This window comes from Microcoleus sp. F4-D5 (genome assembly GCF_036704885.1).
Lineage (GTDB): Bacteria > Cyanobacteriota > Cyanobacteriia > Cyanobacteriales > Microcoleaceae > Microcoleus.
In genome coordinates this window covers 230,687-282,891 of sequence record NZ_JAUBSX010000001.1, presented here as the reverse complement: position 1 = coordinate 282,891, position 52,205 = coordinate 230,687, and the positions used below count along the sequence as shown (strand labels likewise).

The window sequence follows — 52,205 nt, the reverse complement described above, 5'->3', positions numbered from 1 at the left end:
CGTTTGCACAAAGTAGCAGTCTTGGGGTTTTGACCTTTGAGCAATCCAAGTTGGTAGTTTCCGATAGCCAGTACAAATCGTTCCCTACCACCAGTAGTAGTCAAACTTACTGTCCAATCTTTTTCCCTAAAACAAAAGATACGGGTATCGTAAGTGACGCTAGTAGGAGCAAAGCGGATGACTGGCTTCCCATCTTTTTTAGCTGTTTTTCTGTTACCAGAAACCCGTCTAATAGCATGAATTGTCAACTGCGCCGAAAGTCCAAACATATCTCTGACATCGCGATCTACCAAGGATTGCATCGCCAATTCATTTGTCAGAGTTGGCGGCACAGTTTGAGTCACGTATTCACAAGCACTCGCGAACGCCTGAAGGGTTGCATCAATTTTGATGGACTGCTTAGGCGTTAGTTGGAGCTTGCAAGGGGCGGGTTCACTAACAATAATCGCCCCAAAACAAACAATCTCAAAAACCCGCCCCTACCCAACTTTCCAAGCCAAATGTACGTTCAGATTTACGGTGGGGTGGGGGCGGGTTTATATGAATTGTCGGTCATTGTTATGTATAGTTTGTGAACCAGCCCCTTGTATCTTAAAAGAGTTGGTCTAGCGCTCGTACCGTCAAGCAGGCGATCGCCAGATCAATGTGGCGCTCTTTCCCGACAAGTGGGCGATCGTACCGATAAGTAGGCGAAAGCTATATCAAGTAGGCGTAAATCTACAGAAACAAGAAAAATGTAGCGCAAGAGTGCAAGTTTCAGCAGAAAGTCTTGTTTAAGGACATCAGAAATCGGTGAAGTTGGCCCGCCCCGAGTGACTTTGGCAAGTCTGTTGCGTAGATAAGCTCCCATTACTGATGACAGGCACACTTTAAGCTGGACAGTATCTTAGGCTCTCGCTCTTGCGATCGGGAAAGCCTGCATTGACAAGGTTAGTATTCAATTGCCTGTCGGTTCTTTCATAAATCGGAGTACATCTGGAGCAAACAATGACATCAACAGTCTTAGGTATAGACATCAGTAAAAGAGACTTTCATGTCTCATTACTGAGAGAATGTCGTGCAACTAAACCCCAAAAATTTACGAACAATATTCAAGGGTTTGAGAGTTTATATAACTGGCTGAAACAACAAAATGTAGTGGGACTCCACGCTTGTATGGAAGCCACTAGCATTTTGGCGTGAAGCCTTAGCCGAATTCCTCTATGGGGCGGGCTTTCAGGTTAGTATTGTGAATCCAGCTAGGATTAAAGGGTTTGCTAAAAGCGAACTCCTACGAACTAAAACAGACTCGGTAGATGCGGCATTAATTGCTCGTTTTTGTGCGGCAATGAAACCCTCTCTATGGACACCAACCGCACCGTCCGTTAAAGAACTACAAGCCCTGTTGCGACGGCTAGAATCCGTGAGCGAAATGGCAAATCAAGAGCAGAACCGTCTGGAAACAGCTACGCCAACTGTTGCTGGCCTTACCCTTGCACACTTAGAGTATCTAAAAGAGCAACAAAAACTGATAAAAAAACTGATTAGTGACCATTTTGACCAACATCCACATTTAAAACAACAGCGTGACCTCTTGAGCTCAATTCCCGGAACTGGTGAACAGACGGCCTCGGTATTGTTAGCTGAAATTCGTGAGATTTCCGATTACGAAAATGCCCGTCAATTAGCTGCTTACGCGGGTTTAACTCCCTGTGAACGGAGTTCTGGGACTTCGGTTAAAGGCAAAACTCGTTTGTCCTGTACCGGTAATGTCCGACGAAAAAAGGCGCTGTATATGCCAGCAGTAGTAGCGATGCGTCACAACCCGTTACTCAAAGCTATGAGCGAACGATTATTGAGGCGCGGTAAAGTCAAAATGCAGGTGATTGGTGCTTTGATGCAAAAGTTAGTGCATTTAGCTTTTGGGATTTTAAAATCCCAAAAGCCTTTCGACCCCAATTATTTGACTGCTACCCCTTGACAGCTCAAGACAGTATCTACAACGTTGTGGTAATTCCAGCGACATCAATATACACAATACCCGTAGATACCGTAGGGTGCGCCGCCACAGATAATCTACTTTCCAATGTCGAAAATCTAGCAGCTACGCACCATACAAGGGGCGGGTTGTACCCGAAATATCGATCTGCAGCTAAAGATATCGATAAACCAGCCGCCCACAGACTTAAGGAAACAGTTGCGAAATCTGAACTTCTATTTCGGGAAATGCCAGCATTGACAAAATTACATCTTCATTAAATACTGTTTCTTGCCTGTAATTTCCACCCATCGGTTCGCGAAAAACATAAACTTGCCGCGTGTTAACATCAAGTATCCAATAATCAGGAATTCCCGCCTTAGCATAGGCCGGTGCTTTCCGCCTGCGGTCTGTTTCTAAAGTGGTATCAGCTATTTCTATTAATAAGAAAATATTGTCGGGTGCGGGATGAAAATCTTGGTACCGCCGGGGGTCGATTTGCACTGCAGCAATATCCGGTTCTGGTTCTGAATTATAACTTAGAGCGATCGGGTCTTGAATGCGAATTAAAGCAAGTCCTGTCAGCAGACTTCTTAGATAGTCGGCTGCACAAAGATTAGTTGCTGCGTGGCGAGGATTTTTTGCACTTTTTGAGATAATTTGCCCGTCAATTAATTCGACTCGTTCATCGGGATTGAGAATGCCAGTTTCGGTCATGCTGCGGTATTCGTCTACAGTCCACAAGCGTAAATCTGTTACAGTCATGGCACAAATTCGTTTGGCGACATTATCTATTATCCTAAAGGCAGAAACCGGGTTTTTTATCAAAATACTGGATTTGAGACTTTAACACTGGTAAAAAACCCGATTTATTTGGTGTAGTCCCGGACTACTTTAAATCCCAAACCCCAAATCTAAAATCCCAAATCTCAAATCTCAAATCTAAAATTACTCGGTCAACAATCTAGATTTTGCTGTAATTGCTCCCACACACCACAAAATAGCATTGACAATCTCCGATCGCTGAATATCTTCTTCATCTAAAAAACTTGCAAACTCTTCCTCAATATTCAAATGGTCTGCAAAATGATAAAGTATGCGCTTGTATTCAGTTGGCATCGGTATTAAAGTAGCTTTCACTAAATCTAAAAGCGGGTTCAAGCAGTTGAGGATAGTAGCTGACTCGTCAAAATCTTCGGCATCGAGCAAGTAAAGCGTTTCTGCTATGTCACAAATAGCGTCTATTTTTGTTGGTGAATTTTTCAGTTCGCTGACATCTATATCGCACAATTGGAGAGCGTTAATCGCTAATTCTGGACGGTTAAAAAATAGAAGTTGACCGCCGGCTACTAAAGGAGGCTCTTGTTCTCCATAGACAATTAGAGTATATAGATTCGGTATTTCGGTTTCGGGGTCAATGCGGAAACCGAACAGCCACAGCAATTTTTCTGGATTTTGGTTCGCGGTTTGCAGTGTTGTTGCAAAATTTTTTGGTTCTGACATTAATTTTTAATCCTATAAAATTTAGACTCTTAAACCCGGTTTCTACGGAAAATATGGGTGGTAGTAACACATATACAAAGAAACAGGGTTTAGGAAGGCGAGAGTGCCTAAGTTTTGTCCTACAAATTTTGCTGGATCGTGTCGCAGCACTCAGCAACAGTTGCTCTTTTTTCCATTGCTGCGACTAGGGCTTCGTAAGCTGATTGGTGGCTTTCGATCAGGTTTTTTGCTCGCAGCAAACCCCAGTTTTGTTTGAGTTGAATTTCGGAACTGGGACGGCCCAGTTGTGTTAAAATTGCGCTAATTTTGGTGCGGTCTTCTGCTCCTCCTTGTGCGCTGCCGTAAACAATTTTTTCTGCGACTATTCCGGCCATCCACACGGTGCAGTATTGGTCTAAAAGTTGGGAGGAAAGAGTGCCGTTTTGCAGTTGAGATGCTAATTGTTCGTCTTCAAATCGGACGCCGCCTTGGGCTGTTTGGCCTTGTTTGAAAGCTTCCCAAGCGTTGAGGGCGTAGCTGGTTACGGGAATTCCTAACAGGTGGGCGACTAGGAAGTGTCCGGCTTCGTGGTGAAGGATACGATCGCGCTTTTGTTTGGAAGTTCCTCCCAGCCAATCTAATAAAATGGTACCGCCTTGACCTTGCCACTGGAAACTGTCGAGGGTGGCTAGCCCCAACAGGCAAAAAGTGGCGATCGCAGGTACGGCTTCTGGCAAGTTGAAGGCGGGGCCTAACAATATTGAAACGGTGATGGCAAAGATAGAAATAGCGATAATATTCAAAGAAGTGTCTTTCATAATTGGCAATGGGTAACTGAGAATTGGTAATGGATAATTTGTAATAGGGAATTGGTTTTAGAGGTAAACTCAGGTACGATCGCGCGATCGGTTTGGCAGCCTCGGGTCATCGCAGCGCCCCGGACTTCCGACAAAAACACCATCTTCCAGTTTGACTGAAAATTGCCGCTCCGAAGCCGCCGATATTAAAAAGATATTAAAATAAGTCAAAGTCAAATAAAAGTGTTAGTGGAATCCTTCATGTCAGTTTTGGCAGCGATCGCAGTTTTAGGTATCTTGATTGTCGTTCACGAACTCGGCCACTTCATGGCGGCGAGACTTCAACACATCCACGTCAACCGCTTCTCCATCGGTTTCGGGCCCATCCTGTGGAAGTACCAAGGCCCGGAAACTGAATACGCCCTCCGCGCCTTTCCCCTGGGAGGTTTCGTGGGTTTTCCGGACGACGATCCAGACAGTACAATTCCCCCAAATGACCCGAATTTGCTCAAAAATCGCCCCGTGCTCGATCGGGCGATCGTCATTAGTGCAGGGGTAATTGCCAACTTGATTTTTGCTTACTTCCTGTTGGTGCTGCAATTTGGCACTGTCGGCAGTGCAGAAATGAACTACCTACCGGGAGTTAAAGTCCCGGAAGTCGCCGCGGAAGTCAGTTCGGCCGCCAAACAAGCGGGAATTCGATCGGGTGACGTTGTTTTGTCTGTTGACGGCAAGGAATTGGGCGCTTCCCGCGAAGCAATCAAATTATTGGTCACAGCAATCCAAGATCATCCCAACCAACCCCTAGCGTTGGAAATTCAGCGCCAAGAACAAAAATTTGTGGTGACAGTAACTCCTGAACTGTCGCCCGACGGCAAAGGTCGCATTGGCGTGCAGCTAACTTCTAACGGCACTGTCGTGCGGCAGAGGGCCGGAATTGTAGAGGCGTTTAGCAAGGCAGCCAAAGAATTTGAGCGGATTGTGGTGCTGACGGTTCAAGGTTTCGGGCAGTTACTTAGCAATTTCAGCCAGACTGCCGACAAGCTCTCAGGGCCTGTAGCGATTGTGGCTATTGGTGCAGGAATTGCCAAATCGGATGCTGCGAGTTTGTTTCAGTATGCTGTGCTAATTAGCATCAATTTGGCTGTGATTAATATCTTGCCTTTACCTGCTTTAGATGGCGGTCAGCTAGCTTTTCTCTTGATAGAAGGACTGCGGGGCAAGCCTCTGCCGAACCGCATTCAGGAAAATGTTATGCAGACTGGTTTGATGCTGTTGCTGGGTTTGGGAATTTTCTTGATTATTCGCGATACTGCTAATTTGGCTGGGTTCGATTTGATGGGCAATCTTCGGCAACAATAGTCAGTAGTCAGTAGTCAGTAGTCAGTAGTTGGTTGTTATTGATTATTGATTATTGATTATTGGTTATTGGTTATTGGTTATTTGTTGGTTGCCACTAATAACCAATAAGATTAGTCAACAGTTAAAAATTAACTGTCATTAGTCATTACAGCACTTTTGAATAATGACTAACATTCGCTCATGAAATTTGGTAAAAAAAGCAATGATTACACAACTGCAATCTCCGGAAAAATCAAAAATAGTCTACCCAGATGACAACGGAGAACCCATGTCAGATAATACCGAACAGTTTCGATTAATAGTCTGGATTAAAGAAAATTTAGAACTTTTGTTTGCGAGCGTTGCTGATGTTTTTGTGGCGGGTAACTTACTGTGGTATCCAGTAGAAGGAAATAATAAACTTGCTCAAGCACCAGATGTGCTGGTAGCATTTGGCAGACCGAAAAGATATCGAGGTTCCTACCAACAGTGGAACGAAGATAACATTCCGCCGCAAGTCGTGTTTGAAATTTTGTCGCCGGGAAACCGTCTAACTCCGATGATTCAAAAATTCAAATTTTACGAACGCTACGGCGTGGAAGAATATTACTTGTACAACCCGGAACAAGTGGATTTAACTATATGGCAGCGTCGAGACCAAGAATTAGAAGCTGTAGAATTAGCGGACGGTTGGGTAAGTCCCCGACTAGGAGTGCGGTTTCAACTATCAGAAACCGCACTGCAAATATTCGGACCTAACGGAGCGCCATTTGTAAGTTTTGTGGAACTCGCTCAACTGCGAGAGCAAGCAGAATTAAGAGCAGAACAAGAACAGCAAAGGGCAGAACAAGAACAGCAAAGGGCAGAACAAGAACGCCAAAGGGCCGAACAAGCAGAAACTTTGCTGGAACAAGAAAGAGCGCGATCGGAAGCTTTAGAAGCTCGACTCCGCTCCATGGGAATCGACCCCAATATTTTGTAAATCACTAATGGCTAATGGCTAATGACTGATGACTAATGACTGATGACTGATGACTAAAAAGTTAAGTTTAAAAAAACGATCGCTCGAAATTCTGATTCGCCTCAAACGCCTCTATCCAGAAGCTCCTTGCACTCTCAACTACGAAACTCCCGTGCAGTTGCTGGTGGCGACGATTCTCTCGGCTCAGTGTACGGACGAGCGAGTAAATTTGGTAACGCCGGCTTTGTTTAAGCGTTTTCCCGATGCGGTGGCTTTGGCAAATGCTGATTTAGAAGAATTGGAAAGTCTGGTGCGATCGACTGGTTTCTACCGCAATAAGTCTAAAAACATTAAAGGTGCTTGTCAGGCGATCGTCAATAAATTCAACAATCAAGTACCGCAGCGGATGGAACTGCTGCTAGAATTGCCCGGAGTTGCCCGCAAAACGGCTAATGTCGTTCTCGCCCACGCTTTTGGTATTAATATGGGCGTGACCGTAGACACTCACGTCAAACGTTTGACTCAGCGGTTGGGATTGACCGAACATACCGATCCTATAAGGATCGAGCGCGATTTGATGGTATTGTTGCCGCAGCCGGATTGGGAAAATTGGTCAATTCGGTTGGTTTATCACGGCAGGGCAGTTTGTAATGCGAGAAATCCGGCTTGCAATGTTTGCGAACTTGCAGATTTGTGTCCTTCTGCTAATAGTTTGGTGTTGCACCAAGGTTAAGTACAGGCAAGATGCCTGTACCACAAAAAAATTGAGTGATTGTGGAACAGGCATCTTGCCTGTTGCTAAAAATGTTGAGTGATTGTGGAACAGGCATCTTGCCTGTTGCTAAAAAAATTGAGTGATTGTGGAACAGGCATCTTGCCTGTTGCTAAAAATCTTGTTGACAAAAGAAATAATTCAAATAAACTCGATCCAAAATGACAAAAATATAGTACAATAGTAGATTGTGATTTATCTAAGGATATCAACAGATTATGGCTAAAAAGAGCATGGTCGAGCGCGAGAAAAAGCGCCAGAGACTCGTAGACAAGTACGCCGACAAGCGGGAAGACCTGAAAGACCAGTTTGAGCAAGCTAACAATCAGATGGACAAAATGGCGATTCACCGCCAACTGCAACAGCTACCCCGCAGCAGTTCGCGGACTCGCTTGCGGAACCGCTGCTGGGCAACTGGACGGCCCAGAGGTTACTATCGCGACTTCGGACTGTCTCGCAACATGATGCGAGAAATGGCTCACGAAGGTCTTTTGCCCGGTGTTGTGAAGTCTAGCTGGTAGCACGAAGGAAGAAGGGAGAAGGAAGAAGGAAGGAAGAAGAAAAAAACTCACAATTAATCGGCAGGATTAGGTTTGGGGTTGATTTTTGTTTCAGACTTATGAGTTAAATTTTCCTCCTTCTTGCTTCACTGGCCGCAGCATTTATCGATGCCGAGACTTTCGAGTAACAAGTCGCTGACGGCGTTGGCGATCGCAAATTCGCCGTAGAAGCTTTTAGAAAAATCATAGGCCTGCATTTCGGTGACGATCGCAATTACGAGGCTGCCCAAGTCGTTTTCCCCTTCCATGCGCTGGCGGACATAGATTTGGGCAGCTCTTTTGGCTATTTGCTGGTTGGCTGCTTCTGGGATAAACTCGGAATCTAGCCATGCCAGCAGCGTTTCTTGGAGCCATTGGCCTTCTTGTTCGGGGTTTTTGGCGGGCGGTAAGGTAATAGGTTCGATGGTTTCAGACATGATTATTCCTAATTGCTAATGTTGACTTTGAAAAGTCAATTGACAAATGAGAACTGATAAATATATGCAATATGATATACCGACAATTATACAAGGATACGCGCAAGGCTACTTCTTGATGGCAAATGACGGCGAGGAAAGTTTGGGGTGGTATTCGAGCCGTCAGCGGGCGCTGATTCCCCTGGATGAAAGATTTACCTATCCGAAATCCCTGCGCCGCCAACTCAATCAAAATCGGTTTTCGGTGGCTGTAAACCGCGATTTTGGGGCGGTGGTTGAGGGTTGTGCCGATCGCGAAACGACTTGGATTTCTAGGGAACTCAAACAGATTTACTGGGGTTTGTATGAGGCCGGTTGGGCTTACAGCTTCGAGACTTGGTGCGGCGACGAATTGGCGGGCGGTATTTTAGGATTGTCGATCGGCGGTGCGTTTATTGGGGAGTCGATGTTTTACCGAATTCCCGAGGGTTCTAAGGTGGCGATGGTGAAGTTGGTGGAGAGATTGCGCGATCGATCTTATCTACTATTCGACGCTCAAATGAACAATCCGCACTTGGAAAGATTCGGAGCTTATACTGTTAAGGAAAAACTGTACAACACTCTTTTACAAGCAGCTTTGAAGCGCCGCTGCTCGCTATTTTAAATAATTCGTCACTAGATATTTGGTTGTGGTTTCCGGCGCGGGTAGCTGCTTCAAACAATAGTATAATTAAGCTGAGACACTTCTCGGAGACAACCGCTATGCAAGTCACAACCGAAGAAATCATTTATCCCTCCAGCGACGGTCAACCGATGGCAGAAAGCACCATTCAATACGAATTAATTGTCAAAATTAAAGAAGGTTGCGAATCGCTGTTTAAGAATGACCCTAACGTTTTTGTAGCAGCCGATTTACTCTGGTATCCCGTTGAGGGAAGAATAGATATTTCTCAAGCACCTGATACGATGGTGGTGTTTGGCAGGCCAAAGGGCGATCGGCTTTCCTACATACAATATCGAGAGGACAATATTCCTCCCCAAGTCGTCTTTGAGATTCGCTCCCACAACGACAGACAAACCAAAATGAATAAGAAACTTTCATTTTATCAGCGTCACGGAGTTGAGGAATATTACCTTTACGATCCAGAAACAAATGAGTTGCAAGGTTGGCAAAGAATTGAGGGAGATTTAGAAGTAATTGAGCCGATGGAGGGATGGATAAGTCCGAGATTAGGAGTGCGATTTGAGTTGGGAGAAGATGGATTAGAAATTTATCGACCTGATGGCGAAAAGTTTCTTTCCTATGCGGAATTAGAAGAACAGCGGGCATTAGATCGCCAGCGTTTACAGCAAGAAGCTCAAAGAGCCGAACAAGCAGCTCAAATAGCCGAACAAGCAGCTCAAAGAGCCGAACAAGCAGAGCAAAAGTCTGAACGTTTAGCAGCCAAACTGCGCGAATTGAACATTGATCCTGATAGCATTTAACCTCGAATAAATGCTAAGAAACCCGGTTTCTCAAATAAATCGGGTTTCTGAGGATTGGGGTTATTTATTCTTTTAGGACTTACGCATCAAGACCAAAGAAACCGGGTTTTTTGCGATTTTGCCGACTGTAACGCGTCTTCTCGTAAAAACCCGGTTTCTGACCACCCGTGCGTAACTCTTATTCTTTTAAGGGCGAACGGGGAGATTTGGTCGATCGCCCCCCAGCTAAAATTACATATACTACAATATATAATACAGAAATTTGAGCCAAAATCCTTGGAGCTCAGAAAAATCAGAATCGAAGCCCCTTGAATGTGTAAAAATACTGAAGCAAACATTACTAAACCCTACACGGAGCAATTGTTGTGGATTCCAGATACAACCCCCAATCCATAGAAGAAAAATGGCAGCAGACATGGGCTGAGCAAAACTTAGACCAGATGCCAGAAGATACCCAAAAGCCTAAATTTTATGCCTTATCCATGTTCCCCTACCCCTCGGGAAACCTGCACATGGGCCACGTCCGCAACTACACAATCATCGATGTAATTGCCAGACTCAAGCGAATGCAAGGTTATCGGGTATTGAATCCGATGGGATGGGATGCTTTTGGTTTGCCCGCAGAAAATGCAGCCATCGAGCGAGGAATTCCCCCCGCACAATGGACTTATCAAAATATTGCCCAAATGAAAGGCTTATTTCGCCGGCTGGGTATTTCTTTCGACTGGACAAAAGAAGTTACAACTTGTTCTCCCGATTATTATCGGTGGACTCAATGGATTTTCTTGCAATTTTTAGAAGCTGGATTAGCATATCAAAAAGAAGCCGCAGTTAATTGGGACCCCATAGACCAAACAGTCTTAGCAAACGAACAAGTAGATAACGAAGGTCGTTCCTGGCGTTCCGGTGCCAAAGTCGAGCGCAAATTATTGCGGCAGTGGTTCCTCAAAATTACCGATTATGCCGAACAGTTATTAAACGACTTAGACAAATTGCCCGATTGGCCTGAAAGAGTCAAATTAATGCAAGCCAACTGGATCGGCAAATCAGTCGGTGCTTACTTGGAATTTCCGATTGTCGGAATGGATGAAAAAATCGCCGTTTTCACCACACGTCCCGATACAGTTTACGGCGTCAGTTATGTTGTTTTGGCACCGGAACATCCACTAACTCAGCGCGTGACAACCGAAGACAGAAAAGCCGCCGTAGAAACCTTCATCAAAGAAGTGGCCTCCCAAAGCGAGATCGATCGCACAGCCGAAGACAAACCAAAGCGCGGCATCCCCACAGGCGGCAAAGCAATCAATCCTTTCAACGGCGAAGAAATTCCCATTTGGATCGCCGATTATGTGCTGTACGAATACGGCACCGGCGCAGTTATGGGAGTACCAGCCCACGACACGCGAGATTTCAAATTTGCCAATCAATATCAACTGCCAATTAAAGTAGTAATTGTGGATGATGATGAGATTCCGCTGACCGAAGCTTACACAGAACCAGGAATTATGATTAATTCTGAAAGCTTCAACGGCATGGATTCAATTAAAGGCAAAGCAGCGATTATTCACCATGCCGAAAATGCAGGTTATGGCAAAGCTAGAGTCCAATATCGCTTGAGAGATTGGTTGATTTCTAGACAGCGTTATTGGGGCGCCCCCATTCCCGTAATTCACTGTCCCAACTGCGGCACAGTACCCGTACCCCAATCGGATTTGCCCGTATTATTGCCGGAAAAAGTAGAGTTCACTGGCAAAGGTTCGCCCTTGGCAAAGATGGAAGAATGGGTAAACGTTGCTTGTCCGAGTTGTGGCACTCCGGCGAAGCGGGAAACAGATACGATGGATACTTTTATCGATTCATCGTGGTATTTCTTGCGCTATCCCGATGCTCAAAATCAAGAGCAAGTCTTCGACAGTGCGAAAACAAATGATTGGATGCCAGTAGACCAATATGTCGGCGGCATCGAACACGCAATCTTGCACTTACTGTATTCGCGGTTCTTTACGAAGGTTTTGCGCGATCGGGGTTTGATCGATTGCGACGAACCATTTAAACGCCTGTTAACTCAAGGCATGGTGCAAGCAATGGCCTATAAAAATCCTGTTACTGGCAAATACTTTCCCCCAGCAGATATAGACCCCGCAAATCCCAAAGATCCTCAAACTGGCGAAGCTTTGCAAGTCTTCTACGAGAAGATGTCCAAATCAAAATACAACGGCGTTGACCCCTTGGAAGTTATGGGCAAATATGGGGTAGATACGGCGCGGATGTTTATTTTATTCAAAGCACCGCCAGAGAAGGATTTGGAGTGGGACGACGCTGATGTGGAAGGGCAATTTCGCTTTTTAAATCGCGTTTGGCGTTTGGTGACAGAGTTTGCTTCACCCCCCGCTGCCCCTCCTTGCCAAGGGGGGGAGAAAGACGTGCTAAGCAAGCCTGAGAAGGATTTGCGGCGGGCGATTCACACTGCAATTAAGGCAGTGAGCGAAGATTTGGAGGGTGATTATCAGTTCAATACTGCTGTTTCTGAAATGATGAAACTCAGCAATGCTTTGAATGATGCTAAATGTAAAGATTCGCCAGTTTATGCAGAAGGAATTAACACTTTGATTCGCTTGTTAGCGCCTTTTGCGCCGCATATGGCTGATGAATTGTGGCACAATACTGGTAATAGTGAATCGGTGCATACGCAAACTTGGCCGACTGTCGATCCATCTGCATTAGTTACCGATGAAATCACGCTGGTAATTCAAGTTATGGGCAAGACTCGCGGCACAATTCAAGTGCCTTCAGGTGCTGACAAAGCTGCTTTGGAAAAGTTTGCTCGCGAGTCGGAATTAGCCAAGCGTCACCTGGAAGGTAAGGAGATTAAAAAGGTAATTGTGGTGCCTGGAAAGTTGGTGAATTTCGTGGTAGCTTGAGTGTAAAAGTCGCTACCTGTAGGCAACGTATCGCTTCTTCACAAACAAAACCTAATCTCCTTTAAACACTATCGGGCAACTATTATTTACTGTAAGAGTAGACAAGTTGCCCTTTTTTTACTAGCTTTAAGGGAATTTTAGGATTGTTTAGCGGCTCGTTTTTTAGCCTTACCTTTTCTTCCCATTCTTTAAATTTAGGTTCCAGCATTTCAGGTGTAAGTTTATAAATCTCTTTGAGAGTTATGCCTTCATACAGTCCAATATACCAAGCTTCTACTCTGCGATACTTGTCAAGTATAATTTCATTCAAATGATGGTGAGTAGTCACCCCACCGCTCCTATTGAGAGCAATATTGATTGTTTTAAGTTCGTATTCTTTTCCTTCAGCATCAATAGCATCGTTTCCTTCACGTCCAGGTGATATCCGCAGCCCTAAAAGGATTAATAACTGTAAAGTCTTTCCCCCGTTATCTTGAAAAATATCCGCAATACCATATTCACTAGCCAGATTTTGCAATTCTTGGATGCTTTTCATAGCATTTTCTAGCCGTTTAGCATCTGAAATGCGTTCTGCTTCGGTGGTAACAGCCTCTTCAACAGGCTCTACAACTGACGGAGAAACTGGTTCAGCTATTAGGGTGCTAATGAGACCTGTACTCTCGCCGCTTTGGCTAAAACTGATTAAATAAGTAGCGGGTACATCGAGCGCTTCAGCTAGAGCGAAAATAACTTCAAAGGAGGGCGATCTTTCACCGCGTTCCAATAAGCTGATATAGTCAGTAGTCTTGTCTATGAGTTCTGCTAACTCGCCCTGTGTCATCCTTTTTTCTCTGCGTAACTGACTTACCTTGACCGCAAATTGTTTTCTGGCTTCTTTGTAATTCATACCCCTCACAATTTGATAAAAACGAACTGAAAGTTCGCTTTGTGAATGGTACGAAGAATTTATACACAACACAACGTACTGAAAGTACGGATATAGTATAACTAAAAGTACGGATCTTGATATAATGACAGTAGGCTGTGTCTGTTGTACCTTAAACTAATCTAAATTAAGCATGAGTAACATTTTGCCCGCCCCAATTTACACAACCCAATACGGTCAATCTTATTTGGGAGATTCTCTTCATCTCCTGAATAGTCTTGCTAGCAATTCTGTAGATTTGGTGATTACATCCCCTCCTTTTGCATTGCAACGCAAAAAGAGTTATGGAAATGAAGATCAAGATTTATATGTTGATTGGCTGCTGGGCTTTGCTCCGGAAATTACAAGAGTTCTCAAGGATACTGGAAGTTTTGTTATAGACCTTGGAGGTGCTTATCAAAAAGGAATACCTGTACGCTCGCTGTACAATTACCGCGTGCTTATTAGGTTATGCGACGAGTATGGATTTAAACTGGCTCAAGAGTTTTTCTGGTTTAATCCTTCAAAACTTCCATCTCCTATAGAGTGGGTGAATAAAAAGAAAATCAGGGCTAAAGATTCTGTGAATACTGTTTGGTGGCTTTCCAAAACTAATCAGCCTCAAGCGAATATTACTAAAGTCAAAGTAGAGTATTCTGAGAGAATGAAAAAGCTTTTGAAAAATGCTGATGAATTTTACACGCCCAAAGAACGCCCTTCCGGTCACAATATTAGCGATCGATTTGCCAAAGATAATGGAGGTGCTATTCCATCTAATTTACTAGAAATTTCTAATTCTGAAAGTAATTCTCAATACTTGCGTTGGTGTAAAGAGTTTAATGTTAAGGCGCATCCGGCACGTTTTCCCCAAAGATTACCGTCATTTTTTATAAATTTTCTTACTGAACCTGGAGACTTGGTAATAGATATTTTTTCTGGTTCTAATACTACGGGTCAGGCAGCAGAAGAATTATCAAGAAACTGGATAAGTTTTGAAAAGGAAAAACAATATGTTGCTGCATCAATATTTAGATTTTTGCCTCAAGAATATTTTTTGCAAGCGGATACAATATACAATCAATTGTTAAATGAGGAAGCATCGGGATTGATTTTACCTCAAAAGAAGCTACTTTTTGAAGTTAATAATTATTGTTTTTAGTTTTGCTCAATCGTCTGATTGTTATTGGATGTCTCACAATGCTGGAAATACAAAATAGATACAGACCTTGTTTGAAGTTGCTCTTTTCAATAGGAAAATTTTGGGCGATCGCCTACATTGCTTCCTGTATACTCTTGTTTTTTCTGCAAACTCGTTTGATATTTCAGCCAACACCTACAATCGCCAAAACACCGGATGCTTTTAACATCCCTTACCAAGAAGTTTGGTTGCCAGTTAAGGCTCGATCGCGCAAAATTGAAAAACTGCACGGTTGGTGGCTGCCCGCCGCAAATCGAGAATCATTAGGAACTCTATTGTACCTGCACGGCAGGGGTTTGAACATCGGTGCGAATATCAATCAATCTTACCGCTTTCGGCAATTGGGTTTTTCTGTATTGCTGATTGATTACCGGGGCTACGGCCGCAGTCAAGGCAGCTTTCCCAGCGAAGCTCGGATATATGAAGATGCGGAAACAGCTTATAATTATTTAGTGAAACAGCGGCAATTGTCACCCAGCGAAATCTTTTTGTACGGTCATTCAATGGGTGGTGCTGTTGCTGTGGAATTAGCGATCTCACATCCGGAAGCTGCGGGATTAATTGTTCAAAGTTCGTTCACTTCAATGCTTGATATGGTAGAACGGTACAGTATAATGCGGCTGTTTCCGCTGCGGCTGCTGCTGACACAAAAATTTGATTCTTTGGCTAAGGTTAAATTGCTGCGAATTCCGGTTTTGTTCGCCCACGGGACTGCTGACCCTTTGATTCCCAGTGGGATGAGTAAAAAGTTGTATGCTGCTTCTCCTGAACCTAAGAAAATTTTACTTGTTCCTAATGCTAAGCACAATAATGGAGATCTTTTTTTTAACAGTAGCGAATACAGTCAAACTATTGTTGATTTTGCCGATAATTATAGAATGAGATGAATGCAAATTAAGCTCGATCTCTGTCAATTATTTGTACTTTATCTCCAAATTCTAGCTGCAAGACTGATTGAGCACTGCCGCCATTAACTGCAATTTCTACCCAACCGTCAGAACCAGTTATGGCAATTAAATCGCCCGGTTCGCTGTCGCTGTAGGTTTTACCGCTGGGGATGCGAATTGCATCAGAACTATTGCTAATTGTCAATGACCAATTGTTACCTGTAATGCAATTATTCGGAATATTAGTAATTAGATTGCCAAAGCGATCGACATATTGAATGCAGCCTGCTGCACCTGTGGCTGTAACGGCACAATTTGGTATCTCTAACTGTAGTAAACTTGCAGGGTCGATCGTCTCCCCCAACTCTTCCAAAGCCACCCCATTGGCCAAGTAAGCGCCCGCAGCAGCAAAAATATCGCGACCGTGGAAAGTGCTGCTGGGTTGAGGTGTGCGCCAGTATTTGGGGTTGGTGAGTTCGACAGAGGCGATCGCACTTTCCCGACTCAACACCCCGCTAAACAACCCGTTATCCGGCCCGACAAGAAAGCAACTAGCACATTTAATCGCAACCCCGCGTCTCTTGCTTCCCACCCCCGGATCGACGACCGCAATATGTACGGTTTCCGGCGGAAAATAAGCAAAAGCAGTCATCAAACAAAACCTCGCGGCCGCAATATTTTGAGAGGGTATTTGGTGCGTAATGTCAATGACTTTTAACTGCGGGTTAATTTGGGCGATCGCACCTTTCATCACTCCCACATAAACATCGCTTAATCCAAAATCTGTAAGTAGAGTTATAATTCTATTTTTAGACATATATGCAAAGGTAAAAATATGGTATCACAATGGGAAAACTTTCTGCAAAACTTGGGAGAATGGCACGGTTCGTTTACCCAGTTATCGCCGCGGGGAGAGGTACTTCAAGATACTCCTAGCATTATTTCTCTCGAAGGTCTAAATGACAACAAAACTGTGAGATTGAAACTCCGTCGCTTTTCCCCAAATCCCAGCGGTGTCGGCGAACCTGAAGTGAGCGAACTTGTTCGAGAATATCAGGGTTTGGGACGAGATATCTTGTTTTTTGAGAATGGAGCTTTTTCTCAGGGAACTATTCAACTAGCGCCTTATTCTCAGTGCGGTGCCGAGTTTGGTTTTATCTACAATTATCGCCGGTTGCGCTTCGTTCAGCTCTACAATATCGACGGCAATTTATCCAAACTTACCTTAATTCGGGAAAAGCAGCTTGATAAAAATGTCCCCGAACGTCCGCCTTTAACTGTTGAGGATTTGCTGGGAGAGTGGGAGGGCGAGGCCGTGACAATTTATCCAGATTATCGTCATCCTGATTCCTATTCTACCAATTTACAATTGCATTTGGATGGAGCCGATCACCTAGTAAACAAAATCACTTTTGGCAGTAATGGTACTGTTATCAGTTCTAGTGCCCGCATTGACGGTTCAGTTCTGCACTTTAACGAAAGTGATTCGCCCGTGCAAGTTGTGCTGCTTCCTGACGGCGGTTCTTGCACTTTACCTGTCAAAGCTGACTTCAGAAAACCTATATTTTTTGAGGTCGGTTGGTTGGTAGAACCTGACTTGCGGTTCCGGATGATTCGCAGTTACAACGATCGGGGTGAATGGGTAAGTTTGACTTTAGTTACTGAACGCAAAGTTAGTCATTAGTCATTATCAGTTGTTGAGGATTAAGATTTAGTCTTTTGGCCGGGCTACAAGCCCACCCCACAATAGACTTGATGTATTGTGGAACGGGCATCTTGCCCGTTCTAAAAATAGTACAAGATATCAGCACTACAAACATTTTTCAGATTTAGGAACCGGATTTTGTTTCCTGAGTTTGCGACTGAATTACGGCACTCCAGTCATCATTCTTAACAGCAGCTTCTAAATCATTAGCGCGTTCGCCGTCTATTTTGGCGGCTGTTTCTAACTCTTTGGTCAGAGTGGAATCGGCCATTGCTTTGCGTAATTTTAGCTTTTTTTCTTCATAAGCTTTTTGTTCCTCAGCAGACATAGCAGCGCGCGCTGCTTGGCCTACGGTACTCGCCCACATTTCGCTGTCTGCACTGTTTCCAGGCGGAATGCTGTCGAGTTCGGCTATCCACGTATCGCGCAAACTTTCCATTTCTTCCCGCTTGGGGAATTTGAAAGTTTGCACGCGCAGGAAAGCACAATTTTCGACGCCATTTTGGGCGATGTGACCGTTGATTGAAAGCAGGATATTTCGCGAATAACCTACATACTGAGTGTTGCGGGAAGTGTCCATTACAGCGTACACGCCGGCGACTTTCGCGTTAGTTGCTAGAGCACGCCACGTATCGATCGACATTACTTGCGTGCCGTCATTTTCTAATTCAGAAGTAGTGGCTGCTGCGCTGTGTTCCGAGTCGGAACTGTATAAAAAGTTGTGCAGTCCTTCATGGGCGACAGGTACGTTTTGATGTTCAATTGCTACGTCTCGATCGGCATTCGCTTGATTAGCTTCCATTAAATTCAATTCCTCAAAAAATGTCAACTTTACTAATTAAATCCCACTTTCAAGGGCGGGCTTTCCGGCCCACCCCACAATAAAGAAAGTTCTCGTGGAACAAGCCGGAAAGCCTGTTCTATTGTTTTTTTTGCCCTTATCTACTTAACTTACAGCAATTTGTTGCAATTCCTCGTCAGTCAATTTAACTTCGATCGCCCGCACAGAGTCCTCAATACTCGATACTTTTGTCGCACCGGGAATTGGAACGATGCAGGGCGATTGGGCCATCAACCAAGCTAATACTATACAGTAAACAGAAACGTTTTTTTCTTCTGCTAGTTTTGCGATCGCGGGCATATCTTGCAACCTTGTGTGGCGGCGGCTTCCTCCCAGAGGACTCCAGGGAAAAAATGTCAGTTTTTCGGTTTCGCAATATTCCAGAACGCCGTCTGATTCTGGCTGTCTGTGCCAAGGATTGTACTGATTCTGAACAGAGACAATTTCTACTGTATCGCGGGCGCGTTTGATCTGTTCTACAGAAAAGTTGGAAACTCCAATAAATCGAATCATTCCTGCTTCTACTGCTTCTTTTGCGGGTGCTAGGGCTGCTTCGATGGTATAAGCAGGATCGGGCGAGTGATATTGCCAAAGGTCGATCGGTTCCTTGCCGCCGAGTGCTTCAAAACTTTCGCGTATTGTCTTGCGTAAATGGTGGGGGTTGCCGTTGCGCGTCCATCCACCTTGAGGCCGCATTAAGCCGCCTTTAGTGGCGACAGTGACAGCTCTAATATCTCCAGTATACTGTTGTAAAGCTTTGGCAATCAGTTCTTCGTTATGGTGTTTGTCGGATTGATCTTGGCAGTAGGAATCTGCCGTGTCAATTAGGGTGACACCCAAATCGAGGGCGCGGTGAATTACCGCAATAGATTGCGATTCGGGCGGCCGGCCGCTTAAGGACATCGGCATACCTCCAAGACCGATCGCGCTGATAGTAAAATTAGTGTTTCCCAGTTGTTTTCTTTTCATTTATTTGCCCTCGTTTGCGTGGTTTATTTACTGTTGCAATTTCAAGAATATAAGGATCTGTTAAAATTTTACATTTTTTTAAAAGTATATAAGTAGATATGAATAGAATTTTTTCTATAAAGTTGTAATAGCTGGTAAGTCAAAGAACTCTTGTAGAAGCGAGTTAGCCGTTTCACGCACGGCCCTCTCCCCACGCGATGTTGATCTGTACCTAGCTACTTCACTAGCTCGAAGCGCTGGTGTAAAATCGGAGTGCAAATTGCCAGAAGTAGCGGGAAGCGCACAAAAGCCCGATCGCCAATATTCCAGCCCCTGCTATCCAAACTATATCACCTCTGCCCAGCATTGCTTCTGCCGGTACTGTCGTAAAGAAGGCAACGGGGACTACGAATGTGAAGAAAAATCGGTAAGCTGCCGGATAAGCTGCCATTGGAAATCTACCGGCTTCTAATAATCCTCTGAGAACTTCGGTAACGTTGTAAATTTTGACAAACCAAATACTCATAGCACCTAACATAAACCAGATGCTGTAAAGACTCACCATGCCAAATAACAGCGGTATTGCTGTTAGGAAATAGTTGCCGATTCCCAATCCGAGTTTGTTAGCTGAGTACAGCAACAATACCACACCGAAGATTATATCGGGTATTCCCCAAGGGGAAACTGTGTTTGCAGACAGCCAGAATTGCGAACTGATCGGTTTCAGGAGTACGAAATCGAGAGTACCTTGCTGGACTCGATCGACAATACGGCTGAGGTTGGGCGCGAGAAAGGTTGACGAAAACCCCTGCAAAACCGTAAAAATGCCGAGTACAACTAAAGCCTCTTCCCATTTCCAGCCCGAAAACGTATAGCCGGTACGGTAGAACAAAAATAGCCCAAACAAGCTACCCGCAAGGTTTCCGAGGCTGCTGAGGGTCGCGATGACAAAGTTGATTCGGTATTCTAGTTCTGCGGCGATGGCCGCACCCCAGAATAATTTCACTACGTCCAAATATCGTCCCATGTTTATAGCCATTTTTCACCGTTGAAATACTTAAATTCCCTCATATTGTAAAAGTTTGGTGAAGTCAACTGCTGTATGGCCCGCTCACTTCACTATAACTTTAAGTTATTGAGACAGCTTACATAAATATTTTTACTTAGGTTAATTATTAAGTTATTTAAATAAAGTTAAATAAAAACTACAATTTATTGACTTAAATCGATCTCAATCCGCTATTATTTGTCACGCATTAAAGCATGATTCATGTTTCCATAAAAAAAAAACTTAATTGATTAGCAATACTAATATGTTACATACATTAACATTATAAATGTTTGAAAAACATCTAGCCATACCCAAACCGAACTCTTAGGATGGTGCATACGTACTTAAAAGGAATACGCAATCAGCAATCCGCAATCATACGTACAAAAGAAGGTTCGAGAAATTGACTTAAATAACAACACGTAAGGAAAAAAAAATGGATGCTTTAACATTATCGAGACTGGGCGTCAAGCACACCAAGAGTGCAGTAGCCGAATCGCTCCGTATCAATACAGGATACGACATGACCAACCCAGTCACTTTTTACGGAATCGTCAACGAGCATTGCAACGTTAAATGTCGCCAGTGCGAGTATTGGCGGCTCAAAGAATATAAAGACGAAATGACGATCGAAGAATGGCAAAATGCTCTCTTAAGCATCAAAGAATTTGTGGGCGAATTTTCCATCAACTTTAGCGGTGGCGAACCTTATATTAAGAAAGGTTTTCTAGACTTACTGGCCTTTGCGAATAAAAATGGCATTCACGCAGGCGTCACCACAAACGGCTATTGCATGACCAGGGAAAATGCGGCGAAAACTGTGGCGGCGCGTCCTTTTAATGTGAATATATCCGTTGACGGGCCGAATGCAGAACTGCACGATTATTTGCGGGGTCAACCGGGATTATTCGATCGGCTTTCTAAAGGAATCGGTTATCTGCGCGAAGAACAAGAAAAACAGAACGTCCTGTTTCCGATCAACGTCAAACCGACGATGAACCGACTCAATTTCCGCCACCTCCCCGAAATAGTCACCTGGGCTCAGGGAATTGGGGCGACGACGGTGAACTTCCAACCGGTCAACCGCTGGACGCCAGAAACATACGAGGAATTGTGGATTGAAAAAGAAGACATTGAGGAATTTTCACAAGTAATCGAGCGCCTAATTGAAATGAAGAACCACGGTGCTCCAATTATGAACAGCGATGAAGTGTTGCGATTGATGATTCCTCACTTTGCGGAAGAAAAAGCTCCTGATTCAACTCGTCCTTGTCGCGTTGGACTGCGCAATTACTGGATTGATACGCGCGGCGATGTGAAATTGTGCGATGAGTTTCCGGTGATTGGCAATGTGAAAAACGCCAGCGCCCGCGAGATTTGGTACGGCGAAAAAGCTCAGGAAGTCCGCCGCGATACTTTGAATTGTGGCAAGCTTTGTCTGATTACTTGTGTCTCGCAAAAGACGATTTTGGACAAGGTGAAAATGGGGATGAAGTTATTAAAGAATTGAGGTTTGATCCGTGTGAATAGTGCTTGTGTGAATGGTAGCCGGGTTCGATCGAAAACCCGGTTTTTTGTTTGATACGTGGAAAAAATTCGCTCCGCAGCCGATCGCACTTCAGACAAAAAAGATGATATTCTCTGGTTGGCGATCGCGCTTTTTTCCCCTTCTTCTTGTTCCCGTTCCGATTCCACCTGGTAGATTTCCACCATCCCCCCCTACAGCAGATATCGACTGCTGGAACAAATCTTGACTAGCAATCAAGTAGTTTAAATCTATTTCAATTTGCCGCTGATAATTATTTTCAGCCCAATCCTGAAACCTCTGCAAAAAATCCCGATTGTCGCCTGGAATGCACAAAATTATAATTATTGTCAAGCCATAACCATAATTTTCAGCATTAGTATTAATGGTATTTCTGTCTTCTTGCAAATACTCCACTTGCCGATCACAATCAAACATTTTGGTTCGGACTTCAGCCAGCAATTGTTTTAACTTCAGCAACTTAACTTCTCTATCTTGTTCGCTTTCTATTCAACTGAATTCGGGAAGATTCTTTTCTAACTCGCTGACTATTGGCTGTGCTTGGCGATACTTTTTCCTAGCTTCTCGATACACAAATACCATTTTAACGCGAGAACACAGCAGATTCATCAAGCAAGAGTTAAACGCCAGCGTTGCGAATTTCAAAGTTTGGGAATTCTCTGGCAACTCTAGTAGAATGTGACACCGCTGACCCGCATTATCTTCTCGGCAGTCCTACTCACAAATCGGACTACCGAATAACTTTGCTTCGGCGCGACAGTCTACTGATGCTTGCTGTTTATCCTGTACAAAAGCTTTAACATATTCGTCAGCTAGCTTCGGGTAAGTATCATCAACTTTTGGTTCTGGATATAACAATAACGTTTGTCCCAGGGACGCTTGAATTGCCTTTGGCAACAAGCAACTTTGGATTTCTTGGCTGAAGATTCAAAATTTTACCATCTGATATCGTTTCCGGTAGCATCGGAATGATGTAGAGGACACCGCGAGTGTCCCGTGTCCCTGCCATTAATCGGGGTAGGGAGTTAGTAATTGTTATTTTTTCTTGGTGGCTTTCCAAGTGCCGCCGTAGAAGTAAAAAGGATTGTTTTGACTTACCGATTCCCAACATTTAAGACACAAAAACAACCACTGCCCCGACTCGTCATACCGGGCGCGGTAGAGAGTCGGGCCAGATTGGGAACAACGATCGCAATATTTGATTCTGATTGCCCTGGCCATTGTTACTCAGTTTCAACTAAAACAGCAGGAGTCCCGCAATCTAACGGTACTCCGTTGAGTGACGGGAGGAATGCGCGTGAGGCGTACCCGTTCAACACATTATCTATCAACACAACAGAATTTATTCAATACGTTATACAATCTGGTAATGAAACAAGTCCTGACAGTATCTACAAATCTATCGATTCCCAATTCCCAATTATCAATTACCAATTCTTCAGAATAATCCCGATCGCTACAAAAAACTTAGTATTAGGGCGTAGCGTGAGTTATACTCCTACTGGAAAGACTGTGACTGCCAAAAAATCTCGAAATCAAAGTTTATGAGCAACACTTGCCCGCCTCAACCAGCCGCCCACAATCCCGCAACACAAAAACTCAGTTTCTCGACAAAATTAGCTTACGGTGCCGGCGACCTCGGCCCGGCAATTACCGCGAATGTGTTGGCATTTTACCTGCTAGTTTTCTTTACCAATGTCGCTGGTTTACCTGCTGGCTTAGCCAGCAATATTTTGGTAGTTGGCAAGGTTTGGGATGCCATAAACGACCCGATTGTGGGGGTTTTGAGCGATCGCACTTCTCACCCTTGGGGTCGGCGATATCCTTGGATAATATATGGTGGCATTCCCTTCGGCATATTCTTCTTGTTGCAGTGGATTGTACCTAGCACGGATCGCACAGTGTTATTTTGGTACTATGTTGCGATCGGCATTTTGTTCAACACCGCCTACACGGCTGTCAATCTTCCCTACACTGCCCTGACTCCAGAACTTACTCAAGACTACAACGAACGCACTAGCCTTAATAGTTTTCGGTTTGCTTTCTCCATTGGCGGCAGCATCTTTTCATTAATCTTAGCTCTAATTATCTTTCGTGTATTTGAAAAAGACCCAAATCAACAATATTTAGTATTAGGTGCAATCAGTGCAGTTATCTCTGTCTTGCCTTTGTACTGGTGCGTTTTGGGAACTCGCAAGCACGTCGCAGCACAACTATTAGAAAACGCAGAACTAGATAATTCTACTTCCTTGCCGCTGAAAGAACAGTTGCAGATTGCATTTAGCAATCGCCCTTTTTTGTACGTAATTGGAATTTATCTTTTTTCTTGGCTGGGAGTGCAGTTGACTGCTACTATTATTCCCTACTTTGTTGTTAACTGGATGCAACAGCCACAGTACGTTTTTAGCTTGGTGGCGATCGCAGTTCAAGGCACTGCATTAATCATGCTATTTATTTGGAGTAAAGTCAGCGAGAGATACGGCAAAAAAGCCGTATATTTTATGGGCATGAGTTTGTGGATTATCGCCCAAGCCGGACTGTTTTTCCTGCAACCAGGACAAGTATTGCAGATGTACTTATTAGCAGTCATGGCAGGTGTCGGAGTTTCCACTGCTTATCTAATACCTTGGTCGATGATACCGGATGTGATCGAACTCGACGAACTGCAAACAGGAGAAAGACGCGAAGGCGTTTTCTATTCGTTTATGGTACTGCTGCAAAAAATCGGATTGGCAGTGGGTTTGTGGTTGGTAGGCCAAGCATTAGAAGGAGCTGGATTTCTATCTACAGTTCCGGGACAGCCTGCACCCGTACAGCCAGAGTCTGCACTGTTTGCGATTCGAGTTGCGATCGGACCGCTGCCCACACTTGCTTTAATTGCTGGCATGATTCTCACATATTTTTATCCCATAACCCGCGAAGTTCATGCAGAAATATTGTTGAAACTTCGAGAAAGAAAAGCACAAGCAGTAAGCGCTAATAAGGAGTAGTTGGTAATTAGTAAAATCCCCAAAAAACAACTACCGATAGCTAATCCGAGCGAGATCGATAGCAATCCTCTAATCCTGTGCGAACTATTTTTTTTCTGGGACAATGTGTCATCTTATTATTGCATCGGTTAATTCCCATAAAAGCCCGTTGCGCGCTTACCGAAAGATTGCTATAACTGGCTCGGAGGGCGAATCAAAGCGATAGTTTTAGTAATAAGTCCAGTAACCCAGAAACCGCGTTTTTCTACAAAAAAACATAACATTGCGCAGCGCCATCCGCCCCGGTATAAAAACCCACAAGGCTTGAGTTGTTCGAGGTGTCGATCGAGTTTGACAACACAAATTATTAATTTTTATGTCTGTAGAACAGTGTTGAGAGTAGTTTGTGATAGAGTCGCGGCGATGAGTAAGTCTATAGACTTAAGCAGCCATCCAGCTCGTTAAAAAGTTTATAATTAAAAGAAGAGACAGATTTTTATCAGAAATTGATTCGATTAGTTGCAGTTCCAAATATCTACTGAATTCTGCTAATTATATCTACCTAAATGGAAAATGCAAAACTTTTTAGCCGCTCGGTTAGCGGGTAAGTTAACAAGTGCCGCTGCCGTTGACCGCGAACAGAAAAATGGCATAAATTACAAAGCAATACCACCGCAAGCGGCGGCTGAGGTGTTACGGCAAATTGTAAAATTTTGGTAAAGTTATTGAACGACTTGGGACGAAGCTCAGCCACACCCGAAAAAGTTGCTAGAGTCCGCCTGAGACCCTAAATACAAGCACAACACAGCAGACAGAAATGCAGTCGGATACAACTCTCTCTTCAGTTAGTAAAAAAAAATTGCAGCCGACATAACATAGTGATTTAGTTATTTTTGTATACTAGGTGAAAGTTGTGAGAACTATTAGAAGGAAGTGGAACCGACCAACCAAGAATTTCCTGTGATATCCTTAAGTCAATGGTGAAAGTATCAACCAAAAAGTCCGCACAACTGAGCTGATTTTACCAACAAAATCTCAAAGAGGTCAACATGGAAAGAGAACAGGACGCTCATATCGTACCCATTAGCAGCCAGAGCAGACAGGTGCAACAGTTTTCCGTTGACGAGGGAGAAGAATTAAGCGCGCAGCCTCAGAAAGGATTGAATCTAAAGCCGTTGTTGAGGACTTTTCAGCGAAAAGCCCTAATCATTATTGGGATTATAGGTTTAGCAGGCGCTGGAGTTACTTATCAGATCAAGGGAGGCAAGCAAACATATCAAGGCGATTTTCGGATGCTAGTGGAACCCGTGACAACGGAGGCAAGAATTGCTGACCCCGCTGCCCTAGCCAATCGCGGCGAGGGGGGGGCAGTGCCTAGTCGAGAATTTTTTAGTTTGGACTACGCAACTCAACTTCAAATTCTCCAGAGTCCTCAGATGCTTTCGGCTATTGTTAAACAAGTTCAAAAACGATATCCAGAATTTACCGAGGAACTTCTTCAAAAAGGATTGCTCGTTTTGCGGATCGGACAAGATGAGATGACGATTACTAAAATTTTGGAAGTTCGCTTCATGGGGACTGACCCTAAATTAGTTGAGTTTGTTTTACAAGAAACTAAAAAGAAATATTTAAAATACAGCCTTGACGAACGCAAGACTCGCATTGGTGAAGGTGTTAAGTTTATTGAAGACCAGCTTCCGGGACTCAACAAGCGCGTCAACGATCTGAAGTCGGAGTTACAGGTTATACAGCAGCAGCAACAGATTAGCGATCCTAAAGAACAAGGCGGGCAATTGCTCCAGCAAGTTCGCACCGTAGAAACTTTAGAGTTAGAAACTCAAAGGCTGCTGCAGGAACAGAAAACGCTGTACGCAAACTTGCAAAAACAATTAGATTTTACACCAAATGAAGCTATTGCTGCTTCAGCTTTAAGCGAAGAACCTCAATATAAAGATTTGCTGACCAAGGTTAAGGAAGTAGAAGGTCAGATTGCTGTAGAAACAGCTCGTTTTAAATCTGCTAACCCTATAGTGGAAGCTTTAGAGCGCAAGCGGGCAAATTTAGTAGCTTTGCTCAACCAGCAAACCGATCGAATTTTGGGGGAAAATTTAGCAGGCACGGCAGCCAATCCTAAAGTTCAGAATTTTCAAAATTCGATTCGCATAGGCTTGATTAAACAATTGGTTGATACTGCCAACCAAGTTCAAGTCTTAGAAGCTCGCAGTCAGGCAATCGCCCAAACTAAAAATGATTTGAACCGCCAAGCAAGAGAATTTCCCAGCATAGCCCGCCGCTACAACGAACTGCAACAGCAATTAGAAATAGCCTCCCGCACCCGCGATCAACTTTTAAGTCAGCGGGAAACTCTCCGCATCCAAGCAGCTCAAAGCCAAGTACCTTGGGAAATAATTTCTGAACCCCGGATACCGCGAGATCCTAAAGGCAAATTGATTCCAGTTGCATCAAAAAATAAAAACAAATTGATGATGGGAGTTGTTGGGGGGCTAGTGTTGGGTCTGGGAATGGCTATCCTCATTGAAAAAATTCGCAATATTTTCTACTGTGCAGATGACGTTAAAGATGCGATCGAAGCGCCTTTATTGGGAGCAATTCCTCTGGACAAAAATGCTAAAAAATTTCCGCCTTCTATTGCTAATTCCTATGCTTATCTTGAAGGAAAAGAGGGTAATAAGAAAATTGCTTCGGAATTTATAGAAGCTTTTGACTCTCTTTATACTAATATCCGCTTTCTTTCTTCAAATCGAACAATTAGCTCTTTGGCAATTGGTTCGGCTACAGTTGGCGAAGGCAAATCTACCGTTGCTTTAAACTTAGCTCACGTGGCAGCGCTGGCGGGTCAGCGAGTGCTGTTAGTAGACGCGAATTTGCATTCTCCCAGCCTGCACTTGCTGTTGGAACTGCCTAATGTCAAGGGATTGAGCAACTTGCTCGACAATCAAAGCGAACCCGATGAAGTTATCCAGCGATCGCATCTAGCAGATAATCTTTTTGTATTAACTGCCGGTCTCCCTCATGCCGGTACAGCCAGACGGCTGGCGTCATCTCAGATGCAGTATTTAATGGAAGAACTTCAGGCAACATTTGACTTAGTTATCTACGATACGCCGCCGCTGGTGGACAGTAAAGATACGAATTTTTTAGCAGCGCGCACAGATGGAATACTGCTGGTTGTAGCAATTCGCCAGGTCAAGTTTTCTGTAGTCAAAAAAGTTGTCAGTCAATTAGAAAATTTTGGCATACCGTGCTTGGGCACAGTTGCTAATCATGCCACCAAAGGCAAGAAGTATCAAGCACCTAAATCCTCAGTTGTTGAAGAGAAAAATGAATATTTGAACTTTTCACCAGCAGCGTCTGGCATCCGCAAACTAGCTCCCAAAAAAGAGTGAGAGCAAAAAAGATGACTCCACCCCAAAATGGATACCGTGCCACGTACTCCTGTCGTGGAGATCCCAAAATTTTAGACTCTTGTTCAAGCTCCTGATTCACTGCGCTGCAAGTAAATCTAAAATCGTTCTCCTCTAGCGCTCGCGCCGAAATCAAAAATCAAAAATCAAAAATCAAAAATCAACAGACGGCGGACTAATTTCCCTCCGGCTTGGTAGGAAATGTGACAATAAAATTAGTCCAGCCATTGCTGCTTTCAACCTCAATTTTTCCCTGCAACTGTTCGACAAGTTTTTGAACTAAAGCTAAACCCAAACCTGTACCTCCTTGTTTCCAGGGGTCGGCGTTGGGAACGCGATAAAATTTCTCAAAAATTCGAGGTAATTCCTGTATCGAAATGGACGATTGATTGCTGAGTGTAAATTCGATTTCGGCAGGGACATCACTTGCTTGTTGCGAATTTTGCCCTTGTCCTCCCTCTTCCCCGACTCCTTTTTTGCACTCAACTTTCAGAGAGATTTCGCCGTCGTTGGCAGTATATTTGCAGGCATTGTTGAGGAGTTCTGCAAAAATTCGTCCCAAACTAGCGCGGTTGGAACTGATCGTGGGGAGGTGGCGCGAGCACTCTACTCGCAAATGCTGGTGACGGTTGTGGGCGCGGGTGTAAAACGGGTCGATAATAGTAGGCAGCCAGACTTCTAAGTTTACTGGTTCCAAATCGATCGGACAAGTTGCTGTTTCGAGCCGCTGCAAATCGAGCAAAGCATTAATTAAATCTGTTTCTCTAGTACATTCTGTTTCTAAAATTTCTAAATAAATCTGACGCCGCTCTGGTGTGGGAGAAATTTTCAGCATATGAATGGCCATTTTCATATTAGCTAAAGGCGTCCGCAGTTCGTGAGAAACTGTGCTGAGAAATTCATCTTTGAGGACGTTTAAATGCTGGAGTTCGTGAACTTTTTGCTGCAATTCGGCGGTGCGTTCTTGGACTTGGCGTTCGAGGTCGGTGTTGAGGTTTTGGACTTGCTGATAGAGTTGGGCTTGCTGAATGGCGATCGCGATTTGAGTTGCCAGTTGCAGGAGCAAATCTACTTCCGAAGGCTGCCACTGACGGGATTGGGAACACTGATGGACACACATCATCCCCCACAAATTGCCGTCTTGCAAAATTGGTACAATCAAATAAGCTTTGATTTGTGCTTGCTGGAACCGCGCATATTTTTCGGCGCTCAAACAGGCTTGGTCGATGTCGGGGACGGCATAAATTTCCTGTTCGATCGCCGAAGCTGATTCTTGCCAAATATTATCAGGCAGGATTTCTCCCAAGATAGAAGACCAATTTTCGGCAACGGATTCTGCGACTACAATTCCGGAATTGCACGACTCTAAATGCAGGATTGCTACTCGGTCAGCTTGCAAAACTTGGCGCACTTCATCGACGCTGGCGTGGAGAATTTCTTCTAGGTTTAAGGATTGGTGAATCCGCAAGGAAATGTGAGTTAACAGCCGATCGCGCTGCAATTGTTCGTGGAGTTTGGCTGTCCGTTCCCGCACCTGCTCTTCCAGTTTGGCGTTGCGGCTTTGCAGCAGTTCCACTTTTTCGGCTTGCAGTTGATAAACCGACTGCTGCAACTGTTTGACAACTCGGTACATTTCTGTCGGGTCGAGGACTCTGAGCAAGCTGGTTTGAGTAATAATTCCCAACAGTTCTCCGCGCCCCCCGCACACGACCAACCGGTGCACTTGTTCCTGCTGCATTTGTTTGTGCGCCGTCCACAGAGAATCGGAAGGTTGAAGACATTGCAGGGGAGTTCTCATGACTTTTTGAGCTGGGGTTTGGTCGAAATTTAGTTCGAGAAACTGTGCCTGCACGATGTCGTATTCGGTAATAATTCCCAAGGGTTTGTGAAAGGAATAGTGAAAAATGGAGGTATAGTCATCTTTGGGCTTCTCCATTGTTAATTCTTTGTTTTTTGTAATGACCAGGCAACTGACTTGATGCTCTGACATCAGTTCGGTTATTCTTTTGAGCGAAGCGGTGTGGGGCGCTGTAATTGGCGCAGTCATCAATTCAGCTACCCGCCGCAGTTTGAGAATGTTTGAAGGCTGCAATACTTGACGGATTCTTTCCCGCGTCAGCACTCCTACCAAGTGGCCCAATTGATTGACTATCGGCAAATAGCGAATCTTGTGCTGGCGAAATAAGGATAAAGCGGCGAACACGTCTTGGTCGTCGGATTCTGTGAGGAAGACCGACACCGGGGACATCACTTCGGAAATTGGTATTTTGTGCAGGGCTACTTTGTGCTGGCTGTCTATTTTGCCAGAAGCTATCAGCCTCACTAAGTCGGCGGGAGTTAATATGCCGATTAACAGCCCGCTGCTGGGGTTGTCGGATAAGTTGCCTGCGGTAATAGTCTGCTGGTTCTGCACGACGATCACGCAGCGCGCCCTCACCTTGTCCGGCGCGGACGCTTCGTTCATCGATCCCCGGTCTGAGGGTAAAGGTGTTTTGACTAGGGGACAACTGTTTTGCAACTGATTCATCAGGGCGATCGCCACTGCTAAGGAAGTTTCTGGCCCGGCAGTTAGGGGATACCGGTCGATCGCTTGTTCTAAGGCTGACGAGTAAAAGGGCGGGTGGTAAAACGGCATAGTTGATTGCAGGTTGTCAGAGGGCGGCTAACGATCGGGCAAAGCCTTGGGGAACGGCAGAAACACCTCGCCTGTGCTTGGGATTTAAATAATAGACTTTCTAATTTATTATTTCCACGCAATCTCGGCTTTAGATGAATGGTGTCACTAATTCGCTATCTCACCGATCTCAAATCCTTGGGCGGTTTTTACTGCCTCCTTTTCTCCTGAGACTCCCCTATAATCAAAATAACCCGAATGTAAAGTTTTACTACAAGATTTATCCATAATGACAACTTTAAGCTTAGAGCAAATTGCCGCCAAGTTAGAAAGCGAAAATTCAGCCGATCGAATGGTGGCTTTGGCCAACTTGCGGAACGTGCCTGCAGCAGAGGCGGTGCCTTTGATTAAAAAGGTGTTGAACGACGAAAGTTTGCAAGTGCGATCGATGGCTGTGTTTGCTCTCGGGGTCAAACCCACAGCAGAGTGTTATCCCATTCTAGTCAAATTGCTAGAAACTGACCCCGATTACGGCATTCGCGCTGACGCTGCGGGTGCTTTGGGCTATCTCGAAGATATCAGAGCTTTTGACGCTTTGGTGCGCGCTTTTTATGAGGATACGGAATGGCTGGTGCGCTTCAGCGCTGCTGTTTCTCTGGGGAATCTCAAAGATCCCCGGGCTCGCGACGTGCTGCTAAAAGCTCTCGACAGCGAGCAAGTGGTGATCCAGCAGGCGGCAATTTCGGCTTTGGGGGAAATTAAAGATCTTGGGGCGATCGATCGCATCCTCAATTTTGCTCAGTCGGAAGATTGGCTGATCCGCCAGAGGCTGGCTGAAGCTTTGGGCCATTTGCCTAGTGTTAAGAGCGTTTCGGCTTTAAAATACTTAGAAAAAGACAGCAATTCTCAAGTATCTGAGGCGGCAACTATTTCTCTCGATCGCCTGTCAAAAGCAGAATTGTAACAATTTGTAGAGGCGGGTTCACTAAAATCTGTAATTTAAGTAGTAGAATCAGATCGACCCGCCCCGGCTGCGATGTTTGAAAAAATTATTGTTTTGAGAGAGGGAGTTAAATGCCCTACAGTCAATTTAGCATAGAACAAATTAAGGCAACTTTCGGCATCGCCTTTTCGAGCAAGATGGGCTTGTTTGCCGACATTCCCGAAATAGTACCCAGCAGTTTTTTGCAAGAAACTTTGCAATTCAATCTGCCTTTAGCACTAGAAATTAATTCCGAGAAAGCTCGCTCCGAGCTAATTGTCGCGCCAATATTAGTTGAGATCAAAAAACTGCTACCGCAACGTATGAGTTTATTGTCCGGCAGAGAATTTAATGTAGACCCGGCGAGGGGTTTGAGCGGTTATTGCGATTTTCTAATTAGCAGATCGCCGGAACAGCTAGTCATTGAATCCCCTGTTATCGCCTTGGTTGAAGCCAAAAATGACAACATCCAATCCGGCTTAGGACAGTGCATGGCAGAAACGATCGCAGTACAAATATTTAACCAGCGTCAAGAAAATGACATTCAGAAAATTTATGGAGTGATCACAACTGGGAGTATTTGGAAATTTTTCAAATTAGAAGGAATTGCGATCGAGATTGACACCAGCGAATATTTTATTAATAATGTTGGTAAAATTCTCGGTATATTAATAAAATTTATAGAGGATTGAGTAAAACCAGAATATATTATATAAGCTGCGACGGCAAATCGCAAGCTAAAATAGTTCTTTATATCCTTTAACCAAAACTAGCCATGAATCAAGCACCCAATCCCTTTAACTCAAATCCATCCAATCCGCTAGACCCCTTGGAGCAAGAAGTTGACGAGCAAGGTGAAGGCTTGCCGAGACAGTACCACCCGGCAACTAAAAAAACTCTGCAAAAAGTCTTTATTATCCTGGTAGTTGTTGGGGCAATTATTGGGGGAATTCTATCTATAGGGGTGATTTCGCTGATGCAGAAGGCGGGACTGACAGATGTGCCGGCAAGGGTACAAAATCCTAAGTGAATCGGTGGGTTGAACGTACCGTCCGCGATCGCCGAGCCTTAATTAAAGTATCGTTCAATATCGCACCCGTGTTGCGCGAAATTAAGACGCGATCGCTCGCCTAGCTCCAAAATAAATCTTAATATTTTAATTATTTTATTAGATGTAACTGTGTCTATAAAATCCAATTCGGTGCTGTAGGGGCCCCGGTCAAAAACAGTTTTAAATAAACCACACTTATTCTGAAAAATATAATGTTACTTATTGGGCTATTTATCGCCACGTTTTTTTTAGCATACTGCAATGGTGCTAATGATAATTTTAAAGGCGTGGCAACACTGTTTGGCAGTCAGACGACGAACTATAAAACAGCAATTGGTTGGGCGACGATCGCAACTTTTGCAGGTTCAGTCTTTTCTATTTTTTTAGCAGAAACGCTGGTAAAAAGCTTTTCGGGAAAAGGGCTAGTTCCCGACTATATCGCCAATGCCCAAGATTTTCATTTGGCAGTCGCGACCGCTGCGGGTTTAACCGTTATTCTTGCTACCTTAACTGGATTCCCTATTTCCACAACTCACGGTCTTACAGGTGCTCTTGTCGGTGCAGGTTTAGTAGCAATTGCTACTGAAGTTAATTTTACAGCTTTGCAGAACTCTTTTCTAATGCCTTTGTTGCTGACTCCCATGATTGCGATTCCATTAGCAGCTTTAATTTATGCCCTGTCTCGCTACCTGCGAGTTTATTTAGGAATCGAGAAAGAATGGTGTATTTGCGCTGGTCAAATTCAACAGATTATTCCCATTCCCCAGCCCGATGCAACTAACATACTGAAGTGCATCACAACCGCTGATGTCGCGGTCGATTCTCTAGAAAAATGCACGCAAAGATACCAGGGAAATTTCTTAGAAATTCCCAGCCAAAAGTTAGTTGACGTTTGCCATTTTATTAGTGCGGGAATCGTCAGTTTTGCCAGAGGATTGAACGATACTCCGAAAATTGTTTCGCTCATGTTAGTCGGTCAATCAATATCAGTTCAGTGGGGAAGTTTAGCAGTAGCGTTGGGAATGGCACTCGGCGGTTTATTGAACGCTCAAAAAGTGGCCGAAACAATGAGCAAAAAGCTGACAGCAATGAATACCGGTCAAGGGCTGGTGGCAAACTTAGTGACGGGATTTTTAGTTATTGCTGCCAGTCGTTATGGACTTCCAGTTTCTACTACCCATGTTTCGGTAGGTTCCATATTTGGTGTCGGATTGATTTCAAAAAAAGCTAATGTGCGCGTTTTCTATCAGATTCTACTATCATGGATTTTGACCTTGCCAATTGCTGCGGTAATCAGCGGCGGCGCTTACTGGGTGCTGCATAGGTAAGAGAATTAATCTAGTCCTAAAAGAGAAAGAGTTCGCAGTTGATTTGGGGCCATCAAAGGATAACCTGATGAAATCGAACGGTAAAAACAAGAAATCGCGCCGGGAGTTTTTGAATAAAATTGTAAGGGTAATTTATGGTTAAAAATTCTACGATCGCGCCACCTGTTGCAGATAAATTGATTGCTGCTGGCTTTCACGCTCTTTCTGACCCCCTGCGGCTTCAGATTTTGGAGTTGCTGCGGGAACAGGAGTTGTGCGTTTGCGAATTGTGCGATCGACTTTCTGTCCATCAGTCTAAACTCTCTTTTCACCTCAAAGCCTTGAGGGATGCAGCTTTAGTCCGCAGCCGCCAAGAAGGCCGCTGGATTTACTACAGCCTCAATTTAGCTCAGTTTGTCGCGCTCGAACAGTACCTCGCCGAATACCGCCGCTTCAGCCAGATCCTGCCGGCGCGCCCCTGTTCTGACGCAGATTAACCCATCAATATTTCTTAGTATGTTAATTTCCTGTTTGTCTTCCATCATACTTGACATATCAAATTTTATTGATATGATTTCAGTGTACCCCTTAGTTATGGCATTGGGTGAGGTCAATGAACCCAGCAGAAAAGCCCAAGGTTTCCGCACTAAGTATAATTGCTTTGACCGTAGGTGCGATCGGGCTCCTCAACTCCTGCACTCAAGTCCAGTCGCAAGAGTCGCAAAGCATTAAAATTGACGGTTCCAGCACTGTGTATCCAATTACAGATGCGATCGCCAAAGAATATCAAAATACCAATCCCAAAAAAGCATCAATTACTGTTGAATTCTCCGGTACTGGTGGAGGATTTAGAAAGTTTTGTGCTGGCGAAACTGACATCAGCAACGCCTCGCGACCCATCAGCCCCGGGGAAATGGAAGCCTGCAACAAAGCAGGCATCCGCTACTACGAATTACCTGTCGCATTTGACGCGCTCACAGTAGTAGTCAATCCCAAAAATAGCTGGGCAAAAGACATCACAGTAGCCGAACTAAAAAAACTTTGGGAACCCGCCGCCCAAGGAAAAATTACCCGCTGGAATCAGATTCGACCTAATTGGCCAAATCAACCTATAACCCTTTACGGTGCAGGCAAAGATTCCGGTACATTTGACTACTTCACAGAGGCAACAGTAGGTACTGCGAAAGCCAGCCGTACCGACTATACAGCTAGTGAAGATGACACAGTTTTAGTGCAAGGAGTTATTAAAGACGAAAATGCTTTAGGTTACTTTGGATTGTCCTATTACGAAGACAACCAAAGTCAATTGAAAGCTGTAGGTATTGACAGAGGCAAAGGAGCAGTGTTGCCAACCCGCGAAACTGTAGAAAAAGCTCAGTATCAGCCCCTGGCACGACCTCTATTTATCTATGTCAACTACAATTCTGCTCAAAATAAAGTAGAACTACGCAACTTTGTAGAATTCTACATGAAGAAAGCTCCGACCTTAGTTAGTTCTGTGGGTTATATTCCTTTACCAAAAGAAGGCTATCAACTAATTTATCAGCACTTCTACAATGGGAAGGTGGGCACAGTTTTTGGTGGCCAAGCTCAGCTTGACTTGACTGTTGGCGAGTTATTGCGACAGCAGGCAAAATTTTAATCTTTTCTCATAAAGTTTCACTTACCAGTTAACTAAATGAACCATCCTCAAGCAACTAACTCACCTGTCCAAGCAGGAAGCAAGCTCAGTTTTTTTGAAAGATACCTCACCCTTTGGGTATTTCTTTGCATTTTAGGCGGTATTATTCTCGGTAGACTATTCCCCAGCGTCGCCGTCAGCCTTGATGCTCTCAGCTTTTATCAGGTGTCAATTCCTATTGCCATTTGTCTATTTTTTATGATGTATCCCATCATGGTAAAAATTGACTTTACCCAGGCGGCTAATGCAGCGCGATCGCCCAAACCAGTGATCTTAACATTAGTCGTTAACTGGCTCATCAAACCATTGACAATGGTAGCATTTTCTCAGTTTTTCTTGGGTTGGCTATTTCGCCCCCTCATTACCGGCACAGAAATAATTCGTGGCAGTGAAGTCTCCATCGCTAGTTCCTACATTGCCGGGACAATATTATTAGGAATTGCCCCTTGTACTGCGATGGTTTTAATGTGGGGATATCTGTCCTACGGAAATCAAGGACATACTCTCGTTATGGTGGCCGTTAATTCCCTAGCCATGCTGTTTTTATATGCACCACTAGGCAGATGGCTGTTAGCAGCAAATGATTTAGTTGTTCCTTGGCAGACAATAGTATTGTCTGTATTAATTTATGTCGGTTTGCCCTTAGTCGCCGGAATGTATAGCCGTTTCTGGATTTTCAAACATAAAGGGCGAGAATGGTTTGAACGAGAGTTTATGCAATATCTGAGTCCAGTTGCTACGGCTGCCCTTTTGATTACGCTAATTCTTTTGTTTGCCTTCAAAGGAGAGTTGATTGTTAACAATCCCGTGCACATTCTTTTAATTGCTGTGCCTCTGTTTATCCAGACAAACTTCATTTTCATGATTTCTTATGTAGCAGCTTTAAAACTAAACTTGTGCTACGAAGATTCAGCACCGGCCGCCCTGATTGGGGCCAGCAATCATTTTGAGGTAGCGATTGCTACGGCTGTGATGCTGTTTGGCTTAAACTCAGGTGCAGCCTTGGCCACAGTTGTTGGTGTTTTAATTGAGGTTCCAGTGATGTTAATGTTAGTAGAAGTCTGCAAGCGAACAGCATTTTGGTTTACCCGAAAACCAGAAACTGCCTCGCTGCGAGACCCTCGTTGTCTTCCCTATTCCAATTGATAGAATATCATGAACGAATTTACTCACAAACCCCGAATTCTCTTTTTATACGGCTCTTTAAGAGAGCGTTCTTACAGCCGCTTGTTGGCGGAAGAAGCGGCGAGAATTATTGAGGATTTCGGTGCAGAAGTTAGGTTTTTTAATCCTCTAGAATTGCCGATTTACGGCAGCGTTCCCGATACTCATCCGAAGGTTCAAGAGTTGCGGGAATTAAGCCTGTGGTCGGAGGGTCAAGTGTGGTCTAGTCCAGAAATGCACGGCAATATTACCGGCATTATGAAAAATCAAATTGACTGGATTCCTTTAAGTATTGGGGCTGTCAGACCGACTCAAGGCCGAACTTTGGCGGTGATGCAAGTCAGCGGCGGTTCGCAGTCTTTTAATGCTGTCAATACTTTGAGAATTTTGGGCCGCTGGATGCGGATGTTTACGATTCCGAATCAGTCTTCGGTTGCTAAGGCTTATCAGGAGTTTAATGAAGATGGGACGATGAAGGATTCGCCTTACCGCGATCGCGCGATCGACGTAATGGAGGAACTGTACAAATTTACCTTGCTGTTGCGGGAGCAAACCGACTATTTGACCGATCGCTACAGCGAACGCAAGGAACAAGCCGCTAAAGAGGCGATCGCCCTAGCAAATCGCGCCCTTGAGGTTAACTCTGCTAAGAGTATCTAAAGTTGGCCTTTCCCTAGGAGGTATCCAAAATAACTGATGAAAACTTCAACCATTTTAAAGAAACTTTCCTTTTTAGACCGTTACCTAACCTTATGGATTTTTCTGGCAATGGTCATCGGCGTTGCCTTGGGAGTTTTCATCCCAGGTATCGAAGGATTTATCAACCAATTTCAAGTGGGAACAACGAATGTCCCGATTGCCATTGGCTTAATTCTGATGATGTATCCACCCCTTGCCAAGGTGCGATATGAAGAGTTAGGGGATATATTTCGCAATCCTAGGATTCTCGGTCTCTCGTTATTGCAAAACTGGGTAATCGGCCCGATTTTAATGTTTCTGTTAGCCATCACTTTTCTACATGATTACCCTGAATATATGGCCGGCTTGATTATGATTGGAATAGCCCCCTGTATTGCGATGGTAATTGTCTGGAGCGAGTTAGCCAAAGGAGATACTGAATATACAGCCGGACTTGTGGCATTCAACAGTATTTTTCAAGTTTTATTTTACAGCGTTTATGCCTGGTTTTTTCTCACAGTTTTACCGCCATTATTTGGCTTAAAAGGCAGCGTTGTTAACATAGGAATTGGAGACATTGCTCAAACTGTTTTAATTTATTTAGGGATTCCATTTCTGGCAGGATTTTTAACTCGCACCGCGTTAATCAAAGCCAAAGGAAAGCGCTGGTATCACAGTGAGTTCGTTCCTAAAATCAGTCCGCTTACACTGATTTCCCTTTTGTTTACCATCGTAGTCATGTTTAGCTTAAAGGGAAATTTAATTGTTCAGATTCCCAGGGATGTGGTGCGGATAGCGATTCCGTTGCTGCTCTACTTTGTGCTAATGTTCTTAGAAACTTTCTACATGGCATGGAAAATAAAAGCTGACTATGCGAAATCAGCAAGTTTAGCTTTCACTGCTGCTAGCAATAACTTTGAATTAGCCATTGCTGTCACGATTGCCGTGTTTGGTATTAACTCCGGTGCTGCCTTTGCTGCGGTGATTGGGCCCTTAGTAGAAGTTCCTGTGCTGATTAGTTTAGTTAACCTTGCACTGTGGTTTGAGAAGCGATTTTTTAGACGCAATACGCCCGAGTCTGTCTAGCCTAGTCATACAATTTTCCGACAAGCAATAACCAACAAAAACCATGAAAAAAGTAATGTTTGTTTGCAAAAGAAACTCCTGCCGATCGCAAATGGCAGAAGGATTTGCTAAAACCATCGGAGCCGGCAAGATTGCAGTCACCAGTTCCGGGTTAGAATCAAGCAGAGTTCATCCGACAGCAATTCAAGTCATGTCAGAAATCGGCATCGACATCACCGATCAAACATCCAACCCATTGAACGAATTCAATGCAGAAGACTACGATGCCGTAATTTCTCTCTGCGGCTGCGGCGTGAATTTACCCGAAGCGTGGGTATTGCGAGAAGTGTTTGAAGATTGGCAACTCGACGATCCCGACGGACAACCCATCGAAACTTTTCACCGCGTTCGAGATGAAATTAAAGCACGAGTTGAAACATTAGTTGACTCTCTAAAGTAAGATTAATATAGCAATTCTAAATCATTTGTGAATTTCTTACGGACTCAGAGCGGGTTCGGGGAGGGTTGGGGTGGAGTAAAAAATTTACGACTCATTTAAAATTGCTATAGTCCTACAGGCACGGGTGGCCAGAAACCGGGTTTTTTGCCCAGAAGACGCACTGCAACCCGCCAAAACGCCAAAAAACCCGGTTTCTTAGGTTTTGATGCGTCCATAACTATTAGAATTAGTGCTAAATTATGAGAGGCGTTCCGCCGGAACACCTCTACATTCGTTGCGAGCACAGACCAAAAGGTTAGCACATGATTCAGACAGCAGTCACGCCTTTCAAAAACAAACTTCACTCAGCTTTAACTAAAAAGCAGATTGCAGTTTTACAAATTAATCTCGGCAAACGCTGCAACCTCGCTTGCACTCACTGCCACGTAGAAGCTAGCCCGAAACGAACAGAAGAACTTTCGCCGGAAATTTGCGACCAATTAATTGAAATCATTCGCCGCTTTCCTCAAATTCAAACTGTTGACCTCACCGGCGGTGCTCCCGAAATGCTTTACGGTTTTAAACCGCTAGCGGAAGCTGCCAGGGCGGCAGGTAAAGAGGTCATTGTTCGTTCTAATTTGACGATTTACTTTGAAAAAGGTTTTGAAGATATTCCCGAATATTGCGCGCAGCAGCAACTCAGAATTGTGGCGTCGCTTCCTTGCTACCAAGCTGACAATGTGGACAAAATGCGGGGCAGCGGTGTTTTTGACAGTTCGATTCGGGCGCTGCAAAAGCTAAATCAGTTGGGATACGGAAAAAACCCAAATTTAACTCTGGATTTGGTGTACAATCCACAAGTGCCGGCAACAGACAAGTTTTCGCTAACACCGGAACAAGGCAAGTTAGAGCAAGATTACAAGGTTTATTTAGCGGAACATTTTGGGATTTGTTTTAATCAATTGTTCGCGATTACTAATTTGCCGGTGGGACGGACTAAGTTTCATTTGGAACATAAGAAACTTCACAAGCCTTATCTGGGGTTTTTGGAGGATAATTTTAATCCCGGTACTGTGGAACATTTAATGTGCCGTAACGAATTGTCGATCGACTATTTGGGCAATGTCTACGACTGCGATTTTAATCAGATGGAAAATCTGCCGGCAAAAACTGGCAGCGGAGAAAAGATAACTGTTGCTAAGTTGCTCGAATCTGGCAGTTTAGATGTGATTCAAGAGGTACAAACTGCGGCTTATTGTTACGGCTGTACGGCGGGTTGCGGTTCAAGCTGCGGCGGTACTTTGATTTAATTGAAGGTAAAAGTTGTGCTTTATTACAGAGTTTTGCACTGCTAAAGCGCAACTAGAAACCTTACGGTGTATGCTACGGTGTATGCAATGAATGAGTGGGGAGTTTAGGTAATGAATGATTCGCGATCGCCCGATGAAAATCCACCGCCATCAAATAGGTGGAAGCTGATTTTAGGGATTGGTTTAGCTGTGGCTTTGATTGTGGCGGCAAAGTTTTTTAACTTCCAAGGAATTCTGAAAAATGCCTTGGAGTCGATCGCCAGTCTCGGCCCTTGGGGCCCGGCAGCTTTTATTCTAATTTACATTGTCGCAACGGTTCTATTTATCCCCGGTTCTTTGCTGACTCTCGGTTCTGGCGTTTTGTTCGGAGTCGTTGGCGGTTCGGTTTGTGTTTCCATCGCCTCAGTTTTAGGCGCAACTTGCGCTTTTTTGGTAGGGCGGTATTTAACTCGCGACTGGGTTTCCAAACAGATAGAGGGCAATCAAAAATTTCAGGCGATCGACTCCGCAGTTGCCTCTGAAGGATGGAAAATTGTGCTGCTGACGCGGCTTTCTCCCATTTTTCCGTTTAATTTGCTTAACTATGCTTTTGGAGTCACGCAGGTATCTCTAAAAGACTATTTTTTCGCATCTTGGATCGGCATGATTCCGGGAACTGTCATGTATGTTTATATCGGTTCCCTGGCCGGGAGTTTGGCTGCACTCGGATCTAGCGGGCGATCGCGCACTGCTGCTGAGTGGGCTCTCTACGGCATTGGTTTGCTAGCAACGATCGCCCTCACCGTTTATGCAACCCGCTTGGCAAAAAAAGCTTTAGACGAAAAAATTTCCCCTTGAACTTATAGCGCAGATTGGTATTATTGTCAATAAGTATTTACCCTTAAGTTAGAATACATTGCTAATTTAAAAAACTCCGTGTTTTCTCTGTGTTATTTACAATTATTTTGTTATACAAACGAGATAGACGTTAAAGATATCGTAAAGCAAAAACCTCAAGTATGTAAACCGAAGGTCGAAATATAAAATTGATGCAAAAATAGAATGCTAGCGCCCAACCATAAGAAAAATTGTTTGCAGTCAGGAATGCAAGTCATACCATTTGAGATTTTAGATGTGAGATTTTAGATTGGAAATGACTGATGACCACCAGGGTTGGCAGCACCGGTCTACAGTTGCATTATTTTCTGGAACTGGTCTTACGACTTGGCTGATATTAATTCTGCCGAATGACCAATACTGTTTGATGAATTTGATTCGGAGAGAACATTTGATGATGCAAAACCCAGCAAATCAAGCCGGATCTGTGTCTGCGCTGCCGCACCAAACAAAAAACCTGCGCCGCTTTTGGGAAAACATCAGCAATTCTGCTCAATCGCGGTGGCAGCAAGCGCAGAGTCTTTGGCAACACAGACGGCAGCGCCGCCATTTGCTGACCCTGCTAATTCTTGGCACCACCGCTTTAACCATTAGCACAACTGCTTGCATCAGCTATTTTTTTGTGCGCGGACTAATCCTCGACAATTTAAAGGAAATAGCCCTATTAAAACTAGAAAAAGGCACTGACGAAATCGACCGCTGGCTTAGCAGCCGCAAAGCAGAAATAGAAACCATTGCTTACGATCCTACGGTTGGCACTCTCAATTGGAAATTAGTCGAACCCCGGTTACAAGGAGAAATATACAGATTAAAAGAGTATTTCGTCCTGTCATTAACTCAACCCGACGGCTCATTTATTAACACTTTAGGCAACCACGCGAACAGCAAAGACCGCCAACACTTTAAAAAAGCAATGGCCGGGCAGCTCAACGTTTCAGACCCGCTAATCGGTCGCAGTACAAAAGTTTCGACGATCGTCATTTCAGCTCCTATTTGGGCCTTGCCTCCCGCTCCCAATAAAGTAATTGGAGTCCTCTCAGGCAGCATTAAATTAGACCGAGTAACATCTGTCGCTAACAGCTTGCTGTACGGTTCCGACAGTTATGCTTTTGCGCTCAATTCGCAAGGAGTGCCAATTGTTCATCCCAACAATAATTTAATCGGAAATATCGACCAGGAGACACCAAGCTTTTTACAGTCACAAGACCCCGCACTCTCCACAATTGCGCGGCAGATGATCGACCGCCAGACGAACATTGAACTGGTAAAAATAGATAACAAATGGGTGTATGTAGCCTATGCTCCCCTCAAGGAAGTTAACTGGTCGATGGCTTTAGTAATTCCCCGCGAAAATATTGAATCCCAACTGCAAGCATTAAATTTGCTGACATCCGTAGTAGCCGGACTGCTCGGCCCGGCAATGCTAGCAGCAATTTGGCTAATTTACTCTTCTGAAAACAATCGCGCTCAAGCGGAGCGAGAAGCCATGCTCAACCGGATTGCCGGACGCATTCGCGCTTCCCTAGAATTAGACCAGATCGTGCAAAGTACAGTCGAAGAAATAGTAAGTTTGCTGCATTTAGAACGGGCGGCTTTTGGTTGGTACAAACCACAAGAAAAAATGTTACAAATCCTGTGGGAATGTTGCCCTTCTGATGGTTCGACACAACCTATAAAGTTTGAGCCTTACTTTGTCGGAAATGTGTTATTGCGGAGCGGTCAAGGCGATCCAATTATTTTTTCGAGGGACACTTTGGCTGAGGGTGAAGCTCAACATATCGAACTTAAAGCTAATAGCTATTTAGCCGTGCCTGTCCAGACTCAAAACCAGCCGCAGGGTTATTTAATTTGCAGCCACGCTATTAATTGGCTGTGGAGCGGGGAGGAAATCCAACTGTTAAAAGCTGTGGCAGACCAATTGGCGATCGCAATTACTCAAGCTCACCTTTACAGTCAAACCCAAAACCAAGTAAAATTGCTAAATAGTGCTTTAAATGAACTAAAAAAAACTCAAACTCATTTAGTGCAGAGCGAAAAAATGTCATCCCTCGGTCAAATGGTGGCCGGGATAGCGCACGAAATCAACAACCCGGTTAACTTCATTTCGGCTAATTTGCCTCACACCAGCAAATATACAAAAGATTTATTAGAGTTGGTGAATTTATACAAACAAACATTCCCAGAGGTACCCCAGGAAATCGCAGATTTTAGCGAAGAAATCGAGTTGGAATTTATCCAGGAAGATTTGCCGCATATATTGGATTCTATGAAAATAGGAACCGAACGCATTCGCAGCATAGTTCTTTCTTTGCGTAACTTTTCTCGCCTCGATGAATCTGACAAAAAGCTGGCGGACATTCACGAAGGTATCGAAAATACCTTGCTGTTGCTCTCCAACCGCCTCAAAAATAGAATTTATATAGTCAAGAAATACGGCAAAGTGCCTTCAGTCGAGTGCTATCCCTCTCAGCTCAATCAGGTGTTTATGAACTTGCTGAGCAATGCGATCGATGCCTTGAACGAGATCGATCGCCTGGATAAAATTATTACAATTTCCACGGGCGTAGTTCGCGAAAATGGCGGAAAATTTCTGAAAGTGGCGATCGCCGACAACGGCCCCGGCATTCCCGACAGCGTTAAAGACCAAATTTATAACCCATTTTTTACTACCAAACCCGTGGGAAAAGGCACAGGTTTGGGGTTAGCAATTAGCTACAAAATTGTAGTGGACGGACACGGCGGCAGCATCGAAATTTCTAAACCTCCGGGCGGCGGCACGCAGTTTTTGGTAAAAATTCCTATTAGTAACGGGAAGTAATACCATTTTAGATTTTAGATTTTAGATTTTAGATTTTAGATTTTAGATTTTAGATTTTAGATTTTAGATTTTAGATTTTAGATGGGGGAAGGACTGATAAAATAAGAGTTTATAGCTTGTCTACAGTTGCCTTTTTTAAAATCGTACAAGCAGGAAATGGGAAAGGAAGCCCGCAGATTTTGTAACGCTGTAACGCAGGTAAGGGATAGAGGGAAAAGGGAAGAAGAGCTCAACAGTTTTAATTAATGCTAAATTTACGCCCGTTGGCTAAAATTAGAAGAGTTTTTGTTAAAGGAGTTTTATGGCTGTTGGCAAGGATACAATTTTCGATCGCTTTTTGTCGCCCCTGATTCGACTGGCGATCGACGAAGAAGCACTGAAACGACTCTACGAAGGTATCGATTGGGAAACAGCGGGCGATCGCTACCGACAACCCAACTTAGTTTATCCCGAATATTACAGCAGCCAAAACTTTCACGGCATTAAAGGTGGCTACCTCAGCCCCAGTGCCGCCGTTTCCTACGATCCAATTACCCAATATCTTTTGCCTCCCCACGAAACAGTCGTCAGGCAAGGCTTAATTGACGCGGTGCGGGTGAAACCGCGCCGAATCATCGATTTGGGATGCGGCACCGGTTCGACAACCCTCATGCTCAAGCAAGCTTTTCCCGAAGCGGAAGTTGTCGGCTTGGACTTGTCGCCTTATATGCTGGTAGTTGCCGAAATGAAAGCCCAAAAAGCCGGCTTAAATATCCAATGGTTGCACGGAAATGCCGAAAGCGTTGCTTTTCCTGACGCTAGCTTTGATTTAGTCGCAGCTTCCTTGCTGTTTCACGAGACGCCGCCTGCTGTATCGCGGGCAATTTTGCGAGAAAGCTTCCGACTGCTGAAGGTTGGGGGACAAGTGGCAATTTTGGATGGCAATCAAAAAACTTTGCGGCAGACAGAGTGGCTGACTGATATGTTTGAAGAGCCTTATATTAAGTCTTACGCCGCTGGCTGCATCGATGCTTGGGCGGGGGCTGCTGGATTCGCGGCGGTGCAAACTCACGAACACTGGTGGGTGCATCAGGTGACGCAGGGCGTGAAACCTTTGCCGGGGGAAGATTTGGAACAGGTGCCGCTGGCGAGGGGGTGGAATTTGGGCGATCGAACTCCTGATTTTGATGGCGATTTACCGGGCATTCCAGCTCCCGCTTGATTTATTGTTATTAATACCAATGTTAAAAAGTGTTGCTACAATCCTCAAATCTTATACCAATTATTAAAAGTCGCAGCGGACGGTAAGGAAACAGCATTGCCGTCTCCCTACAGATGCTCGCGTACAATTTATGTGTCACCTTACTTTTAATAATTAGTATAAATTCTTTTTTTCTTCTTCCTGACATCCGTTACATCTTGTACATTGCTCGTTGCCGAACTTCTTTCTTCTCTCTTCTAATGACTCTAAAAGCAGTTTTATTTGATTTTAATGGCGTGATTGTTAATGACGAGCCAATTCACGAGAAAATAATCGATCAATTGATGCTCGATGAAAATCTCCAGCTCAAACGTGGGGAGTTTCGAGAAATTTGTTTGGGAAAAAGCGATCGCGCTTGCATTACCGCACTCCTCGAGCGCCGGGGACGATATGTGACAGAAACGTACCTCGACCGGCTGCGGCGGCGCAAGGCCGAAGCTTACAAAGCTCAAATAGATACTTTGGAGAAACTGCCGATTTATCCGGGTTTGGCAGAATTTATTGACAAAATTCGGGCCGCCGGACTGAAAATGGCCGTAGTTAGCGGGGCAATGCGATCGGATATAGAATTGGTGTTAGATCGGGCAGGTTTGGCAGCAAACTTTGAGTTAATTGTCGCAGGCGACGACTTGACGGCTAGCAAACCAGCGCCCGACGGCTATCTCTTGGCTGTGGAACTTTTCAACCAGAAATATCCCCACTTTAACCTGCAACCGATCGAGTGTTTGGCCGTTGAAAATACTTTTGCGGGGATTGAAGCGGCGAAAAAAGCCGGGATTCAGGTAGCGGGGGTGACTCACACTTACCCGTTTCACATGATCCAGCGCCAAGCTAATTGGACGGTGGACTATTTTGCCGATTTAGAGTTGGACAGAGTGGCCCAACTTTGCTCGATCGCCCCCACTGAGCCGGCTGCGCGAAACACTTGACGTTTTTGGCAATTACGTGCTAGTCTAAGTGACGGTCTGCTAACTTAAGAGCAAGCAAGACCTGTAAGCCTTTTAGATTCGGCAATCCCGCATCTAAAATGCTAAATTAAAACTCAATCAGGGGAATTAGCTCAGTTGGTAGAGCGCTGCGATCGCACCGCAGAGGCCAGCGGTTCGAGTCCGCTATTCTCCATATATCAAATAACAAATTATGTGTCGTCGTTAACACATTAATGTCCTCATAATAGACAATATCTAGCTTAAAGTTTGAGAGGAGGCGGGGAGTGCGATCGCAAACTCTGCTCCACCTCCCAAAGATGAAATTATCTTTATTTTTCCCCGATGTTTTTCCACAATCTGGTAGCAAATTGCCAGGCCAATACCCGTGCCTTTTCCTGGTTCTTTAGTTGTGAAAAATGGGTCAAATAACTTACTTTGAATTGCGGGTGAAATGCCAGGGCCGTTATCGCAAATTCGCACCAAAATTTGGCTGCTGTCCAACTTTTGCGTCTGAATTAAAATCTGAGGATTTTTCCCTTTTTTAGAGTTACCCCATGACTCTTCTAGTGCATCTATCGCATTTACTATGATATTCATAAATACTTGATTTAGCTGCGCTGGATAACACTCTATTTCGGGCAATTGTCCATAGTTTTTGACCACTTCAATTCCCTGCTTGAGGCGACTGTTCAAAATCAATAGTGTGTTGTCAATGCCTTCATGGATATCAACTAATTTCATTTGAGCTTCATCTAAACGAGAGAAGTTTCGCAAAGACAAAACTATTTGCCGGATGCGTTCTGAACCTATTTTCATAGATTCAAGCAGTTTTAGTAAATCCTCTGTGAGAAATTCTAGTTCTATCTCTGCGATTTTTTCTGCGATCGCCTCTGTGGGTTGTGGGTATTCTTGCTGATAGAGACGAAGTAAATTCAGCAAATCTATAATATACTGGTTGGCGTATTCTAGGTTGCCGTAAATAAAGTTAATAGGGTTGTTTATTTCATGGGCTACGCCTGCCACCATCTGCCCTAAGCTGGACATTTTTTCGGTTTGAATTAACTGGGTTTGAGTGTGCTTTAGTTGGTAAAGTGCTGCTGTAAGTTCTTCTGTTCTTTCTTCGACTCGCTCTTCTAAAGTTTGGCGAGCCTGTTCTAATTCATGGGTGTATTCTGCTACCCATTCAACTAATTGATTGATGGATTTGGCTAAGGTTCCCACTTCATCTTCTGTGGTGACAGGTACTTGCAAATCAAAATTTGCTTGTTGAGTAATAGTTTTAGCTACGGTGGTTGCCGCTTGGAGAGGAAGGGCGATCGCGCGGCTGGTACAGATGGCTAGAAAAATAGCGATCGCGACTGACACTAACATACTCACTACGATGATTTGCTCTCGCAAATTCTCAGCTTTATTAAAGTTAATGTATGCTTGTTTCTGCTGTGCCTTAGCTACTTCTGTCATCAAGCTCAAACTCTCTGAAAGCCGATCGAACTTCACATCGAGATTAACTGCTTTATCCCCTCTGATTAAATCCAATACTTGCTGCTGTGCCTCTTTAACTTCCTCTGGTTTTAGTGAGGAGGTATCTATTTCTTGCCAAAAAGATTTGAGCAATTGAGAATACGAATCGGTCGCAGTTGTGTAACCATTTAACAGTTCCTTTAAGTCAGCAGAATTTACTGCTAATTCTGTGGAATGTTCTTCCGTAAATAAAGCTAGTTCTGCAATATTTTTTTTGACTGCATCCACATCTTTCAAGAACTTAGCAGTTTCATATTCAAACCAGATTGAATCTCCCAATACAGAGATTAGCCGTTTGGGATGTGACTGCACTGCTTGCACGGAATATTCTAAATCCCTGAGCAAATCTTGTTGCTCGTCGGCGAAGGTTAAAGCTTGGAATGCTTGATTTTGGTAATAGTCTCCATAGATCATTCCCCCTGTGGTTCCTAGTACGGCTATTCCAATTGCTACGGAGTAGCCATAAGTAATTTTTTTGGCAATGCTTAAGCGAGAAATGAAGCGGTTAATTGCAGTCAAGGGAGTTTTTTTGAGAGGATTTTTGATGTCGCGAGATCCTTCAGTGACAGCAACATTATTTTTTCGTCTATTGAGGATAAGGTTTTTGAACATCACAGCTCCATTTTCTCCCTGTTCAAATTTCTGCATACTGGCAACCCGATCTAAATTTTAACAAGTGTATTTAGTAAATGCACATAAATAAAGTCTCTTATTTGTAGTAGGGGCAATATTCCCTATAGTTTATGGATTAAGGGCTAAAGCCCTACAAACTAGGCGTTAGATAAAATTTAACCTTAAAAGACATTTCCCTGACCAATAGCTTGATAAACTTCGCGAATCATGTTATAATCACTGTCGTTTGCTGGCATCATTTTAGCTCCTTTATACTTGGCATTAAATTTGCCGACCAAAAGCGCTTCAATCAGTCGATCTTGATTTTTTACCAGGCGATCGCGCATTTTTTTAACCAGGGTATTAGGCAGATTGCTACTAGCAACAAACAAGTCACTAGGTAAGGGTTGCCCTGTGGCAATAATCCGAAAATTACTTGCCGATAAACCGTCTCTTTCGAGTGAATCTTTGTATCTATTAAAACCAATTGCTAAGGCATCAACTTGGTTTTTTTTAAGAGCCTGCAAACCCTTTTTCCCCAACATTGAAATTTTGAAGTCGGATTGGGGATTTAAGCCAGCTTCGAGTAGAATTTTAGTAGGCCCTAGATGACCGCCCGTTGAACCTATTTCCCACATAGCTATTGTTTTTCCTTTCAATTGTGCTGCTGATTTAATCTCGCTCTTGGCAGGAACAAGAATAATTGAGTGATAGTCGGGGCGGGTGATGGCAATGATGGGAACAGCATTTGTCCGGGCCCGCACAATCACATATTCAGATGGTCCTGTTAGAGCTAATTTTAGCTGACCCGACTGGAGAGCTACGGCTGCTGCTATATAGTTGTCTACTGGGAAAAATTCAATTTTTTTCTCCAAAACTTCCCCAAGAACAGTCCGAAAGGTTTGATAATTTTGTTGCAAATCTTCTGCTCCCTGAATATCAGTTACGGCAAATTCAAGGGTTTCTGGTTCACTGTCGGGCAAATTGGAAAAACTGCGATTAGATTGATTTACTGTTGTAGAACAGCTTGCTACAAACAATAGGGAGAACCCAAGAAAATGCCGCCTTTTCATAATTTTTAGGAGTTTTAGTGGCAGTTGAAAATTGCATGACTATTATAAGCTATTTGGAATAAGCTTTGATTAAAAGAGATTATCTATTGGTTAAAATTATGTGCGGAAAAAATCTTTAAGAAAATTTTTATCGATCGGTGTTCGGGTTGGGAGCGTAAGGCAGCGGATATTGTAAACCTAACTCCTTAAACGCTGCCTGCGGTAACTGACATGAATCGCAAACGCCACAAGTAACTTCACTGTAGGCGTCACAAGATCAAGTTTTTTCCCAACGCACTCCCAATTATTTCCTAATTTAATGATTTCTGTCTTTTTTAGCTCAATCAGCGGTGTTGAGATAGAAATTGCCTCGCCTTCTCTCCCTTGTTTTGTCCCTAGCTGAAATACTTCTTTCATGGCTTGAATATAATCGGGGCGACAGTCCCGATAGCCGGAATAATCTAAAGCGTTGAGGCAAATGCAAATGCGATCGGCGTTGAGACTTTCGGCCCAGGCGAGGCAAAAATTTAGGACAATTGTATGGGAAAATTGTATGGCGAGTGGGAACGTAGGTGATGGGGATGTTTTCGGACACTCGATCGAGGGTGCGATCGCGCCAAAAAAGCGTCTGTGTGTCCTGCAACGGTTTTCAAGGCAGCGATCGCCTTAACGGAGATGGATCGATCGGGTACAATTCCGTATCGCGAGCACGCCTCTAGAGCAGTTTGATTTTATAATCAACCTTCTAAGCTGTTTTTTCAAAAAACGATGCTTAATTGGTTAGACGCTGCCCAAATTTTTGCCAGCCCCGTTTTTTAAGAACCAACACAGAATTTGTGAAAAGTTTAAATAGCGACAACGAGCGTGTTAAAGTCACTGCTGTACTTTTTGGGTAAAAAATGCTACAATCCATATCTAGCAAGGACTTCAGATCCTCGGAGTGATACGGCATTAATTTTTAAAAGCGACAAATAATTTGTTATTCGACAATCAGGGTGATTTACACAAGTCCGATCGTACTCAAAGCACAGTGCGATCGCCGCGCGTTTTGAGAGACTGTACTTTAAATTGTCGAAAATTGTCCTTAAACTTTAATTTACTTAACAATAAATTTTGTATCCAAAAATACAACTCTCTGATTGAGGGAGTCTTAATATCAAGTCGCTATGTGTTATTATTCTCAATCATCTGACTCATCTATTGAAGAGTAACAAGAAAAAATGACAAAGCGATTCGATCGGCGGAAATTTATTTTATACAGTTCTGCTACCCTGACATCAAGTTTATTTCTCAAAGCTTGTAGAACTCCCACTCCAACAGCAACTCCAGCCGCTTCTCCCACATCAACAGGAACTACACCAGCAGCAGCCGGGGGCGGAAACACGATCAAAGTAGGAATTTTGCATTCCTTGAGCGGCACAATGTCAATCAGCGAAAAAAGCGTTGTCGATGCCGAACAATTAGCGATCGAAGAAATTAATAAAGCTGGCGGCGTCCTCGGAAAACAAATCGAAGCAGTCATAGAAGATGGCAACTCAGACTGGCCGACTTTTGCAGAAAAAGCCAAAAAATTGATCGACCAAGATAAAGTTGTCACAGTCTTCGGCTGCTGGACTTCCGCCAGTCGCAAAGCAGTATTGCCAGTATTTGAAGAAAAAAATCATATGCTCTGGTATCCCGTACAATACGAGGGTCAAGAGTGTTCCAAGAACATCTTTTATACGGGGGCGGCGCCGAACCAACAAATCGAACCAGCAGTTGACTGGCTGCTAGAAAATAAAGGCAAAAAATTCTTCTTAGTCGGGTCTGACTACGTTTTCCCCCGCACGGCAAATACCATTATCAAGGCACAGCTAGCAGCCAAAGGCGGCGAATTAGTTGGGGAAGATTACATTCCTTTGGGCGGCACAGAAGTCACGCCAATTATTACTAAAATTAAGGCAGCTTTGCCAGACGGCGGCGTCATTTTCAATTCCCTCAACGGCGACAGCAACGTAGCATTTTTCAAACAGTTGCAGGGTGCAGGTTTGGGCCCGGACAAATATCCGTCAATGTCGGTCAGTATTGCGGAAGAAGAAGTAAAGGCGATCGGCGTAGAATATCTTAAAGGCCATTACGCCGCCTGGAATTACTTCATGACTGTGGAAACTCCGGAAAATACAAAATTTGTGGAAGCTTTCAAGGCAAAATACGGCAAAGAGAGAGTGACTAACGACCCGATGGAAGCAGCTTACATCATGGTTTACCTGTGGAAGCAAGCCGTCGAAAAAGCAGGAACAGCCGACGATTTAGAAAAAGTGCGGGCAGCAGCTTTAGGTCAAACCTTTGACGCGCCTGAGGGAAAAGTTACGATGGAAAACAACCACCACATCTCTAAATTTGTGCGCTTGGGCGAAGTGAGAGAAGACGGTTTGTTTAACATCGCTTATGCTACGCCACAAGCAGTGCAGCCAGTTCCTTGGAATCAGTTTGTCGCTGAAACAAAAGGCTTTTCTTGCGATTGGTCAGACCCCGCAAAAGGCGGAAAATTCAAGAGTTCATAATTAAGTTAATTTAAAACTCTTTCTGGGTGCGCCTGGCGCACCTTTCCCCTTACATAACTGTGCAGGTAAAACGTCGCTCCGGGTGCTTAGGGCGCACCTTCCCCTCATACAAAAACTTGCGTCTTTATGGTGGTGGCGCAATCCGTAGCTTTCCCCGATTTATTAGTTTACCTAAAAC

50 protein-coding genes, 1 tRNA gene and 3 pseudogenes are annotated in these 52,205 nt (G+C 44.1%); 35 read left to right on the top strand and 19 right to left on the bottom strand.

Annotation, left to right across the window (positions count from 1 at the left end; all coding sequences use genetic code 11):
- Positions 1-344, bottom strand: a pseudogene (locus tag QUA80_RS01335) (RNA-guided endonuclease InsQ/TnpB family protein); the annotation flags it as partial.
- Positions 345-987: 643 nt separating this feature from the next.
- Between QUA80_RS01335 and QUA80_RS01330 the strand changes: the two are divergent.
- The 3 genes and pseudogenes from QUA80_RS01330 (at position 988) to QUA80_RS01320 (ending at position 1,960) form a co-directional block, all read left to right on the top strand.
- Positions 988-1,182, top strand: a complete 195-nt coding sequence (locus QUA80_RS01330; RefSeq protein ID WP_333420643.1) for a hypothetical protein — start codon at positions 988-990, stop codon at positions 1,180-1,182.
- A 13-nt stretch (positions 1,183-1,195) separates the two neighbouring features.
- Positions 1,196-1,432, top strand: a pseudogene (locus QUA80_RS01325) (IS110 family transposase); the annotation flags it as partial.
- Positions 1,412-1,960, top strand: a complete 549-nt coding sequence (locus QUA80_RS01320) for a transposase (RefSeq protein WP_333420662.1) — start codon at positions 1,412-1,414, stop codon at positions 1,958-1,960. The pseudogene QUA80_RS01325 and the gene QUA80_RS01320, both read left to right, overlap by 21 nt.
- A 204-nt stretch (positions 1,961-2,164) precedes the next feature.
- On the opposite strand, the gene QUA80_RS01315 is transcribed toward QUA80_RS01320, so the two are convergent.
- From QUA80_RS01315 to QUA80_RS01300, 4 genes are all read right to left on the bottom strand, one after another.
- Positions 2,165-2,722 carry a Uma2 family endonuclease gene (locus QUA80_RS01315; protein WP_333420641.1) on the bottom strand — a complete coding sequence of 186 codons (558 nt, stop codon included), beginning with the start codon at positions 2,720-2,722 and terminating at the stop codon, positions 2,165-2,167.
- 183 nt (positions 2,723-2,905) lie between these two features.
- Complete coding sequence (locus QUA80_RS01310) at positions 2,906-3,460, bottom strand: hypothetical protein (protein WP_333420639.1); 555 nt, start codon at positions 3,458-3,460, stop codon at positions 2,906-2,908.
- A gap of 119 nt (positions 3,461-3,579) precedes the next feature.
- Positions 3,580-4,257 carry an ATP-dependent Zn protease gene (locus tag QUA80_RS01305; protein WP_333420637.1) on the bottom strand — a complete coding sequence of 226 codons (678 nt, stop codon included), beginning with the start codon at positions 4,255-4,257 and terminating at the stop codon, positions 3,580-3,582.
- A gap of 69 nt (positions 4,258-4,326) precedes the next feature.
- Positions 4,327-4,467, bottom strand: coding sequence for a hypothetical protein (locus QUA80_RS01300; RefSeq protein WP_333420635.1), 141 nt, complete (start codon positions 4,465-4,467; stop codon positions 4,327-4,329).
- 30 nt (positions 4,468-4,497) lie between these two features.
- On the opposite strand from QUA80_RS01300, the gene rseP reads away from it, so the two are divergent.
- The 4 genes from rseP (at position 4,498) to rpsN (ending at position 7,831) form a co-directional block, all read left to right on the top strand.
- On the top strand, positions 4,498-5,598 hold the full coding sequence (rseP, locus tag QUA80_RS01295; protein WP_333420633.1) for an RIP metalloprotease RseP: 1,101 nt from the start codon (positions 4,498-4,500) through the stop codon (positions 5,596-5,598).
- A gap of 202 nt (positions 5,599-5,800) precedes the next feature.
- Positions 5,801-6,559, top strand: coding sequence for a Uma2 family endonuclease (locus QUA80_RS01290; protein ID WP_333420631.1), 759 nt, complete (start codon positions 5,801-5,803; stop codon positions 6,557-6,559).
- Between the two features lie 49 nt (positions 6,560-6,608).
- Entirely contained in the window at positions 6,609-7,271 is a 663-nt protein-coding gene (gene nth / locus QUA80_RS01285) for an endonuclease III (protein ID WP_333420629.1), read from the top strand.
- A gap of 257 nt (positions 7,272-7,528) precedes the next feature.
- Positions 7,529-7,831, top strand: a complete 303-nt coding sequence (rpsN, locus tag QUA80_RS01280; RefSeq protein ID WP_333420627.1) for a 30S ribosomal protein S14 — start codon at positions 7,529-7,531, stop codon at positions 7,829-7,831.
- Between the two features lie 125 nt (positions 7,832-7,956).
- Here rpsN and QUA80_RS01275 read toward each other — a convergent pair whose 3' ends face one another.
- Positions 7,957-8,286 (bottom strand): hypothetical protein, encoded by a 330-nt coding sequence (locus QUA80_RS01275; RefSeq protein ID WP_333261475.1) that lies wholly within the window; start codon positions 8,284-8,286, stop codon positions 7,957-7,959.
- Between the two features lie 64 nt (positions 8,287-8,350).
- Between QUA80_RS01275 and aat the strand changes: the two genes are divergently transcribed.
- The 3 genes from aat (at position 8,351) to leuS (ending at position 12,671) form a co-directional block, all read left to right on the top strand.
- Positions 8,351-8,929: a leucyl/phenylalanyl-tRNA--protein transferase gene (gene aat / locus QUA80_RS01270; protein WP_333194709.1), complete on the top strand. Its 579-nt coding sequence runs from the start codon at positions 8,351-8,353 to the stop codon at positions 8,927-8,929.
- 98 nt (positions 8,930-9,027) lie between these two features.
- Positions 9,028-9,750, top strand: coding sequence for a Uma2 family endonuclease (locus QUA80_RS01265; RefSeq protein ID WP_333420625.1), 723 nt, complete (start codon positions 9,028-9,030; stop codon positions 9,748-9,750).
- A gap of 365 nt (positions 9,751-10,115) precedes the next feature.
- Positions 10,116-12,671: a leucine--tRNA ligase gene (leuS, locus tag QUA80_RS01260; RefSeq protein WP_333420623.1), complete on the top strand. Its 2,556-nt coding sequence runs from the start codon at positions 10,116-10,118 to the stop codon at positions 12,669-12,671.
- Positions 12,672-12,753: 82 nt separating this feature from the next.
- On the opposite strand, the gene QUA80_RS01255 is transcribed toward leuS, so the two are convergent.
- Positions 12,754-13,557 carry a helix-turn-helix domain-containing protein gene (locus tag QUA80_RS01255; RefSeq protein WP_333420621.1) on the bottom strand — a complete coding sequence of 268 codons (804 nt, stop codon included), beginning with the start codon at positions 13,555-13,557 and terminating at the stop codon, positions 12,754-12,756.
- A gap of 172 nt (positions 13,558-13,729) precedes the next feature.
- On the opposite strand from QUA80_RS01255, the gene QUA80_RS01250 reads away from it, so the two are divergent.
- On the top strand, positions 13,730-14,734 hold the full coding sequence (locus tag QUA80_RS01250; protein WP_333420619.1) for a site-specific DNA-methyltransferase: 1,005 nt from the start codon (positions 13,730-13,732) through the stop codon (positions 14,732-14,734).
- Between the two features lie 38 nt (positions 14,735-14,772).
- Positions 14,773-15,660, top strand: a complete 888-nt coding sequence (locus QUA80_RS01245; protein ID WP_333420617.1) for an alpha/beta hydrolase — start codon at positions 14,773-14,775, stop codon at positions 15,658-15,660.
- Between the two features lie 7 nt (positions 15,661-15,667).
- Here the strand turns inward: QUA80_RS01245 and QUA80_RS01240 are convergent, their stop codons facing one another.
- Positions 15,668-16,477, bottom strand: coding sequence for an SAM-dependent chlorinase/fluorinase (locus tag QUA80_RS01240; protein ID WP_333420615.1), 810 nt, complete (start codon positions 16,475-16,477; stop codon positions 15,668-15,670).
- Between the two features lie 18 nt (positions 16,478-16,495).
- Between QUA80_RS01240 and QUA80_RS01235 the strand changes: the two genes are divergently transcribed.
- A complete protein-coding gene (locus QUA80_RS01235; RefSeq protein WP_333420614.1) occupies positions 16,496-17,344 on the top strand; it encodes a DUF3598 family protein in 849 nt (282 codons plus the stop codon).
- Between the two features lie 145 nt (positions 17,345-17,489).
- Here the strand turns inward: QUA80_RS01235 and QUA80_RS01230 are convergent, their stop codons facing one another.
- The 3 genes from QUA80_RS01230 to QUA80_RS01220 all read right to left on the bottom strand — a co-directional run bounded on the left by QUA80_RS01230 (position 17,490) and on the right by QUA80_RS01220 (position 20,193).
- The gene (locus QUA80_RS01230) at positions 17,490-18,167 is read right to left on the bottom strand and encodes a GIY-YIG nuclease family protein (protein WP_333420612.1); all 678 of its coding nucleotides are present in this window, start codon (positions 18,165-18,167) and stop codon (positions 17,490-17,492) included.
- 144 nt (positions 18,168-18,311) lie between these two features.
- Positions 18,312-19,175 (bottom strand): aldo/keto reductase, encoded by an 864-nt coding sequence (locus QUA80_RS01225; protein ID WP_333420610.1) that lies wholly within the window; start codon positions 19,173-19,175, stop codon positions 18,312-18,314.
- 223 nt (positions 19,176-19,398) lie between these two features.
- Positions 19,399-20,193, bottom strand: coding sequence for an ABC transporter permease (locus QUA80_RS01220; RefSeq protein WP_445302192.1), 795 nt, complete (start codon positions 20,191-20,193; stop codon positions 19,399-19,401).
- Positions 20,194-20,641: 448 nt separating this feature from the next.
- Between QUA80_RS01220 and QUA80_RS01215 the strand changes: the two genes are divergently transcribed.
- Positions 20,642-21,715, top strand: a complete 1,074-nt coding sequence (locus tag QUA80_RS01215) for a radical SAM protein (RefSeq protein ID WP_333420608.1) — start codon at positions 20,642-20,644, stop codon at positions 21,713-21,715.
- Between the two features lie 108 nt (positions 21,716-21,823).
- Here the strand turns inward: QUA80_RS01215 and QUA80_RS01210 are convergent, their stop codons facing one another.
- The 4 genes from QUA80_RS01210 to QUA80_RS01195 all read right to left on the bottom strand — a co-directional run bounded on the left by QUA80_RS01210 (position 21,824) and on the right by QUA80_RS01195 (position 22,972).
- Positions 21,824-22,168 (bottom strand): hypothetical protein, encoded by a 345-nt coding sequence (locus QUA80_RS01210; RefSeq protein WP_333420606.1) that lies wholly within the window; start codon positions 22,166-22,168, stop codon positions 21,824-21,826.
- 72 nt (positions 22,169-22,240) lie between these two features.
- The gene (locus tag QUA80_RS01205; RefSeq protein WP_333420605.1) at positions 22,241-22,396 is read right to left on the bottom strand and encodes a hypothetical protein; all 156 of its coding nucleotides are present in this window, start codon (positions 22,394-22,396) and stop codon (positions 22,241-22,243) included.
- Between the two features lie 69 nt (positions 22,397-22,465).
- On the bottom strand, positions 22,466-22,609 hold the full coding sequence (locus tag QUA80_RS01200; protein WP_333420603.1) for a hypothetical protein: 144 nt from the start codon (positions 22,607-22,609) through the stop codon (positions 22,466-22,468).
- Between the two features lie 177 nt (positions 22,610-22,786).
- On the bottom strand, positions 22,787-22,972 hold the full coding sequence (locus QUA80_RS01195; RefSeq protein ID WP_333420601.1) for a hypothetical protein: 186 nt from the start codon (positions 22,970-22,972) through the stop codon (positions 22,787-22,789).
- Between the two features lie 323 nt (positions 22,973-23,295).
- Here QUA80_RS01195 and QUA80_RS01190 point away from each other — a divergent pair, with 323 nt between their 5' ends.
- The 3 genes from QUA80_RS01190 to QUA80_RS01180 all read left to right on the top strand — a co-directional run bounded on the left by QUA80_RS01190 (position 23,296) and on the right by QUA80_RS01180 (position 28,127).
- Complete coding sequence (locus QUA80_RS01190; protein WP_333420599.1) at positions 23,296-24,741, top strand: MFS transporter; 1,446 nt, start codon at positions 23,296-23,298, stop codon at positions 24,739-24,741.
- A 552-nt stretch (positions 24,742-25,293) separates the two neighbouring features.
- Entirely contained in the window at positions 25,294-25,440 is a 147-nt protein-coding gene (locus QUA80_RS01185; RefSeq protein ID WP_333420597.1) for a hypothetical protein, read from the top strand.
- Positions 25,441-25,769: 329 nt separating this feature from the next.
- Positions 25,770-28,127 carry a polysaccharide biosynthesis tyrosine autokinase gene (locus QUA80_RS01180; RefSeq protein ID WP_333420595.1) on the top strand — a complete coding sequence of 786 codons (2,358 nt, stop codon included), beginning with the start codon at positions 25,770-25,772 and terminating at the stop codon, positions 28,125-28,127.
- 193 nt (positions 28,128-28,320) lie between these two features.
- Here the strand turns inward: QUA80_RS01180 and QUA80_RS01175 are convergent, their stop codons facing one another.
- Positions 28,321-30,780, bottom strand: coding sequence for a CBS domain-containing protein (locus QUA80_RS01175; protein WP_333420593.1), 2,460 nt, complete (start codon positions 30,778-30,780; stop codon positions 28,321-28,323).
- A 268-nt stretch (positions 30,781-31,048) separates the two neighbouring features.
- On the opposite strand from QUA80_RS01175, the gene QUA80_RS01170 reads away from it, so the two are divergent.
- From QUA80_RS01170 to QUA80_RS01095, 16 genes are all read left to right on the top strand, one after another.
- The gene (locus QUA80_RS01170; protein ID WP_333420591.1) at positions 31,049-31,723 is read left to right on the top strand and encodes a HEAT repeat domain-containing protein; all 675 of its coding nucleotides are present in this window, start codon (positions 31,049-31,051) and stop codon (positions 31,721-31,723) included.
- A gap of 110 nt (positions 31,724-31,833) precedes the next feature.
- Positions 31,834-32,433 carry a hypothetical protein gene (locus QUA80_RS01165; RefSeq protein WP_333420589.1) on the top strand — a complete coding sequence of 200 codons (600 nt, stop codon included), beginning with the start codon at positions 31,834-31,836 and terminating at the stop codon, positions 32,431-32,433.
- Between the two features lie 83 nt (positions 32,434-32,516).
- Entirely contained in the window at positions 32,517-32,771 is a 255-nt protein-coding gene (locus tag QUA80_RS01160) for a hypothetical protein (protein ID WP_333420587.1), read from the top strand.
- A gap of 233 nt (positions 32,772-33,004) precedes the next feature.
- Complete coding sequence (locus tag QUA80_RS01155) at positions 33,005-34,120, top strand: inorganic phosphate transporter (protein WP_333420585.1); 1,116 nt, start codon at positions 33,005-33,007, stop codon at positions 34,118-34,120.
- 134 nt (positions 34,121-34,254) lie between these two features.
- Positions 34,255-34,596 (top strand): metalloregulator ArsR/SmtB family transcription factor, encoded by a 342-nt coding sequence (locus QUA80_RS01150; protein ID WP_333420583.1) that lies wholly within the window; start codon positions 34,255-34,257, stop codon positions 34,594-34,596.
- A gap of 116 nt (positions 34,597-34,712) precedes the next feature.
- The gene (locus QUA80_RS01145) at positions 34,713-35,741 is read left to right on the top strand and encodes a PstS family phosphate ABC transporter substrate-binding protein (protein WP_333420582.1); all 1,029 of its coding nucleotides are present in this window, start codon (positions 34,713-34,715) and stop codon (positions 35,739-35,741) included.
- A gap of 36 nt (positions 35,742-35,777) precedes the next feature.
- A complete protein-coding gene (gene arsB / locus QUA80_RS01140) occupies positions 35,778-36,926 on the top strand; it encodes an ACR3 family arsenite efflux transporter (RefSeq protein WP_333420580.1) in 1,149 nt (382 codons plus the stop codon).
- A gap of 9 nt (positions 36,927-36,935) precedes the next feature.
- Positions 36,936-37,604 carry an arsenical resistance protein ArsH gene (gene arsH / locus QUA80_RS01135; protein ID WP_333420578.1) on the top strand — a complete coding sequence of 223 codons (669 nt, stop codon included), beginning with the start codon at positions 36,936-36,938 and terminating at the stop codon, positions 37,602-37,604.
- Between the two features lie 36 nt (positions 37,605-37,640).
- Positions 37,641-38,708 carry an ACR3 family arsenite efflux transporter gene (arsB, locus tag QUA80_RS01130; protein WP_333420576.1) on the top strand — a complete coding sequence of 356 codons (1,068 nt, stop codon included), beginning with the start codon at positions 37,641-37,643 and terminating at the stop codon, positions 38,706-38,708.
- Positions 38,709-38,751: 43 nt separating this feature from the next.
- The gene (gene arsC, locus QUA80_RS01125; protein WP_333420574.1) at positions 38,752-39,147 is read left to right on the top strand and encodes an arsenate reductase, glutathione/glutaredoxin type; all 396 of its coding nucleotides are present in this window, start codon (positions 38,752-38,754) and stop codon (positions 39,145-39,147) included.
- Between the two features lie 302 nt (positions 39,148-39,449).
- A complete protein-coding gene (gene arsS / locus QUA80_RS01120) occupies positions 39,450-40,436 on the top strand; it encodes an arsenosugar biosynthesis radical SAM (seleno)protein ArsS (protein WP_333420572.1) in 987 nt (328 codons plus the stop codon).
- A gap of 111 nt (positions 40,437-40,547) precedes the next feature.
- The gene (locus tag QUA80_RS01115) at positions 40,548-41,273 is read left to right on the top strand and encodes a TVP38/TMEM64 family protein (protein ID WP_333420570.1); all 726 of its coding nucleotides are present in this window, start codon (positions 40,548-40,550) and stop codon (positions 41,271-41,273) included.
- 295 nt (positions 41,274-41,568) lie between these two features.
- On the top strand, positions 41,569-44,130 hold the full coding sequence (locus QUA80_RS01110; RefSeq protein WP_333420568.1) for an ATP-binding protein: 2,562 nt from the start codon (positions 41,569-41,571) through the stop codon (positions 44,128-44,130).
- 301 nt (positions 44,131-44,431) lie between these two features.
- Positions 44,432-45,331, top strand: coding sequence for a class I SAM-dependent methyltransferase (locus tag QUA80_RS01105; RefSeq protein WP_333420566.1), 900 nt, complete (start codon positions 44,432-44,434; stop codon positions 45,329-45,331).
- Positions 45,332-45,570: 239 nt separating this feature from the next.
- Positions 45,571-46,299: an HAD family phosphatase gene (locus QUA80_RS01100; protein WP_333420563.1), complete on the top strand. Its 729-nt coding sequence runs from the start codon at positions 45,571-45,573 to the stop codon at positions 46,297-46,299.
- Positions 46,300-46,419: 120 nt separating this feature from the next.
- A tRNA-Ala gene (locus tag QUA80_RS01095) sits at positions 46,420-46,492 on the top strand.
- A 62-nt stretch (positions 46,493-46,554) separates the two neighbouring features.
- On the opposite strand, the gene QUA80_RS01090 is transcribed toward QUA80_RS01095, so the two are convergent.
- The 3 genes and pseudogenes from QUA80_RS01090 to QUA80_RS01080 all read right to left on the bottom strand — a co-directional run.
- Positions 46,555-48,468 carry an ATP-binding protein gene (locus QUA80_RS01090; protein ID WP_333420561.1) on the bottom strand — a complete coding sequence of 638 codons (1,914 nt, stop codon included), beginning with the start codon at positions 48,466-48,468 and terminating at the stop codon, positions 46,555-46,557.
- Positions 48,469-48,614: 146 nt separating this feature from the next.
- Positions 48,615-49,505 (bottom strand): phosphate/phosphite/phosphonate ABC transporter substrate-binding protein, encoded by an 891-nt coding sequence (gene phnD, locus QUA80_RS01085; RefSeq protein ID WP_333420559.1) that lies wholly within the window; start codon positions 49,503-49,505, stop codon positions 48,615-48,617.
- Between the two features lie 127 nt (positions 49,506-49,632).
- Positions 49,633-50,097, bottom strand: a pseudogene (locus QUA80_RS01080) (7-cyano-7-deazaguanine synthase); the annotation flags it as partial.
- Between QUA80_RS01080 and QUA80_RS01075 the strand changes: the two are divergent.
- Positions 50,066-50,203, top strand: coding sequence for a hypothetical protein (locus tag QUA80_RS01075; protein WP_333420666.1), 138 nt, complete (start codon positions 50,066-50,068; stop codon positions 50,201-50,203). The pseudogene QUA80_RS01080 and the gene QUA80_RS01075 sit on opposite strands and share 32 nt — an antisense overlap.
- Positions 50,204-50,704: 501 nt before the next feature.
- Positions 50,705-52,027, top strand: a complete 1,323-nt coding sequence (gene urtA, locus QUA80_RS01070; protein ID WP_333420557.1) for an urea ABC transporter substrate-binding protein — start codon at positions 50,705-50,707, stop codon at positions 52,025-52,027.
- Positions 52,028-52,205: the final 178 nt, after the last annotated feature.

Excerpts from the sequence above, each read along its gene's own strand:
- QUA80_RS01165 (WP_333420589.1), top strand. The coding sequence starts at position 31,834 with ATGCCCTACAGTCAATTTAGCATAGAACAAATTAAGGCAACTTTCGGC.
- QUA80_RS01230 (WP_333420612.1), bottom strand. The coding sequence starts at position 18,167 with ATGGAAGCTAATCAAGCGAATGCCGATCGAGACGTAGCAATTGAACAT.
- QUA80_RS01170 (WP_333420591.1), top strand. The coding sequence starts at position 31,049 with ATGACAACTTTAAGCTTAGAGCAAATTGCCGCCAAGTTAGAAAGCGAA.
- QUA80_RS01290 (WP_333420631.1), top strand. The coding sequence starts at position 5,801 with ATGATTACACAACTGCAATCTCCGGAAAAATCAAAAATAGTCTACCCA.
- QUA80_RS01310 (WP_333420639.1), bottom strand. The coding sequence starts at position 3,460 with ATGTCAGAACCAAAAAATTTTGCAACAACACTGCAAACCGCGAACCAA.
- nth (WP_333420629.1), top strand. The coding sequence starts at position 6,609 with ATGACTAAAAAGTTAAGTTTAAAAAAACGATCGCTCGAAATTCTGATT.
- QUA80_RS01225 (WP_333420610.1), bottom strand. The coding sequence starts at position 19,175 with ATGAAAAGAAAACAACTGGGAAACACTAATTTTACTATCAGCGCGATC.
- QUA80_RS01175 (WP_333420593.1), bottom strand. The coding sequence starts at position 30,780 with ATGCCGTTTTACCACCCGCCCTTTTACTCGTCAGCCTTAGAACAAGCG.
- QUA80_RS01100 (WP_333420563.1), top strand. The coding sequence starts at position 45,571 with ATGACTCTAAAAGCAGTTTTATTTGATTTTAATGGCGTGATTGTTAAT.
- QUA80_RS01240 (WP_333420615.1), bottom strand. The coding sequence starts at position 16,477 with ATGTCTAAAAATAGAATTATAACTCTACTTACAGATTTTGGATTAAGC.
- QUA80_RS01090 (WP_333420561.1), bottom strand. The coding sequence starts at position 48,468 with ATGCAGAAATTTGAACAGGGAGAAAATGGAGCTGTGATGTTCAAAAAC.
- QUA80_RS01110 (WP_333420568.1), top strand. The coding sequence starts at position 41,569 with ATGACTGATGACCACCAGGGTTGGCAGCACCGGTCTACAGTTGCATTA.
- QUA80_RS01220 (WP_445302192.1), bottom strand. The coding sequence starts at position 20,193 with ATGGCTATAAACATGGGACGATATTTGGACGTAGTGAAATTATTCTGG.
- QUA80_RS01215 (WP_333420608.1), top strand. The coding sequence starts at position 20,642 with ATGGATGCTTTAACATTATCGAGACTGGGCGTCAAGCACACCAAGAGT.
- QUA80_RS01305 (WP_333420637.1), bottom strand. The coding sequence starts at position 4,257 with ATGAAAGACACTTCTTTGAATATTATCGCTATTTCTATCTTTGCCATC.
- QUA80_RS01160 (WP_333420587.1), top strand. The coding sequence starts at position 32,517 with ATGAATCAAGCACCCAATCCCTTTAACTCAAATCCATCCAATCCGCTA.
- QUA80_RS01255 (WP_333420621.1), bottom strand. The coding sequence starts at position 13,557 with ATGAATTACAAAGAAGCCAGAAAACAATTTGCGGTCAAGGTAAGTCAG.
- QUA80_RS01185 (WP_333420597.1), top strand. The coding sequence starts at position 25,294 with ATGCAAAACTTTTTAGCCGCTCGGTTAGCGGGTAAGTTAACAAGTGCC.
- QUA80_RS01245 (WP_333420617.1), top strand. The coding sequence starts at position 14,773 with ATGCTGGAAATACAAAATAGATACAGACCTTGTTTGAAGTTGCTCTTT.
- QUA80_RS01250 (WP_333420619.1), top strand. The coding sequence starts at position 13,730 with ATGAGTAACATTTTGCCCGCCCCAATTTACACAACCCAATACGGTCAA.
- QUA80_RS01150 (WP_333420583.1), top strand. The coding sequence starts at position 34,255 with ATGGTTAAAAATTCTACGATCGCGCCACCTGTTGCAGATAAATTGATT.
- urtA (WP_333420557.1), top strand. The coding sequence starts at position 50,705 with ATGACAAAGCGATTCGATCGGCGGAAATTTATTTTATACAGTTCTGCT.
- QUA80_RS01155 (WP_333420585.1), top strand. The coding sequence starts at position 33,005 with ATGTTACTTATTGGGCTATTTATCGCCACGTTTTTTTTAGCATACTGC.
- rseP (WP_333420633.1), top strand. The coding sequence starts at position 4,498 with ATGTCAGTTTTGGCAGCGATCGCAGTTTTAGGTATCTTGATTGTCGTT.
- arsS (WP_333420572.1), top strand. The coding sequence starts at position 39,450 with ATGATTCAGACAGCAGTCACGCCTTTCAAAAACAAACTTCACTCAGCT.
- QUA80_RS01190 (WP_333420599.1), top strand. The coding sequence starts at position 23,296 with ATGAGCAACACTTGCCCGCCTCAACCAGCCGCCCACAATCCCGCAACA.
- QUA80_RS01195 (WP_333420601.1), bottom strand. The coding sequence starts at position 22,972 with ATGGCCAGGGCAATCAGAATCAAATATTGCGATCGTTGTTCCCAATCT.
- QUA80_RS01315 (WP_333420641.1), bottom strand. The coding sequence starts at position 2,722 with ATGACTGTAACAGATTTACGCTTGTGGACTGTAGACGAATACCGCAGC.
- QUA80_RS01330 (WP_333420643.1), top strand. The coding sequence starts at position 988 with ATGACATCAACAGTCTTAGGTATAGACATCAGTAAAAGAGACTTTCAT.
- arsB (WP_333420576.1), top strand. The coding sequence starts at position 37,641 with ATGAAAACTTCAACCATTTTAAAGAAACTTTCCTTTTTAGACCGTTAC.
- QUA80_RS01275 (WP_333261475.1), bottom strand. The coding sequence starts at position 8,286 with ATGTCTGAAACCATCGAACCTATTACCTTACCGCCCGCCAAAAACCCC.
- QUA80_RS01145 (WP_333420582.1), top strand. The coding sequence starts at position 34,713 with ATGAACCCAGCAGAAAAGCCCAAGGTTTCCGCACTAAGTATAATTGCT.
- arsH (WP_333420578.1), top strand. The coding sequence starts at position 36,936 with ATGAACGAATTTACTCACAAACCCCGAATTCTCTTTTTATACGGCTCT.
- QUA80_RS01180 (WP_333420595.1), top strand. The coding sequence starts at position 25,770 with ATGGAAAGAGAACAGGACGCTCATATCGTACCCATTAGCAGCCAGAGC.
- QUA80_RS01265 (WP_333420625.1), top strand. The coding sequence starts at position 9,028 with ATGCAAGTCACAACCGAAGAAATCATTTATCCCTCCAGCGACGGTCAA.
- QUA80_RS01105 (WP_333420566.1), top strand. The coding sequence starts at position 44,432 with ATGGCTGTTGGCAAGGATACAATTTTCGATCGCTTTTTGTCGCCCCTG.
- arsC (WP_333420574.1), top strand. The coding sequence starts at position 38,752 with ATGAAAAAAGTAATGTTTGTTTGCAAAAGAAACTCCTGCCGATCGCAA.
- QUA80_RS01115 (WP_333420570.1), top strand. The coding sequence starts at position 40,548 with ATGAATGATTCGCGATCGCCCGATGAAAATCCACCGCCATCAAATAGG.
- aat (WP_333194709.1), top strand. The coding sequence starts at position 8,351 with ATGCAATATGATATACCGACAATTATACAAGGATACGCGCAAGGCTAC.
- QUA80_RS01075 (WP_333420666.1), top strand. The coding sequence starts at position 50,066 with ATGTTTTCGGACACTCGATCGAGGGTGCGATCGCGCCAAAAAAGCGTC.
- QUA80_RS01235 (WP_333420614.1), top strand. The coding sequence starts at position 16,496 with ATGGTATCACAATGGGAAAACTTTCTGCAAAACTTGGGAGAATGGCAC.
- rpsN (WP_333420627.1), top strand. The coding sequence starts at position 7,529 with ATGGCTAAAAAGAGCATGGTCGAGCGCGAGAAAAAGCGCCAGAGACTC.
- arsB (WP_333420580.1), top strand. The coding sequence starts at position 35,778 with ATGAACCATCCTCAAGCAACTAACTCACCTGTCCAAGCAGGAAGCAAG.
- phnD (WP_333420559.1), bottom strand. The coding sequence starts at position 49,505 with ATGAAAAGGCGGCATTTTCTTGGGTTCTCCCTATTGTTTGTAGCAAGC.
- QUA80_RS01320 (WP_333420662.1), top strand. The coding sequence starts at position 1,412 with ATGGCAAATCAAGAGCAGAACCGTCTGGAAACAGCTACGCCAACTGTT.
- QUA80_RS01210 (WP_333420606.1), bottom strand. The coding sequence starts at position 22,168 with ATGTTTGATTGTGATCGGCAAGTGGAGTATTTGCAAGAAGACAGAAAT.